The organism is Enterococcus italicus, from assembly GCF_023743875.1.
GTDB lineage: Bacteria > Bacillota > Bacilli > Lactobacillales > Enterococcaceae > Enterococcus_G > Enterococcus_G italicus.
This window is the reverse complement of sequence record NZ_JAMRVB010000001.1, coordinates 939,775-987,198: the sequence shown is the minus strand read 5'-3', so window position 1 is coordinate 987,198 and position 47,424 is coordinate 939,775. Positions and strand designations below refer to the sequence as shown.

Sequence of the window (47,424 nt, the reverse complement as noted above, 5' to 3'; positions counted from 1 at the left end):
TATTATTGACCCAAGTCTACGCAAAAGGCTTTTTCCGATCGATTGCAGTGCTTGTTGGGTTAATTGGCGGTACGCTCGTCGCCGCACTGATGGGGGACGTATCAACAAAAGCCTTTGAGCAAGCCTCTTGGTTTCAACTGCCACAGCTATTTTATTTTGGTAAACCATCATTTGATCCAGTCTCAATCATCTTAATGTGCATTATTGTCATTGTCTGTATGGTTGAATCAACGGGTGTCTACTTTGCCCTAGCTGAGATTACAGACAAAACATTGACTGAAGATGATCTGAAACGTGGCTATCGAACAGAGGGTCTAGCGATTTTACTGGGTGGTTTGGTCAATACATTTCCACATACCGGCTTCTCGCAAAATGTCGGCTTGGTTCAATTATCAGGCATAAAAACAAAACGTCCACTTTATTTTTCTGCTATTTTTCTAATTATTCTAGGGCTATTTCCCAAAATTGGTGCAATGGCGCAAGTCATTCCTGATGCTGTATTAGGCGGTGGGATGCTCGTAATGTTTGGAATGGTTGCAGTAGCGGGGATGCGTATGTTGGCGAAAGTCGACTTTACGGATGATCGCAATTTGCTAACTGTTGCGTTGTCCATTGGCTTTGGTTTGGGATTTAATTTAATGCCTGGACTGTTTAGTAAGCTTCCAGCTACGATTCAAATGTTTACCGAAAACGGAATTGTTATGAGCAGTTTGACCGCTGTGTTACTAAATACATTGTTCCACCATAAACAATTATCAGACGAATCATAAATAAAATAAGATTGGAGCCGCCTTATGAAACGTGTAGCCATCGTGATGGGAAGTATTTCAGATTGGGAAACGATGAAAGAAAGCTGTTTGATTTTAGAAAAATTTAACATACCTTATACGAAACAAGTTGTCTCCGCGCATCGCAATCCAGATAAGATGTTTGAATTTGCCAAACAAGCGCGCAAAGATCATGCAGTAATTATTGCCGGTGCGGGTGGGGCTGCCCATCTACCGGGTATGATTGCCTCGCAAACGACATTACCCGTCATTGGAGTCCCTATCCAAACGAAAGCTTTACATGGGTTAGACTCGCTCTTATCGATTGTTCAAATGCCAGGTGGGATTCCTGTTGCAACGACTGCCATCGGAAAATCTGGCGCAATTAACGCGGCTTTACTTGCTACTCAAATACTTTCCATATATGATAAGGGAATAGAAGAAAAATTGGCAAGCTATCGCGAAGAAATACGCATAGTTTCTGAAGAAAGTAGTGATCAACTTGACTAGTCTTTTAATGCCTGGTTCAACGATTGGAATTGTTGGCGGTGGACAGCTTGGTAGAATGATGGCAATTAGCGCCAAATATATGGGATTCCGTGTAGGGATTTTAGACCCGACGAATGATTGCCCTGCAGCACAAGTGGCAGATTGGCACATTGTTTCGGCTTATGATGATACTCTTGCATTGATGGAGTTGGCAAAACGAAGCGATGTTATTACGTATGAATTTGAAAACGTGAGTGTTGAAGCGTTAAATAATTTATTACCCGAGGCTAATATTCCTCAAGGGACCGATTTATTGGCGATTACGCAAGACCGCTTATTAGAAAAATCATTCTTAGAGGCAAATAATATCGTGATTGCTCCTTATGCTACGATTATCAGCCCTACTGATATTCAGGATGCTATTGATAGTTTAGGCTATCCATGTGTTTTGAAAACAACGCGCGGCGGTTATGATGGTAAAGGACAGCATGTCTTGAAAAGCCGAGCGGACTTAGCAGAGGCGATGACGTTGCTTAGGGAAGGCACGTGTGAATTAGAGGCGTGGATACCATTTGAAAAAGAATTATCTGTGATTGTTGCAGGTAATGGCACAGAGTATGTAACGTTTCCTGTAGCGGAAAATATTCACCGCAACAATATTTTGTATCAAACAATTTCGCCAGCTCGAATTGCCGACGAGGTAGCTGAAGAAGCGAAGCGTGTGGCCATCGATATTGCAGAAGCATTGCAATTGCGCGGTGTATTGACTGTTGAGATGTTTCTCACTGAGTCTGGCAGTATTTATGTCAATGAACTGGCGCCAAGACCGCATAATTCCGGTCATCATACGATTGAATCTTGTTCGATGAGTCAATTTGATGCACATATTCGAGGTATTTGTGGTTGGCCACTTGCCCAAGTGGAGTCACTTAGTCCAGCGGTTATGATCAATATTTTAGGGATTGAATTGCAGCGAACGTATCGGATGATTGGACAAGAACCGAATTGGCATTTTCATTATTATGGGAAAGAAAAAGCCAAAGTCAATCGAAAAATGGGACACATTACCATCTTGACGAAAGATATTGAAAAAACACTTGAAGAAATAGCACAAACACGTATTTGGGAATAAAAATAGATTTTCAAAGGAGACAAACATGCTAGAACGCTATACACGACCAGAAATGGGAAATATTTGGACTGATGAAAACCGCTATCGAGCTTGGTTAGAAGTAGAAATCCTTGCCACCGAGGCTTGGTCTGAGCTTGGTGAAATACCGAAAGAAGATGTCAAAAAAATCCGCGAAAAAGCAGCCTTTGATACCGCACGTATTTTAGAAATTGAACAAGAAACGCGACATGACGTCGTAGCGTTTACACGAGCTGTCTCTGAAAGTTTGGGTGAGGAGCGCAAATGGGTTCATTATGGTCTTACTTCCACTGATGTCGTTGATACGGCATATGGCTATCTCGTGAAACAAGCCAATGATATCTTAAGAAAAGATATTCAACGTTTAACTGAAGTAATCGGTGAGAAAGCCAAAGCCTACAAGCATACCGTAATGATGGGACGCACGCATGGAGTTCATGCGGAGCCGACTACGTTTGGGCTGAAGCTAGCCTTATGGTACTCAGAAATGAAGCGAAATATTGAACGATTTGAACACGCTGCAGCTGGCGTTGAGGCTGGTAAAATTAGTGGCGCAGTGGGGACATTTGCCAATATCCCACCTTTTGTTGAAGCGTTTGTCTGTGACAAACTAGGTATTCGCGCCCAAGAAATTTCTACCCAGGTGCTACCAAGAGATTTGCACGCAGAATACATCGCAACCATGGCATTAATTGCGACTAGTATTGAAAAATTTGCTACTGAAATCCGTTCATTGCAAAAATCAGAAACTCGTGAGGTGGAAGAATTTTTCGCGAAAGGGCAAAAAGGCTCATCCGCAATGCCGCATAAGCGTAACCCAATCGGCTCTGAGAACATGACTGGTCTAGCGCGAGTGATTCGCGGGCATGTCGTAACAGCGTATGAAGATGTCACTTTATGGCATGAGCGAGATATTTCTCATTCTTCCGCTGAACGTATTATTTTACCTGATACAACGATTTTACTTAACTATATGTTGAATCGTTTTGCGACGATTGTTGAACAATTGACTGTCTTCCCTGAAAACATGAAGCGCAATATGGATGCGACGTTTGGTTTAATTTATAGCCAACGTGTCTTACTCAAATTGATCGATCACGGTATGACAAGAGAAGAAGCCTATGATTTGGTACAACCAAAAACTGCAATTGCTTGGGATGAACAAACACAGTTTCGACCATTGCTAGAGCAAGACGCGAAAATTATGAGTATTTTATCAAAAGAAGAATTAGATGATGCATTTGATTATCGTTACCATCTAAAACAAGTGGATACGATTTTTAAAAGAGTCGGTTTAGAGTAAATCATTTACGGAGGTATGACAGTTTAAACTGTTATCCCTCCTTTTATACAGTCGTTTGACAAATAAGTTGACCTACCTTTTTGAGTTTGCTATGATTCAACCCAAAATTTCAAGAACAAGTTAGCCACTTTTTGAAAAATATTACGATACAGATGTGACACAAACAAATTAGTAAGACAAATTTGTTTCACTGATAGAGACTAGAGATTAAGACAGAATTGGTCAATAATAAGCAAAAGCCATAAAATCCAGAAGTTATTTTCCAAACTTTTGGATTTTATGGCTTTTTTGTTTTCATTGAGTCAAACTGATGCGGCTATGGCTATACTCAAGGATTTCAGACAAAAACTCTAATGAAACTTCACGAAAATTATAAAAAACTTTTAAAAGATGGTAGCTTTTAAAGAGATAAGAGGCTTCAATAGCTTGGATAATTAACTCTTGATTTTTTTGGTTTTGATATTGATAGACATTTCGATGACTAATAGTTGTCAATTTGTTCTCAAAAACCGCTTTTAAAAAAGGAGCTATTTGTGAATCTATTCCAAATTTTTCAGAATATAAAAGCTGTCGGATATCATTGAGGAGTGACTCTTGCGTTTCTACGGATAATGAATCATAGAAAATACGTGCATCATGTCTGAGTTGCTCTTTCATTTGTTCTTCCTCCAAAGTCATATTATCAATGAAACTATATCACAAACACATATTTATGTAAACGCTTATCTTTATTTTTCTATTCTTTAAATACGAACATTTATTGCTTTTTGTAATTAAATTATAAATAATTATTTGACTATCTTTTTTTGTTAGGTTTAAAATGAAAGCAAGAAATAACCAATAAATTAATGAGGTGAATCATGAATACGTGCGATGTAATCTATGAGGGAAAAGCGAAGAAAATGTATCGGACAGAAGATGAATCCATTGTTCTCGTAGAATATTTGGATCAAGTTACAGCATTAAATGGCGCAAGAAAAGATGAAATGGTTGGGAAAGCTGAGTTAAACAATACCATTTCATCTTTTATTTTCACATGGTTAAAAAAAAATGGCATTGAAAACCATTTTGTATCAAAAGAGGGAAAAACCGAACAATTAATCAAAAAGCTAGAAATGATTCCACTAGAAATTGTTTTAAGAAATGTGGCGGCTGGTAGTTTTTCCAAACGGTTTGCTGTTGCACAAGGCACAGTATTAACTAGACCGATTATTGAATTTTATTACAAAGCTGACGAATTGGATGATCCATTTATAAATGATGCTCATGTCGATTATTTTTCAATTGCGACTGAAGGTGAATTAAAGAGTATTCGTCAGCTAACATTGATGCTTAATGAAAAATTGATTGAGTTGTTTGACCAAATTGATTTGACGTTGGTTGATTTTAAAATTGAAGTGGGAAGAACCTCGGATGGGAAAATTCTTTTGGCAGATGAAATTTCACCTGATACGTGTCGCTTATGGGATAAAACAAGCAAGCAATCACTTGATAAAGATGTCTATCGTAAGAAAACAGGGGATTTACTAACGGTTTATCGTGAAGTTACCAATCGACTTGATGCACTTAAGGAGGAAAATTAGATGACACTTGCTAAAGTAATCGTAATGTACAAAGAATCGATCCTTGATCCTCAAGGTGAGGCAGTAAAAAATGCATTGCTGCGACTTGACCATAAAGAAGTAAAAGATGTCCGGATGGGTAAATACTTCGAAATTCAATTAGCAGAGTCTGTTGACCCGGAAGCTGAAATTGAAAAGATGTGTCAAGAGTTATTGGCAAATGTGACGATGGAAAGCTATCGCTATGAATTAGTAGACGAGGTGCAACAATGAAATTTGCAGTTATTGTTTTCCCAGGCTCTAATTGCGATCAAGATATGATATGGGCTGTGAATCTTTTTGATGGTATGCAAGCGACAGCAGTACGCCATGATGAACGCTCATTGATGGGGTATGATGGCGTGTTGCTTCCGGGCGGGTTTTCTTATGGTGATTACTTACGGTGTGGAGCGATTGCCCGTTTTGCACCAATTATGACTGAGGTGGTGCGTTTTGCACAGGAAGGTAAGCCGGTTTTTGGAACGTGCAATGGGTTTCAGATGTTAACAGAACTAGGTCTGTTACCGGGTGGTTTACGAAAAAATGAATCGTTGAAATTTATCAGTAAAGTAGTCCCAATCGTTGTCGAAACAAACAAGCATCCATTTACGAATCAGTATCAAGCAAATGCAACTATTGAGCTACCGATTGCGCATGGCGAAGGAAATTATTACTGTGATGAGGAAACATTAGCTGAACTAGAAGCCAATAATCAAATCTTATTTCGATATGCTGACAAGGTGAACGGGAGTGTCGCAAATATCGCGGGCATTAGCAATCTAGCAGGCAATGTAGTCGGCATGATGCCGCATCCGGAGCGAGCAGTCGAAGCATTATTAGGGTCAACTGATGGTCGTCCTTTTTTTGAATCAATGCTGACAAACTTTGTAAAGGAGAGCAATCATGTCAAATAAGGTGAGTCTTGAGCCAACAGCGGAAACAATCCAACACGAAAAAATTTATCGGCAATGGGGATTAACAGACGAAGAATATGATAAAGTAGTGGCAATTTTACATCGTCAACCCAACTATACCGAAACGGGCTTATTTGCTGTTATGTGGAGTGAGCACTGCTCTTATAAAAATTCAAAACCGATTCTTAAAAAATTTCCATCAAGCGGTTCTCACGTGTTACAAGGTCCCGGTGAAGGAGCGGGAATTGTTGATATTGGCGATGACTTGGCAGTTGTTTTTAAAGCAGAAAGCCACAATCATCCATCAGCGGTGGAGCCATATGAAGGGGCAGCGACTGGCGTAGGCGGAATTATCCGAGATATCTTTAGTATGGGCGCTCGACCGATTGCTATATTGGATTCGTTGCGATTTGGTGAATTGACCAATTCAAGGACGAAGTATTTATTTGAAGAAATCGTCGCTGGCATTAGCGGATATGGTAATTGTATCGGTATCCCGACAGTGGGTGGTGAAATTTCCTTTGACGCGTGTTATGAAGGGAATCCGTTGGTCAATGCGATGTGTGTGGGTGTTATCGAGCATCGCCACATTCAAAAAGGCCAAGCGAAAGGGATCGGCAATCCAATCTTTTATGTCGGTGCAAAAACTGGTCGCGATGGAATCCATGGTGCGACATTTGCCTCAGAAGAATTTGAGGATGAAAAAGAACAAAATCGCTCGGCGGTTCAAGTGGGCGATCCATTTATGGAAAAATTATTACTTGAGGCGTGTTTAGAATTGATTCAAGAGCATCCTGAAGCAGTTGTTGGGATTCAAGATATGGGCGCAGCTGGGTTGGTTTCATCAAGTTCGGAAATGGCATCAAAAGCAGGATCTGGATTAAAGCTTAATCTAGATGATGTCCCTCAACGTGAAACCAATATGACCCCTTATGAGATGATGCTCTCTGAATCACAAGAGCGTATGTTAATCTGTGTCCAAAAAGGCCATGAACAAACCGTTTGCAACCTTTTTGCAAAATATGAGCTTGCCGCTGTTAATATCGGTTCAGTCACTAACGACGGTCAATATCGCTTGTATCACAAAGGGAAATTGGTTGCTGACTTGCCGGTCGATGCATTGGCGAGTGAAGCGCCTGTCTATTACAAAGAACAAGCTGTTCCGAAGAGACTAGAAGCATTTAAACAAATGCAACCTTTTGAACCGGTACTATACTCTGTTGAAGAAACGTTGACTGATTTACTTGCTCAACCGACAATTGCATCTAAGAAGTCGGTCTATGAGACCTATGATTCACAAGTCTTGACGAACACAGTCGTACGTCCGGGAAGTGATGCTGCTGTCGTGCGGATCAAAGGAACGAAGAAAGCTTTGGCGATGACGACGGATTGCAATGCGCGCTATTTATACCTTGATCCAGAACTTGGTGGTCAAATTGCTGTTGCCGAAGCCGCCAGAAATATTGTGGCCAGCGGTGGCCAACCATTAGCTATTACCGATTGTTTGAATTACGGCTCACCTGAGAAGCCAGAAGTCTTTTGGGAATTGGCACAGTCAGCAGATGGCATTTCTGCTGCGTGCCTAGCGTTAGGAACGCCAGTCATCTCAGGTAATGTTTCGTTGTACAACGAAACCAATGGCCAAGCGATTTATCCTACGCCAATGATTGGGATGGTTGGACTGATTGAAGATGTACAACACGTAACAACTCAGTCCTTCAAGAAAAGTGGCGACCTGATTTATGTTATTGGAGAAACGAAGGATGACTTTGCTGGGAGTGAAATTCAAAAGCAACAAACTGGTGAAATTGCGGGCACAATCAGTTTTTCATTAGAAGACGAAAAGAACAATCAAACACTGGTTTTAGCAGCGATCAAAGAAGGATTGATTCAAAGTGCGCATGATTGTGCGGAAGGTGGATTATTAGTAGCTTTAGCGGAATCAGCCTTCGATCATAATTTTGGTTTTTCAATTGATTGGCAAGGAACAAATGCACAGCTCTTCTCTGAAACGCAATCACGATTTGTATTAAGTGTTTCTCTAGAAAATCAAGCGCGCTTTGAAGAACAATTTGGCGCAAACGCGACTTATCTTGGCGTGGTAACGGAAGAACCAACATATGTGATCAAATCAGAAAATGAGCAAGTAATAATTGATGGACTCAATGCAAAGCGAATATGGGAGGAAGCCATTCCATGCCTTATGAAGTAAAAAGCTTGAATGAAGAATGTGGTGTTTTCGGTGTCTGGCAATGTGAAGATGCTGCGCGCCTTACGTATTTTGGTCTGCATGCGTTGCAGCACCGAGGACAAGAAGGAGCAGGAATTGTCGCTAAAGGCGAATCGGAACTTTCTGGCCATCGTGACCTGGGATTGCTTTCGGATGTTTTTTCAAATGAAGCGATTTTGGACCGACTTGAAGGTGATGCTGCGATTGGACACGTCCGATATGCCACAGCTGGTAGAAGGAATCTTGCCAATATTCAGCCCTTTCTTTTTCAATTCGATCAGGAACAAATCGCTCTAGCGCACAATGGTAATTTGACCAATGCAAAACGTTTGCGTCGGTCGTTAGAAAAGGAAGGTGCCATTTTCCATTCTAGTTCAGATACGGAAATTTTGATGCATCTCATTCGTCGAAGTACCAAAAGTACATTGAAAGAAAAAATTATGGAATCACTGAATACAGTCAAAGGTGGCTTTGCGTATCTTTTGCTAACATCTGATGCGATGATTGCAGCTTTGGATCCAAATGGATTCCGACCGCTCGCCATTGGCAGATTGAATAATGGTGGCTATGTAGTAGCTTCGGAAACATGTGCGCTAGATACGATTGGTGCTAGCTTTGTTCGGGATGTCAATCCTGGAGAGATGGTCTGGATATCTGATAAGGGAATGGAAATTATCCCCTATACCACAGATACGCAACTTTCGATTTGCTCCATGGAATTTATATATTTTGCTCGACCTGACTCAAACATATACGGTGTTAATGTTCACACTGCACGTAAAACAATGGGTAAGCGACTAGCGCAAGAAGCACCGGTAGACGCCGATATTGTGGTGGGAGTGCCAAATTCTTCTTTGTCGGCCGCAAGTGGCTACGCAGAAGAAGCGAATATTCCGTATGAACTAGGGTTAATTAAAAATCAATACATCGCGCGGACGTTTATTCAACCTACACAAGAGCTTCGTGAGCAAGGTGTGCGGATGAAGCTTTCGGCTGTCAAAAAAGTAGTCGAAGGAAAACGTGTGATCCTGGTCGATGATTCAATCGTGCGCGGGACAACCAGTCAACGCATAGTGAGTTTGCTAAAAGAAGCGGGTGCGTCAGAAGTTCATTTGCGGATTGGCTCGCCAGCGTTGAAATATCCTTGTTTTTATGGGATTGATATCCAGACAAGAAAAGAGTTAATTGCTGCCAATCATACTAAAGAAGAGATGTGTACTATCATTGGTGCGGATTCTTTAGAATTTTTGAGTGAGCAAGGGGTGATTGATTCGATTGGTTTACCATTCGATGCACCTTATAGCGGTCTTTGTATGGCTTATTTTAATGGCGATTATCCGACGCCATTGTATGATTATGAAGAAGAGTATTTGGCATCTTTACAGGGTGAAAAAGTGGTGCAAATGAACGAGGAGGTATTCAAGTGACAAATCCGTATCAAGAAGCTGGTGTGAATATCGAGGCTGGCTACGATGCAGTCGAACGAATGAAAAAGCATGTCCGTAAAACGGCAAACAGAGGTGTCATGGGAGCAATCGGTGGCTTTGGTGGCATGGTTGATTTAAGTGTGTACGAATTAGCTGAGCCAGTATTAGTGGCGGGCACAGATGGTGTCGGTACGAAGCTACTATTGGCTCAGGAAATGAACCAACATGAAACGATTGGCATTGACTGTGTGGCAATGTGTGTCAATGATGTCCTTGCCCAAGGAGCTAAACCTATCTTGTTTTTAGATTACATTGCTACTGGAAAATTAGACCCAATTGTTGTTGAACAAATCGTAGCCGGTGTTGCGGAAGGCTGTGTCCAAGCTGGTGCGGCACTGGTAGGCGGAGAGACTGCTGAAATGCCGGATTTGTATGCTGAGAACGAGTATGATCTAGCTGGTTTTACGGTCGGTGTTGCTGAGAAAAGTCAGTTAATCCAAGCTGATTCAATCCAAGAAGGCGACCTATTGATCGGGTTGCCATCGACTGGTATTCATTCCAATGGCTTTTCGTTGGTGCGTTCATTATTTTTTAAAAAATACACTTTTTCGTTAGATGCATCATTTTCAGACTATGGTATTGATCATCTTGGTACTACTTTACTGACGCCGACCAAAATTTACGTTAATGATGTCTTGCCTTTACTTGCGGATCATCTGATTCAGGGTGTTGCACATATTACTGGTGGCGGATTTTATGAAAATATCCCGAGAATGTTGCCGGAACACTTGCAAGCAGAAATCCATAACGGTACTTGGCCGGTCTTGCCGGTATTTTCTTTGATGCAAGAACTCGGAGGGTATACATCGCAACAAATGTTTGGCATTTTTAATATGGGTATTGGTCTCGTGCTAGCTATTCGCAAAGAAAACCTGGAACATGTAGAGGCATTGTTTGCGAAAGCGAACACACCATTTTATCAAATTGGCGTGGTGAAAAAACGGAATGGTGATTCGGTCGTCATGAAAGAGGAAGCTGAATGAAGATAGCTGTGTTTGCCTCAGGAACCGGATCGAATTTTACCGCACTCGTCCAAGCGATAAAGCAAGGACAATTAGCTGCGACTATCGAATTGCTCGTCTGTGACCAACCGGATGCATTGGTACTGAAGCGAGCAGAAGCGGAACGAATCCCGATTGTCTGCTTAAAACCAAGTGATTTTGCTACTAAAACGGCCTATGAAGAGCAGGTGAAAGAAGCGTTGATTCTTCATGAAACTGAATTCATCGTCTTGGCGGGGTATATGCGTTTGATAGGCCCGACACTCCTCGAACCTTACAAAAACCGAATCATTAATATTCATCCGTCACTCCTACCCGCTTTTCCTGGGCGAACCAGTATCGCCGATGCCTTTGATGCTGGCGTGTCGGAAAGTGGTATCACCATTCATTATATTGATGAAGGCATCGATACTGGCCCAATTATTTATCAAAAAGCCGTACCGATATTGAAGACAGATACGTTCGCTACCTTTACCGAGCGGATGCATGCGGTTGAACACACCATTTATCCAATGGTGCTCGAAAAAATATTTCAAGAAGGAGCTTCTAATGAAAAAAAGAGCCTTAATTAGTGTATCGGATAAAACTGGGATTGTCCCATTTGCAAAGGAATTAGTTGAGAATGGCTATGAAATTATATCCACAGGCGGCACCAGAAAAGCATTGACTGACGCAGGAGTGAAAACTCTTGCGATTGAGGAAATTACAGGATTCCCTGAAATGCTAGATGGCCGCGTGAAGACGTTGCATCCGCGGATTCACGGAGGGCTTTTAGCAAAACTTGATAACCCGGAGCATGTGGCTACATTAAACGAACACAACATCGATCCGATTTCGCTCGTGGTCGTTAATTTGTATCCTTTTAAAGAAACCATTCAAAAGACAGCAATCACTGAAGCGGAGGCCATTGAACAAATTGATATCGGTGGTCCCAGCATGTTGCGCTCTGCTGCAAAAAACTTCGCTTCGGTGACAGTGGTTGTCGACAGCCAAGATTATCCAGTCATCCTTAGTGAATTAGCAGAAAAAGGCGAAACAAAGCTAACAACTAGAAAAAAACTTGCCCTAAAAGTCTTTCAACACACAGCCGCATACGACGCATTGATTGCTAGTTATTTAGCTGAAAAAGTAGAACAAACGGTATTTCCAGATGAATTGGTGCTTCAATACGAGAAAAAACAAGTATTACGATATGGAGAAAATCCACACCAAGAAGCAGCTTTTTATGTCCAAAGTCCGGCGCCAAGTGGTACGATTGCTAGCGCTAACCAGCTACACGGCAAAGAGTTATCTTACAACAATATTCGTGATACAGATGCGGCGCTTGGTATTTTAGCTGAATATACAAAACCAACAATTGTAGCAGTCAAACACATGAATCCGTGTGGAATTGGTTCAGGCATATCGATTGAACAAGCTTTTGACGCGGCGTATGCTGCCGATCCGGTTTCGATTTTTGGAGGGATCATTGCCAGTAATCAAAAAATCAGCTTAGCAGTTGCTGAAAAAATGAGTTCAATGTTTTTAGAAGTTATCATCGCACCAGCGTTTGATCAAGATGCGCTGCAACTATTGACGAAAAAGAAAAACATTCGCTTGCTTTCCGTTTCAGAATCTTTAGAGAAGCAACCCAAAGCATGGACGTCTATCTCGGTCGGAGGTGGCTTGTTAATTCAAAGTAAAGATGACCTGATTGAAGATGAAACGACGTGGCAAGTGGTGACCAAAAGAAAACCAACTACCGATGAAATTGAAGCACTAGCTTTTGCGTGGAAGGCAGTGAAACATGTCAAATCAAACGCGATTGTACTAGCCAATAAACAACAAACAGTTGGCATTGGTGCTGGTCAAATGAATCGTGTGGGATCAGTAGCAATTGCGCTTGAGCAAGCTAAAGCAAATAATGCAATAACCGATGCGGTATTGGCAAGTGATGCCTTCTTTCCAATGTCTGATAGCGTTGAACTCGCAGCCAAAAACGGCATTAAAGCGATTATTCAGCCGGGGGGAAGTATCAAAGACCAAGAATCGATTGATATGGCAGATCAATACGATGTAACGATGATTTTCACGAATATAAGACATTTTCGTCATTAAGGAGAAGCGCATGAATATTCTAGTGATTGGTAGTGGTGGCAGAGAGCACGCGATAGCCAAAAAGATAAAACAAGATACTCCTGAAGATGCAGTGTACTGTTGTCCGGGAAATCCTGGGATGGAAGTCGACGGCATTCAAGTTTGTTCATTGGATGCTTCTGATTTTTCAGCGTTAGTCACGTTTGCCAAGGAAAAAGAAATTGATTTGACCATAGTAGGGCCTGAACAACCATTACTCGAGGGTATCGTCAATCACTTTCAAGCAGCTGGTTTAAAAATTTTTGGGCCAACGCAGGAAGCTGCCTTGCTTGAAGGATCCAAATCATTTGCAAAAGAAGTGATGCTATCAGCCAATGTACCCACAGCATCTTATCAAGCCTTTGATAAGTTTGAAGAAGCAATCTTATTTTTGGGTGAACAAGAAAAATATCCAATTGTCATTAAGGCTGATGGATTAGCCGCTGGTAAGGGAGTAATTATTGCACAGTCTAAAGATGAGGCACTAACAACTGTCGAGCAGCTAATGAAAGAGCAAATTTTTGGAGAAAGCGGCTCGAAAATCATTATTGAAGAATTTTTAGAAGGTGAAGAGTTTACGTTGATGGCGTTTGTGGATGGCGATGCAGTCTACCCGATGATTCCAGCTCAAGATCATAAACGAGTATTCGCTGGCGATAAAGGTCCCAATACTGGCGGTATGGGCGCGTATGCCCCAGTCCCACAAATTAGTCCGCAAATAATTGAAGCGAGTATAAAAAATATTCTTCAACCAGTAGCATCCTACATGAAACAACAAGGTACGCCATACACCGGTATTTTATACGCTGGTCTAATCGTTACAGCAGAAGGCCCGAAAGTCATTGAATTTAATGCCCGATTTGGTGATCCGGAAGCGCAAGTTGTTTTACCACTACTGTCTTCTAAGCTAGTGAATATTATGGATCAGCTATTGCGTCACGAACCACTTGAGATTGTTTGGCTAAACCAAGTTAGCTTGGGTGTTGTCGTTGCCAGAGAAGGGTATCCGATTGCAGCGAAAGAACCAAGACCGTTACCTGACTTGTCGGATATCAAAGATGTAGATGTGTACTATAGTGGTGTATCGAAACGTGAAAACCGATTTGTCTCCAATGGTGGCCGTGTATTTTTAGTACAAAAAACTGCCAATACTTTCGATGAAGCGAAAGAAACACTCTATCATGAACTGGCTCAAATTTCATCCGATGATTGGCATTTTAGAGCAGATATCGGGTATAGAATTAAGTGAAATACGAACATTGAAAATGTTTTTTAAAAATAAAGATTGTATTCACTTGAATATCTGTCGGAAATCTTATAAGTTATTATGGGCATTACATTTTGAGCAGATTCCATTTGCTCTATAATAAGTGAGGGATTTCGATGTTTGATATGAAAGTTTTTGACTATGAAGATGTACAATTGGTTCCAAATAAATGTGTTGTAAATAGTCGTTCAGAGTGTGATACGACGGTAATACTGGGTAAGCATTCATTTAAAATGCCGGTCGTGCCAGCTAATATGCAGACCATTATTGACGAATCCATTGCAGAATTTTTAGCAGCAAATGGCTACTTTTACATTATGCATCGCTTCGATGAAGAAGGCAGAATTGCTTTTGTTAAACGTATGCAGTCTTTAGGGTACATCGCATCAATCAGTGTCGGTGTCAAACAAGACGAGTATGTATTTATTGATGAATTAGCTAAACAAACATTAACGCCTGACTATATTACAATTGATATTGCACACGGTCATTCAAATTCCGTTATTCAAATGATTCAATATATTAAAGAAAAATTACCCGAGGCATTTGTTATTGCGGGGAATGTCGGCACACCCGAGGCCGTAAGAGAATTAGAAAATGCAGGTGCTGATGCAACAAAAGTCGGCATTGGACCAGGGAAAGTGTGTATCACAAAAATCAAAACCGGTTTTGGGACGGGTGGTTGGCAGCTAGCTGCTGTTCGTTGGTGTGCAAAGGCTGCTCGGAAACCCATCATTGCAGATGGTGGCATTCGAACACATGGTGACATCGCTAAGTCACTTCGTTTCGGTGCGACAATGGTGATGATCGGGTCACTATTCGCTGGTCATGAAGAATCTCCAGGTGAGACAAAAGTGGAAAATGGTGTTGTCTACAAAGAATACTTTGGGTCAGCATCAGAGTTTCAAAAAGGCGAAAAGAAAAATGTTGAAGGCAAAAAAATCTGGATCCAACACAAAGGATCATTAAAAGATACCTTAGTAGAAATGCAACAAGATTTACAATCATCGATCTCTTATGCTGGTGGCACCGATATTGAAGCCATTCGTAAAGTCGACTATGTCATTGTAAAAAATTCCATCTTTAATGGTGATACAATTTCTATTGAGAGGGAAAACAGTTTTTTTCGATGAGCCGAACTTGCACTTTTTCAGCCTTTTGATAGAATAGAATAAATAAGAATTGGAGGAATTTATTTTGAATATTGGCAAACCGAGAAAACTTGGGAAAACGATTGATCAAATCGAGGAAGGTGACTCGCTTTCGTTAACAGAATCAATAGAGGATAATCAATTATTGCTTTATTTAGGTTTAACGAATGATGCAAATCCGCTGTACATCCAGCATGATTATGCACAGAAGACGAGTTATGAGCGTCCGATTGTACCATCGATTATGTTAATGGGTATTGTTACAAGCGCGATATCTAAGCACTTACCAGGTCCAGGTTCCCATGTGGTGAATTTTTCGGTTAACTTTGTTGCACCCGTTTTTCATTACGAAACACTCACATTTGATTTTGAAGTGATTAAAGTTGATAATCGAAAAGATGTGGTGACCATATCAGTCGAAGCAGTCAACAATGAAAAACAACGTGTCTTAGATGCCGTAGTCATGGTTCAGCCGCCAGTCATTACAAAATTAGAAAGTGAGGAAATTCATGAATAATACGTATACGGAAACAACTAGTTTAAATCGTTTTTATGGCAAGGTTTATGGCTTTTTTGCCATGGGGCTTGCAATTAGTGCCATCGCGGCATATCTGTCCATTAATATGTTTCGTGAACAAGTCTTTGGCTTTTTGCAAAACTTTCCACTGGGAATTACCGGTGTATGGATCGTTGAATTTATTTTAGTCATTGTCGTTAGTGCAAAAGCACAAAAAAATCCTTCGTTAACCATCGCTGGCTTTATCGTCTATGCCTTGTTAAATGGCTTTACGTTATCGGTTACGTTGATGCTGTATTCACAAGCAAGTATCGCTTTAGCGTTTGCTACTGCGACATTAACCTTCATTGGTATGTCCCTATATGGTATGTTTACAAAGCGTGATCTAAGTAGAGTCGGTCAATTGGCCATTGGATTGTTATGGGGGGTAATTATTGCGACGCTGTTAAATTTCTTTTTAGCAAGCTCGGCCGTTAACTATTTCCTTTCTTATGTGACAGTCTTGATTTTTATCGGATTGACTGCTTATGATAATCAACAAATTCGCAAACTTTATGCTGCTTCACAAGGTCAAAATCAAACAGGGTTAGCTGCTTTTATGGCATTGCAGCTGTACCTTGATTTTATTAACCTTTTCTTAGCATTACTGCGCATTTTCTCTAGAGATTAAACTATTTTTATACTGCTAAAGCGAAATTCGAGGAAATAAATACTTGAAAAAATCAGCCAATCCAAAGGTTTTAAAAATAACTTTGGGGTTGGCTGATTTTTTTTGTTGTAATTGAACCGTTCTGTCTTCGAATTTTTATGACGAAACTAATCTTTCAAATCAATCGCTTTACTAGTATATCTTTGTTAAAATGAGGAGAATAGGATAATGGCTGGAGGAATGAAACATGCCGAAAAATAAATTATTATTGGTTGATGGAAATAGTGTCGCTTTTCGCGCCTTTTTTGCGTTGCATCAATCGTTAGACCGTTTCAAAAATGCAAATGGCTTACATACCAATGCGTTATATGCGTTTCATAATATGTTTACAAAAGTTATGGAAAAAGAAAAACCTACCCATATCTTGGTGGCATTTGATGCAGGTAAAACAACCTTTCGGACACAGATGTACGCAGAGTATAAAGGTGGGCGGGCGAAAACACCAACTGAGTTTAAGGAGCAATTACCTTACTTAAGAGAGTTATTAGATGCGTTTGGTGTTAAGCATTATGAACTACCCAATTACGAAGCAGATGATATTATTGGAACGTTTGCGCAACGTGCAGACAAGGAATCATTTGATGTTGTGATTTTGACAGGTGACCGAGATTTGACGCAATTAGCAGATGAGCATATAAAAGTGGATATTACTGTCAAAGGTGTGAGTGAAATTGAGGCGTATACACCTGAATCAATCGCCGAAAAATACCAAGGACTTGTACCAAAGCAAATTATTGACATGAAAGGCTTAGCTGGTGATTCTTCAGATAATATTCCTGGTGTGACAAAAATTGGTGAGAAAACGGCCATCAAATTACTAAATCAATTTGGAAGTGTTGAAGGGATTTACGAACACCTAGATGAATTAAAACCAGGTAAGATGAAAGAAAATCTGATTAATGATAAAGATCAGGCCTTTTTATCTAAGACCTTAGCCACCATCAATACGGATGCGCCGGTCGATTTGACTATCGAGCAGTTGGTTTACAAAGGACAACATACTGAGAAGTTGGTCGCTTTTTATCAAGAGATGAATTTCCAATCGTTTTTATCGAAACTAAGCGTATCAGATGCGGATAAAAGTTTGGCTGATATTTCGTTTGACTATGTGACAGAAGTCCAACCAGCTATGTTTGGTGATTCGGGACATCTTTATGTGGAAATGCTTGATGATAATTATCATATTAGTGAGATTGTTGGCTTTGCTTGGTCAAATGGCAATCGTATTTATGTGACAGACAATCTTTCGCTTTTAGAAGATAACGCATTGCAGGATTGGTTGTTTGATGCCAAACGAACCAAATCGGTCTTTGATGCCAAACGGACGACGGTCGCGCTTCATCGCTATGTTGGTAGCCCAAATGGTATCCAGTTTGATAGCTTACTGGCTTGTTATCTGTTGGATACAAATGATTCATCAAATGACTTAGCACTTGTTGCTCATCGCTACGGCCTAACAGAAATCGAAACAGACGAAGCAGTGTATGGAAAAGGGGCTAAAAAAGGGCTTCCTGAAGATAACGAACGATTTTATAGTCATTTGGCACGTAAAGTTGCGACTATGCAAAAATTGGACACAAAATTATCGGATGAGTTAGTCGAAAAAGGACAATGGACACTATACAAAGAGATGGAACTACCGTTGTCATTTATCCTAGCTGAAATGGAAATTACAGGTATTCATGTCGATGCCCAACGCTTGATTGCTATGAAAAGTGAGTTTGCGACCAAGCTTCATGACATTGAAGAAAAAATATACGCGCAAGCAAACGAGCGCTTTAACTTGAATTCACCCAAGCAGCTAGGAGTAATTTTATTTGAAAAGATGGGTCTCCCTGTGATTAAGAAAACCAAAACTGGTTATTCAACAGCTGTCGATGTATTGGAGCAACTAAAAGTGCAAGCGCCGATTGTCGAAGATATTTTGACGTATCGTCAAATTGCAAAAATTCAGTCGACCTATGTCGAAGGATTGCTTAGAATGATCCAATCAGATGGCAAGGTACACACCCGATATGTCCAAACCTTGACACAAACCGGTCGCCTAAGCTCGGTTGATCCGAATCTACAAAATATCCCAATTCGCTTAGAAGAAGGGCGAAAAATTCGTCAAGCTTTTGTTCCAAGAAACAAAAATTGGGTAATTTATTCATCAGATTACTCGCAAATTGAGTTGCGTGTTTTGGCCCATATCTCAAAAGATGAACACTTACAGGCAGCATTCATAGAAGGGCAAGATATCCATACAAGTACGGCGATGCGTGTCTTTGGCTTGGAGAGTGCTGAAGATGTGACCCCGAATATGCGCCGGCAAGCAAAGGCAGTGAACTTTGGGATTGTTTATGGTATTTCGGATTATGGCCTTTCGCAAAATCTAGGTATTACCAGAAAGCAAGCTCAACAATACATAGACACGTACTTTGAACGGTATCCAGGGGTCAAAGCCTATATGGAAAATGTCGTAGAGCAAGCGAAAAAAGATGGCTATGTTGAAACGTTGTATCATCGGAGAAGATACTTACCTGACCTTTATGCTAAAAACTATAATATTCGTTCTTTTGCCGAGCGAACAGCGATTAACTCACCTATCCAAGGGAGTGCGGCAGATATATTAAAAATTGCCATGATTGAAATGAACAAGCGTCTAAAAGAAGAAAAACTAGCAGCTACAATGCTCTTACAAGTTCATGATGAGCTAGTCTTTGAAGTTCCTGAAGAAGAATTAGCTCATGTCGATCAGCTTGTAAAAGAAGTGATGGAGCATGCGGTTACTTTAGCGATTCCACTCGTTACAGATAGTAATTGGGGGGAAACGTGGTACGATGCGAAGTAGATAAGGAAGTGAAGAAATGCCAGAATTACCAGAAGTTGAGACTGTTCGCCGAGGTTTAGAGCAATTAGTTATCGGTAAAACTATCCAATCGGTAAGCGTCTATTGGGATCGAATGATTGAAGGTGGTGATAAAGAGAAAGTGGCCTTTGAATTAGTAGGTCAGACTGTTGAAGCGATTCAACGTCGAGGAAAGTTTTTAATTTTCCGCTACACTGCAAATGACTTGATTTCTCATTTACGAATGGAAGGGAAATATGAATTTTTCCCTCAAGAGACACCACCGAGTAAGCATACCCATGTCATTTTTCACTTTACTGATGGCTCGGAGTTGCATTATCAGGATGTGCGTAAGTTTGGTCGGTTTGCGTTAGTGGCTAAAGGAAAGAGCGCAGAATACGCCGGTATTGCCAAATTGGGACCGGAGCCTACGAATGATCAGTTTTTACTAGGTGCTTTCCAGCAAGGATTGGCAAAATCAAAAAAAGCCGTTAAGCCATTGTTATTGGAACAAAAACTTGTGACTGGACTAGGGAATATCTATGTTGACGAGGCACTCTGGCAAGCTAAAATCCATCCAGAAAGACTTGCTTGTACCTTAACAACTGACGAAAGTATTGCGCTGCATCAAGCTATAATTGACGTCTTGGGCAAAGCTGTCATCGCCGGGGGGACAACGATTCGCACCTATCATAATGCACTGGGTGAGGCTGGCACGTTCCAAGTTGCTTTGCATGCGTATGGTCAGCAAGGAAAACCTTGCAGCCGTTGTGGCACACTGATTGTCAAAACGAAAGTTGCACAACGTGGTACGCATTTTTGTCCCAATTGTCAGAAAGTAGAAGGTTAATAGATGACGTATGTATTAGGAATTACAGGTGGGATTGCTTCTGGGAAGTCTACAGTCACGAACTACTTAAAAAGAAAGCAAATACCTGTTGTCGATGGGGACGTAATTGCTAGACAGATTGTTGAAAAAGGGCAACCTGCATTAGAGGAAATTATCCAAGAGTTTGGACCAGAGATGGTGGATGCTAACGGTCAGCTTATCCGAAAAAAATTAGGTGCACTTATTTTTTCAGATGCGACAAAGAGGCAAAAATTAGATGCTTTATTGGATCCTTTTTTGCGTGAAGCAATTTCTTGCGCTATCACGCACTTTGCGCAACAAGGCAATGCGTTAATTGTCGTGGATTTACCGTTGCTATTTGAAGCGGGCTATCAAAATTTGATGGATGGTGTTGCGGTCGTGAATGTAGATGAGCAGCAACAGGTACACCGACTAATGAACCGTGATCAGCTGACCGAAGAAATGGCGCGCCAACGCATTGAAAGCCAAATGCCTTTAGAACAAAAGCGCAAACTAGCTGATTTTATTTTTGATAATTCTCAGTCAAAAGCCCATACACAAGAGCAAGTGGCTAGCTGGCTAGAACAGCACTTCAAGAATTTATAGCATTTTAAAGAAAACGTAGTGGATTGTTTTGGTACAGTTCATTGCGTTTTCTTTATTGTGTTTCAGTCTGAATGGATATTTTGGTTGATTTGAGTGAGGATTCACTTAGAAATTTGGTTATTGTAGTATTAGCAAAAAGAACTTTCGTGTTATAATATATGAAATAAAAGATTGGTGTAGAAAACATCAAACTTGAGAATAGATTGAAATAATGAGGTGAGTGTTATGCATTGTCCAAAGTGCCATTATAATAGTTCCCGTGTTATTGATAGTCGTCAAGCTGATGACGGGCGTGCCATCCGTCGTCGTCGTGAGTGTGAAAATTGTGGTTTTCGTTTTACGACGTTTGAGCGGCTTGAAGAAACACCCCTACTTGTCGTGAAAAAAAATGGTGATCGAGAAGAATTTAGTCGAGAGAAAATTTTACGGGGCTTGATCCGTTCGGCAGAAAAACGTCCAGTCGCGATGGAACAGATGGAAAGTGTCGTTGACCATGTAGAGGCTCGCGTACGCGAAATGGGAGATAAAGAAGTATCAACCAACCAAATTGGTGAATTTGTGATGGAAGAACTCGTAAATTTGGATGAAATTTCCTACATACGCTTTGCAAGTGTCTATCGTCAATTCAAGGATATGTCAGTCTTTTTAAAAGAATTGCAAGATATCGTAGACAAAGCCAATAAAAAATAAATGCAAACTATAAAGGGGACAGAAAAGGGGACAGAATACATGTCAGAAATACAACCAAATAGCCTGTATCAAGCATACAAAGCTGTCCCATTATCCGATGATGGCGTACAGGCACTAACAGCACTCTATCAGCCCATTATCGGATCTGATGCACTGACGCTATATTTCGCTTTAGCAAATGATGCCAGCACCGCTGAGTATACGCATTTGGATTTATTAAATCAATTAAATTTTGGTATGCAGCGCTTCTTAGATGCACGGTACCATTTAGAAGGAATCGGATTACTTACGAGCTACCAAAAAAATTTAAGTGAGTTCGGCTTATTGTATGCGTATGAATTGCAAGAACCCTTGTCACCGGTACGCTTTTTTGCTGATTCGACTTATTCTTTTTTATTGAAGAATATGGTAGGCGAGCGACGATTCCAGTTACTAGCCAAACGTTACATGATTCCTCGCTACACATGGTCAGCTTACACAAATATCACAAAAAACTTTACAGATGTCTATTCATTTCAACTAGCTGATTACCAGCGAGACCAAGCCAAATTAGAACAAATCGCTAGCCATTTTTCAAAGGAATCAGAACCCGCTGTAGTGCTTGACGATCAGCTAGATTGGTCATTTTTGAAGTTTCATGCGCAGAAAAAACAAATTTCAGCGAAAAACTTCACGGATGAATTCTCCAAAAAATTGTCATTATATCATCAGTATTATGGCTTAGATGAAATGGATCTGGTGCAATATATGGCTGATGTTGTTAATATTGCGACTGGCATGGTAGAAAGTGATGAGCTAGAAAAACGGATTGTCGCTAGCCGAAGAACGACACGTTTCAAAGAATCTTCCGTCAATAAAGAGACAGAGGATGCAGAGATTCGCCGTTTTAATACCTTAAAACTGACAGGTTTTTCTGATTTGGATATTCAGATTATTAAAGAAAGTGAACAAATATCGCCCGCTGATTACTTGGCAGCAATTAAATTGGAGAAAAATAGTTATCCGACGAAGTTAGAAGAATGGATTGTCCGCGACTTAGTAGAACGTAGCCCATTACCGAAAAGTGTCATCAATGTATTGTTACATTATGCTTTAGTTGTGAAAAATAACAGTGTATTGCCACAAAAACTCGTCGACAAAATATCGGCAGATTGGTCTGAGAAAAAAGTCGGGACACCCGAGGCCGCTATCCAGCTCGTTCGAACGTTAGCCAAAGAAGCTCAGACAGCCAAACAACAACGAACTAATCAATCCCGCTATACTCCAAATAAAGTGACCAGAAAAGAGCAACTACCCAAATGGTTAGTCGAGCAAGAAGCCAAAAAAGTAAGCAATGAACAAGTAGAAGATTCCGAAGTTGCTTTGACGGATGAAATGAATGAACGCTTCCAAGCGTACTTAAAGCGAAAAGAAGGTGAATAGTGATGGAGGATGTAGGAAAAAATTTAGACCAACTGATGAACAAAAAAAATTATCGTATGCGCTACGAGGAAATGAAACAAGAAATTTTACAAAATGAAGAAGTCAAACAATTTCTAGTTGAGCACCAGTCTGCTATTACCCAACAAGACATCGAGAAGAGTTTTGCAAAACTGTATGAGTTTGTACAAGAGAAGCGAAAATTTATTCAAAATGATCCAGCTATGATTGCACCTGGCTATGAGCCTACGCTGACACTGAATTATCATTTTATCGATGTCACCTATGTCCCGACAAAAGCATTGCTAGAGAAGGAACACCGGCAAGAAGTAGCGAGTCGCATTCAAACGATTAGTATGCCAAAAGACATCCAAAATGCATCCTTAAAAGAGTATGAACGCACATCGGGTCGAGGAGATGCATGGATCAGTGCATTTGAATTTGTCGATGCCTATACAGCTGCACCCAAGGATTTTCATAAAGGATTATACTTTGTGGGGAGTTTTGGTGTGGGTAAGACGTATTTACTTGGCGCGATCGCACGTGACTTGGCTGAAGCTGGCTACATGACGACTCTCCTTCACTTTCCGACGTTTGCCGTTGAAATGAAACAAGCAATTGGTAAAGAAACTGTCGGCCCCGAGCTGACTAGAGTGAAGCAAGCACCAATCTTAATGATTGATGATATTGGGGCAGATTCTTTGAGTAGTTGGATTAGGGATGAAGTGTTAGGCGTCATTTTGCAGTACCGAATGCAAGAGCATTTGCCGACTTTTTTCTCTTCTAATTTTTCAATGGATGAATTAGAAGAGCACCTAAGCGTTACCCAAAGAGGAGAAATAGAGCCATTAAAGGCAAAACGAATTATGGAACGAATCCGTTATTTATCACAGGAAGTGAGTATGTCTGGTCGAAACAGACGAGAACGTCCTTAAAAAATGACTATGAGATAAGAAAGGAATGAAAGAAAGTGAATGAGCATTTCCTTTCAAAAAGACTAGCTTGCGTGGGTAGCTATGTCCCTAATCAGGCTCGAATTGCCGATATTGGATCAGATCATGCCTATCTTCCAGTGTATCTGATGTTAAATGAGAAAATATCCTATGCGATTGCCGGAGAGGTAGCCCCTGGACCGTATCAATCTGCAAAAAATCAAGTACAACGCCAAGGGCTTGCTAATCGGATCGATGTCCGCCTAGCGAATGGCTTACAAGCAATTACGCCAGAAGATGGGATTCAAGTAATCACTATCGCCGGAATGGGTGGCTCGTTAATCGCATCCATCTTAGAAGAAGGGCGAGCAACTGGCAAACTAGTTGGTGTTAGTCGACTTGTACTGCAACCCAATATCGGCGAAGAGGGGTTACGCAGCTGGTTAATGGCGCACCATTATCAGCTTATTGCCGAAGAAATAATTGAAGAACAAGGGAAAATCTATGAAGTAATGGTCGCTGAGCCTACAGCATCTCCAGTCCATTACACCAAAAAAGAACGCTTATTCGGGCCATTTTTGATGCAACAGCCTACACCGGTATTTTTAAAGAAATGGCAACACGAACAAACACAAAAAGAGCGTGTATTGGCGAACTTGCAACAGGCGCAAACCGTACCTACTGAAAAGCTTGCTCAAATTCAAGAAGAGCTGGCACTAATTAAGGAGTTGTTTGTATGAGTATCGATGGGCAAACATTTATTCAGAAGTTTGAAACGTACTGTCCACTTTGGCTGGCGGAAGAAGGTGATCCAGTTGGCTTACATATTGGTACGTTAGCCAAGCCGATTCAGCGCATTATGATGACATTGGATGTACGACCAGAAGTCGTTGAAGAAGCCATTAAGAAGGGTGTCGATTTGATTGTTGCCAAGCATCCGCCTATTTTTAGACCGATTCAACGACTTGTACCGAGCGATTTGCAGACCAAGATGTATATGGACTTAGTGAAACACGATATTGCGGTCTATGCTGCCCACACTAATATGGATATTATTTGGGACGGCTTAAATGATTGGTTTTGTGAGCAGCTCGATATTGAGGTTCAAGATTATTTAAAAGAGACGCACCGAGTACAATGGAAAAAATTAGTAGTCTATGTCCCGACAGATGCTGCTGCGGATGTGCGAAAAGCCTTGGCAAAAGCTGGTGCAGGGCAGCAAGGAAATTATCAAGCGACGAGTTTTTCTTCAGTGGGTGTCGGACGCTTTACACCACTTGATGGCGCGAATCCTGTGATTGGTGAACGAAACCAAGCACAAGAAGTCAAAGAAGAGCGCGTGGAAGTCTTATATTTAGAGACGCTAGAAGCAGACATTCTTTTGGCAATGAAAGAAGCCCACCCATATGAAAAAGTGGCATATGATATTCTTTCTTTAGGAAATCCACCTAAGACTTATGGTATCGGGCGAGTAGGTCAGCTGAAAAAACCAATGAAGACAGAAGAGTTTGTCCAAAAGGTCAAGCAAACGTTTCAATTAGATGGCTTACGGCTAATCCAACCAACCCCTGCGAAAGAAGTCATTCAGATAGTGGCAATCTGTGGAGGAACAGGTGGCAATCTTTATACCGATGCTTTACGGAAACATGCGGATGTCTACATTACGGGTGATGTCTATTATCATACAGCCCACGATATGCAAACCAATGGCTTAACAGTGATCGATCCAGGTCATTATATAGAAGTCCTTTGTATCTCAAAATTTGTAGAAAAAATGCTACAATGGAAAAAAGAATTAGATTGGGACGTGGATATTATTCCATCAGAAGTCAATACCAATCCATTTGAATTTAGATAGGAGTTTATTGAAATGTCAAAATATGAAAATTTAGTCCCACGTTTCTTACGCTATGTCAAAACAGAAACACGCTCAAATCCAGAAAGTCAAACCACTCCTTCAACAGAAACGCAAATCGCTTTTGCTCACGAACTAGCAAAAGAACTGACAGCAATCGGCATGAGCGATGTACAATATTACGCTAAGAATGGCTTTGTGCTTGCTACTTTACCAGCTAATACGACTAAAAATGTCCGCTCAATCGGCTTCATCTCACATATGGATACGGCTGACTTCTCTGCGGACAATGTCCAACCGCAAATTGTCGAAAACTATGACGGTGAATCAACAATCACTCTAGATGCAGAAGGAAAATATACTTTAAATACAACAGACTTTCCATTCTTAAAAAATTATCAAGGCCAAACCCTCATCACAACGGATGGCTCAACTTTACTAGGGTCTGATGACAAATCAGGAATCGCTGAAATTATGAGTGCCATGGAATTTTTATTGGCACATCCTGAGATTGAGCACGGTGAAGTGAGAGTTGCCTTTGGTCCAGATGAAGAAATTGGAGTTGGCGCAGATAAATTTGATGTCAATGATTTTAACGTTGATTTTGCTTATACAATGGATGGCGGACCAGTTGGTGAATTGCAATATGAAACTTTCAATGCTGCACAAGCTACTATCCAATTTCTAGGTAAGAATGTCCATCCAGGGAGCGCAAAAAATACGATGATCAATGCGTTGCAACTGGCAATTGACTTTCATAATCAACTACCGGGCGAAGAAGTTCCTGAGAAAACAGACGGCACACAAGGTTTTTATCACTTGATGGGCTTTTCAGGTACACCGGAAGAAGCTAGTATGAGTTACATCATCCGTGACCATGACCGCGAATCCTTTGAAAACCGCAAAAAAAATCTTTTAGCGATTCAAGAAAAAATGAATGCGGCATTTAATCAAGAGCGTGTGGTCATTGATATGTACGACCAATACTACAATATGAAAGAAGTCATCGAAAAGGACCTTTCAATTATTGAGTTAGCCAAAGGTGCTATGGAACAACTAGCAATCGAGCCGATTATTGAGCCTGTCCGTGGAGGAACAGATGGCTCAAAAATTTCATTTATGGGTATTCCAACACCAAATATTTTTGCTGGTGGTGAAAATATGCATGGTCGTTATGAATTTGTTGCAGTTGAAAGCATGGAAAAAGCGACTGATGTCATTGTGAAAATTATTGAGCTAAACGCAAACGAAACAAAATAAGCAAAAGGAAGGACGGACGGGTATGTGACAATGCTACTCGTCTGTTTTTTTAGGAGAGGACACAGATGGAACGAGTCTTACTACTTTATAATGAGTCTTCAGGGAAAAATGCAGGCAAAAAAATTGCGTTGCAGCTAAAATCGTTTATTGCCACAAAAAAAGAGAACTGGTTGGTAGAGCTACAACAATCAAATACCGACATTTCTGCAGCTACCATTCGTCAAAAGGCAGAAGACTTTCAAGCAAGTCGCTTAGTCTTTATCGGTGGGGATGGGACCATCCATCATTTAGTAAAGACCTTTAAAGATCAATTGGATCAATATACTATCGGTATCATTCCAGGAGGAACCGTGAATAACTTTGCTCGGTCTTTGGAAATTCCATTGATCAATGAAGAATCCTTTGCGCTAATTACCGATGGGCAACCTAAAGAAGTAGACTATTCCTTAATCAATCAAGAAGACGTCATCATCTCCACCTTGACGATCGGTATTCTAGCGGACACAGCTGCTCGGGTCAGCCAGAAAGAAAAACAAACTTTCGGACCATTTGCCTTTATGAAGCGATTTTTAAAATTGTGGATCAAAAAGAAACGCTACCATCTAACCATTCAAACAGATGATAAAGTATGGCAAGGCAAAGTAGCATTGTTGACTATCACGATGACCAATTCAGCAGGTGGCTATGTTCACTTTGATGAAAATGCAACGCCTGATGATGGTCAAATGCACGTCACGATTTTAGAAACGCTATCACTTTGGAAAACATTTCGATTATTGCCTTATATCATTTTAGGGCATGTCGATAAAATCCGTGATATCGTCTATTTTTCAAGTCAAAAACTCACCATTCGTGCCAAAGAGCATAAAGTACAAACACGAACAGACGGTGACCCGACTGCCTATCTACCAGTCGAATTAGAAGTTGTACCAAAAGGGATGACCGTCCTAGTACCAAAAAAGGAGGAGCAGATTGAGTGAAGTATCTATGGAATGAATTTGTTCGTAATCCTATTTGGTTTTATTTACTCATTGTCAACCTCTACACTTTTGGATTAATGGGGTATGACAAGCGACAAGCAATTCGACACAAGTGGCGTGTTCCAGAAGCAAATCTTCTATTTATAAGTGGCATCGGTGGTGGTGCGGGAGGTTTGCTAGCTAGCCGTCTATTTCATCATAAGACGAGAAAGCAAAAATTTCTTATTGCATTTGTGATTGGGATTGTGGTGGATTGCTTGTTGATTCTTTTTTATCATTAAGAGGAGGACCATATGAATCAAAAAGCAACCTATCGTATTATTGGCAATTGTCTCATACTGGCACTCTTAATTGGGGTTGCTTATTATTTATTAAGCCATTCGCTAAAAGATATTCTCAGTCAAATGCTTGCTACGAGCCCCTTATTATTAGCCGCTACATTTATATGTGGAAGTAGCTATCAAGTGCTTGAAGGTAAATTGATTCGCACACTCATTGCGCCGATTCAGCCAAACTTTTCTTTTCGTGATGGGTTTTGGTTGAGTGGGTATACTGCTTTTTTCCGCTTAGTCACATTTGGGGTTGGGACGTTGCTTTCGGAGGTTTCGTTTTACCATCAGCGTGATATTAGTTATTCAGAAAGTATGGGTATTGCAAGTTTACGAATTATTTTGTATAAGCTAACCGCCTTTTTCTACGCCTTCAGCTGCTTGCTCTTTCAAGCAACCTATTTATGGCAGGAACAGCAATCCTTGTTTTGGCTCATTGTCAGTGGATGTACGGCTACGTTGGCGATTGTAGTAACGCTGCTTTGTTTTGTGATGAATCATCGATTACAAGAATGGCTACTAAACGTTGCCAAACGGCATATCCGACGTGAAAAATGGCGTGACCAGCTTGATTCATTTTCTGAGTCAATCGATGCCTTACGTCTGACGATGAGTCGAGTTCTATCGAGTCCTTTGCTGGCAGTACAATTGTTAGGAATTAGTTTGTTAAAATTTTTGTGTTGGTATTCACTGCCATACATTCTTTTTAATGGGTTTGGCGTAGACATTACCTGGTTTCAGTCATTTTCTCTTATTAGTTTCTCAACTGTTTTAGCAGGTGTGCTACCAGCACCAGCTGGCGTTGGCTCATTTGAATTTGTTTTTTCGTATCTCTTTCAACCAGTTGCTGGGACCGTCGTAGCTGTATCAACGCTGTTATTGTATCGTTTGGCGACATATCTGCTCCCATTTTTATTAGGATTTTTTTATGTATTAGTCGAAAAAAGACGTCAAATCCAACAGGAAATTCATCTATTGAAAAGTGAGGAAAAAGATTCATAATCGTTGAGGCGTTTCTTTTGACCTTTACTGACTAAATAGATATAATAGGGTTTGTAAGAAAATATTCTTACCTGATGGGAGGAATAGCAAATGGAAATGGAAAAAATGACGACCACGATGCAAAGTTCTCTGGCCGAAGCACAACAAGTGGCGATAACTCGCCATCATCAAGAGATTGATATTGTTCATCTTTGGAAGATTTTTTTGCAACCGAACCATTTTGCACGTAATCTTTACAAAGATGCCGGCCTTGATGTGGATGCATTTGAACAAGAAGTGGATCGTTTATTAGACGAATTACCAGTTGTCGAAGGTAGTCAAGTAAATTATGGTCAAACAATGAGCCAAAATCTTTTTCACTTATTGACTGAAGCAGATAAATTAAGAGTAGAATTTCAAGATGACTATTTAGCAACTGAAATGGTTGTCCTGGCGCTTATGAAACTAAAAAATCATGTACTCACACGATATCTAACAAACCAACAGTTGACTGAAAAGCAATTAAAAACAACGATTGAAGAAATGCGAGGTGGGGATCGAGTGACTTCACAAAATCAAGAAGAAACATACAAAGCACTGGAAAAGTATGGTGTAGACTTAATCCAACAAGTAAAAAATGGCAAAATGGACCCAATTATCGGACGAGATGAAGAAATTCGTGATGTTGTGCGTATTTTGTCTCGGAAAACCAAAAATAATCCCGTATTAATTGGAGAACCTGGTGTCGGTAAAACGGCTATTGTCGAAGGATTAGCACAACGAATTGTTCGCAAAGATGTCCCAGAAAATTTAAAAGATAAAACCATCTTTTCATTGGATATGGGGGCATTAATCGCTGGAGCCAAGTTCCGAGGCGAATTTGAGGAACGGTTAAAAGCCGTTTTACAAGAAGTTAAAAAGTCAGATGGCCATATTATTTTATTCATCGATGAAATTCATAATATTGTCGGTGCAGGTAAAACAGAAGGTAGTATGGACGCAGGCAATCTGCTTAAACCTATGCTTGCACGTGGTGAGCTGCACACAATTGGTGCGACAACACTAGATGAATACCGTCAATACATGGAAAAAGATAAAGCCTTAGAGCGTCGTTTCCAAAAGGTACTAGTCAAAGAACCGACAGTCGAAGATACAATCTCTATTTTAAGGGGCTTAAAAGAACGTTTTGAAATTCACCATGGCGTGAATATTCATGACAATGCACTAGTCGCAGCGGCTACACTGTCTGACCGCTATATCACTGATCGCTTCTTGCCGGATAAAGCGATTGACTTAGTAGATGAAGCTTGTGCAACTATCCGTGTCGAAATGAATTCAATGCCGACTGAGCTTGACCAAGTAACGAGACGGCTTATGCAATTAGAAATCGAAGAAGCGGCATTGAAAAAAGAAAATGACGATGCCTCGAAAAAACGCCTAGCAAACTTGCAAGAAGAATTAGCAGATTTGCGTGAAGAGGCCAATGCGATGAAGATGCAATGGGAGACAGAAAAAGAAGAAGTCAACGCGGTTTCGACTAAGCGAGCTGAAATCGATCAAGCCAAGCATGAACTAGAAGATGCTGAAAACAATTATGACTTAGAGCGAGCTGCTGTGTTGCGTCATGGCACGATTCCACAATTAACGAAGGAATTACAAGAATTAGAAGAAAAAAACAGTACTGAATTAGGCCGGATGGTACAAGAATCGGTGACAGAAAATGAAATTGCCACGGTTGTTGGACGTCTGACAGGCATTCCTGTTACGAAGTTGGTCGAAGGTGAACGTGAAAAACTCATGAAGCTCAATGAAACCTTACATCAACGAGTGATTGGCCAAGATGAAGCTGTAGATGCTGTTAGTGATGCGGTTCTCCGCTCAAGAGCTGGACTGCAAGATCCACATCGACCATTAGGATCATTTCTATTTTTAGGTCCGACAGGTGTGGGGAAGACCGAATTAGCGAAAGCACTCGCTGAAAATCTCTTTGATTCTGAAGATCATATGGTTCGGATTGATATGAGTGAATATATGGAAAAACATTCTGTTTCACGATTAGTCGGAGCGCCTCCTGGCTATGTCGGCTATGAAGAAGGTGGACAATTGACAGAAGCTGTCCGTAGAAATCCTTATACCATTGTCTTATTAGATGAAATTGAAAAAGCTCATCCGGATGTCTTTAATATTTTGTTGCAAGTATTGGATGATGGACGTCTGACAGATTCGAAAGGTCGCGTCGTTGATTTTAAAAATACAGTGATGATTATGACGAGTAACATCGGATCAAACTTGTTGCTAGAAGGGGTTACCCAAGATGGCACGATTCCTGAAGCGGTCAAAGAACAAGTATTAGGATTGTTAAGAGGAAGCTTTAAGCCAGAATTTTTAAATCGGATTGATGACACCATTTTATTTACCCCACTAAGTCTAGATAATGTCAAAGGTATCGTTGATAAGATTGTTGCACAAGTTGCACGGCGCTTAGACGCACAAGAAATCTATCTTGAACTATCAGACGAAGCAAAAGATTGGATTGCTGAAAATGGGTATGAGCCTGCATATGGTGCACGACCATTGAAACGATTTGTGACCCGAGAAGTCGAAACACCATTAGCCAAAGAAATTATCTCAGGTAGGGTGATGCCTAAGACTCGAGTTATTATTTCTTTGCTAGACGATCACTTAGTTTTTCAAAATGAACCAATCATAGAAGAGTAAATGGACAATTTAGAACACCTTTTAAGAACATGAGGCAGCATTGTTCATCAAAAAGACCAGCAAACCCAGAAGTTTAAAAAATAACTTTTGGATTTGCTGGTCTTTTTTTAATGTCACAGTTCATTCTACAGAGCGAGATAATCATCATTTTCGGGTTTACCATGTTTGCTTTTAATGATGCGATAGATGATAAAATAATCACCCGAACCATGAGCTTGAATGTAAGAATAGATTGCAATCAGTATGGCACCAATGGTATTGACAGCTAAGTCACCCAATGTATCCATTAGTGCTGCTCGGCCGACATAGGGGACACCAGCAAGTGTTTGATACCGTTGGAGATTCAAATTGGCGAAAGTATCGCAAGTGAATTCCCAAAACTCCCAAAATACACCACAAATACCTGCAAAGCCAAAACCAGATAAAAGAAAAACCCAGACTGGAATGTTCTTCGTAGGAACTTGTTGTAAGCCATTGGTAATGATGCCATAGCCAATCATAGAAAGCAACATCGGGCTCGTGCCATGAAGAATTTTATCCCAAAATGGAATCAAATCCATCAGATGCAGACAACTGCCTAAAAAGACAGACATAAAGAGAAAGAACCAATAAAAATAGATCGTTGCTTTCGGAAAGTAGAGATGGAGTACCTTACGAATCATATCAGGTGCAAAAATCAACGCAATACCAGCCAAACATTCAATGACAACAACCATTCCAGAAGCCGGGCTAAGAAACCACTCGCGAATGGTCGCAAGTAGGGTGAGAAATGAAAATGCAAGCAAACTCCACCGTACTTTATGATAAGTAGACAATTACACGTCACGCTCCTTTAAATACTGGTCTAAGCCAAGAAGTAGCTCACTTGTCGAAGCGTAGATTGCACCATTTAGTTTAATCAAGCCTATCGTATATAGATTCGCGTAATGGAATTGATTTTCACCAATCGTTTGCAAAGCCGTCAGTTTTTGTTGATTCATCGCACCTTGTTGCCGGCTATCGGTGTAAAGCGCAACGACAGGAATCCCTGACGCATAGGCGATACCAATCTCAGACGCAACACCTGGATCAATCGTCAACCCATCCAATAAAGCAATCATCAGCTGGCTTTTTTGCACTTCAGCTGTATCTGCTAAGGCAATCATCTTGCTGTCAGCGTACGCTTGCTTGTCGTTAATTGCCGCATTTTCTTGTGGCAAATAGATTGTATGCTCTGGATATTTCTCGCGAATGGCTTTTGCTAACTGTGCATTAAAAAGAACATCACTTTCTGAAAATAAAGGGGCAGCAAAATAAAGATGCATTCCGATTTCCTCCTTTTAGAAATAATCACTAAAGTACGCTTCCATGTCTGGGATGATTCGTTCCAATGTCCGTAAAGTCTCTTTATCTGTCGTTAAACGCTCAATGCGTGAAAGATAAGAAGCACGGCGGTAATTCATGAGTAAGCAAGTCAGGGTCTGAATGTCAATCGAAACGGCATGACCAATTGGTTCACTCGAGATCCGGGTTGACTGCGTGTCTTCGTCATAGCTTAAACTAAAAACACCATTGTTCCACTCGGCAATCGGGTCATGAATCTGAAAATGAAACGGGCGGCTGAAGGACTTGAAAGGGAAACTCTTTAAAAATTCTTCTACATCAACAATACGGGCCATATAGTACGGCTCAATTTCTTCTTTGATCTGACTATCTTCCAGTAAAAAGGCAAGAGGTTCATTTTTATAAATGTCACCCTTTACCCAGTACACCATCGAAAAATGTGCAGACACAAAGTTCCATAAGCCATTACGCGCCTCTTGGTTGAGGTAAAACATTTCTTTAATGTGAAAGACTTCTTCGGCTACCCAATAAAACAAAACGCCTGTCGGTTGACCATGTTCATCGTAGTAAATAGCCGCCGTTCGCTGATCTTCATTCTCGTAGCGCCAATATTCTTCCCAGTGAAACGAGATGCGCTGCAGTGCTCCGTGGTTTTCTTTGGCAAAGAGGTCATAGACTCTGTAGACATCTTCATGGTCGACATCGCGTCGTTCGACCATCCCCGGCACAGCAATCGTTTTAGGCAATTGTGTGTCACGAATTTTAAAGGAAATTTTGTCGGACATAATTTCCCAGCCTTTGCGACGATAGTATGGAATATTGTAAGGATAGAGATAAGATATCCATTGCTTGTCCTTACGCATGTGCTCCAACGCTAAGCGAATTAAGCCTTGCATTAAGCCATGACCGGCATACTCAGGATAGGTGCCTACACCAGTCACGCCGCCCATTTTGTAGATTGTTCCGTGAATATTGACCTCGCAAGGATAGATTGCAATTTGTGAAACGAGCTGCTCTTTATTAAACCAACCAAACACTTTGGATAATTCTAAAATTGGTTTTTTGGATTTAATCATTTCACGCTTGCTCTCAAATCCACTTTCTTCAATATCTGATTCAGTGATTTGGAAGACGTAGCTCAACAATTCATTAAATTGATCGACATCTTTTTCTTCCACTGGCCGAATTTCTAACTGGTGACTTGAATCAAATTCCATCGTTCCAACTCCAATACTTCAATTTATAGACAAAGTATAACAGACATCTTGCGGATTGTTTAGCTAGTTGAATAGAAAAGACTTTGAATCTCTTGCTTGCGTTGGTATAATAAGAAAAGCTGATTAAAAGAAATGAAGGAGTACCTATGCATACAGTTGAAGAAATGAAAAAGCGTCAAAAGATGATTCGAAACTTTTCAATCATCGCTCATATCGATCATGGCAAGTCGACCTTAGCCGATCGTATTCTTGAAAAAACCAATACCGTATCCTCCCGTGAAATGCAAGCTCAATTACTTGATTCCATGGATTTAGAAAGAGAGCGCGGAATTACCATTAAATTAAATGCTGTCGAATTGAACTACACTGCTCAAGATGGCAATACGTATATCTTCCATTTAATTGACACTCCTGGACACGTCGACTTTACGTATGAAGTATCGCGAAGTCTTGCTGCCTGTGAAGGAGCTGTACTGGTCGTCGATGCCGCGCAAGGGATTGAAGCGCAGACCCTAGCGAATGTGTACTTAGCACTGGACAATGACTTAGAAATCTTACCAGTCATCAATAAAATTGACTTACCAGCCGCCGATCCTGAGCGCGTACGCAAAGAAATTGAGGATGTAATTGGGATTGATGCAAGCGAAGCCGTCCTAGCGAGTGCCAAAGCAGGGATCGGAATTGAAGAAATTTTAGAGCAAATCGTAGCTTATGTACCTGAACCAACAGGTGAGCTTGAAGCACCTTTGAAAGCACTGATCTTTGATTCTGTATATGATGCCTATCGTGGAGTTGTCTTAAATATACGGGTTATGGATGGTGTCGTAAAGCCTGGGGACCGTATTCAATTAATGAGCAACGGCAAAACATTTGAAGTAACGGAAGTCGGGGTCTTTTCTCCAAAGAGTATCAAGCGTGATTACTTGATGGTGGGTGATGTAGGCTACATCACTGCAGCAATCAAGACGGTCCAAGATACTCGTGTCGGGGATACGGTTACTTTAGCAGACAATCCAGCGACCGAAGCACTGGAAGGATACCGTCATATGAATCCCATGGTTTATTGTGGCCTGTATCCAATCGACACATCACGATACAATGATCTACGTGAAGCATTAGAAAAACTACAATTAAATGATGCAGCTTTACAGTTTGAACCAGAAACCTCTCAAGCATTAGGCTTTGGTTTCCGCTGTGGCTTCTTAGGATTGTTGCATATGGACGTGGTGCAAGAACGATTAGAACGTGAATTTAATTTAGATTTAATTACAACGGCGCCATCAGTTATCTATCACGTGAATAAGACAGATGGTACCCAGCTGACTGTAGATAATCCAGCTGATTTTCCAGATCAAGTCTCTATTTTAAATGTAGAAGAACCTTATGTAAAAGCGACAATCATGGTTCCTAATGATTACGTAGGTGCCGTAATGGAGCTATCCCAACGCAAACGCGGCGACTTTGTAACCATGGATTATCTCGATGATTATCGCGTAAATGTGGTCTATGAAATTCCCTTGTCAGAGATTATTTTTGACTTCTTTGACAAATTAAAATCAAGTACAAAAGGATACGCCTCACTAGATTATGAAATGTCTGGCTACCGTCAAAGCAAACTCGTGAAAATGGATATTCTTTTGAATGCTGAAAAAGTCGATGCTTTAGGCTTCATTGTCCATAAAGAATTTGCCTTTGAACGTGGCAAAGCTATCGTTGAAAAGCTAAAAAAATTGATCCCACGCCAGCAATTTGAAGTGCCTATCCAAGCTGCAATTGGCCAAAAAATTGTCGCTCGTTCAGATATCAAAGCCTTGCGGAAAAATGTCCTAGCCAAATGCTACGGTGGCGATGTTTCCCGTAAACGAAAACTATTAGAGAAACAAAAAGAAGGAAAAAAACGCATGAAACAAATTGGTTCGGTCGAAGTACCTCAAGAAGCCTTCATGGCTGTTTTGAAAATGGATGACCAGGATAACGCGAAATAGCTTGTTATCAACTGAAAACACTGTTAAATCAGTCTTTTCGAGTGGCGGAAAATCCGTGATTTACCCGTTTAAAAAAGTTTAAACTGTCATACGGTTGTCACAGACCAATAAAAAAGGACAAAAAAGGAATATTTCCCTTGAGGATTTTTACTTGTCAGCGTATGATGAAAGCATCTCATAAGGAGGTGCTTTTTTCATGCAAACAAATAAAGATGAGTTAATCAAAATGGGAAATCATTTAAAAGAAGTTAGAGTATCTAAACAATTAACCCAAGAAGAACTAGCAAAAATATCAAATATCTCACAAGCTACAATTGTAAAATATGAAAATGGCTTACGTAGCATATCGAAAAAGAGTGACAAAATTTTAAGTGAAGTTCTTGGTGTGGATTCCTTTATCAAACATTTAGACGAAAAAAATTGGCAAATCCTGAAAGATTTAGAAAAATATCAAAGCATCAATAATTTTTCTCGAGAGGAATTGTCTAAACAACTAGATATTGAAATTTCTCTTCTTAATAAGTTTTTGAATAAAAGTCGCCCATTATCCAAAAATGCAGTTCAAAAGATCACTCAGCTGTTAACTAACGACGGAAAAGAAATTTTGATGGATATCAAACAAGATGATGGTTCTTTTAAATTACCCGTTGTTGATAGGGACGCAATGGGCAACCGAATGCAAGAGATTCGGAAAAATAGAGGTGAGACATTAGAAAAATTTGGGAAGAAATTCACTCGACCTGCTGGAAAGAATGTTGTAACTAGGTGGGAAAAGGGGATAAACATCCCTGATATTGAAAGAATAATGAATGTTGCTTACTTAGGTAAAGTGACAGTTCCTTATATCTTGTATGGAGATACTTTCGGCAAGATGTTGAAGAAAGGAAATAAGATTAACCAATTTGAAAAGTTGGATCCATTCCGAATGGGATTAAGATTTCGGAAAATTCGAAGGGATTATCGTTTAGAAAGAGAAGACTTTGGAAAGTTTTTTTCACCACCTATCACGAAATGGTCGATGGATAGATACGAGAATGGAAAAGATATTCCGAACACAGATCGCATTATTCAATATGCTTATATCGGAAAAGTCTCTTTGGAATTTTTGATATATGGCATCTGATGATTATTGAAAAGAATAGTTTTTAAACACTTGAGGCATTCAAACGTGGATGTCTCTTTTTTATTATCCAAAAATGAAAGGAGATTTATTTTATGAAAAAGCCAAGATTTAAGAATTGGCGCTTGTTTGCGGCATTAGCTCTATTAGGTCAAACAATTGGTGGCTCTCTTAGCCCAACGATTGCCTTTGCCGAGGAAATTATCCATCCGCAAACGGTAACGGTGGAACTGGATTTGGCGCACCAATATGCGGTCGAAGGTACTTTTAGTGACGGCCGGCCCATGTCAGAAGTCACCGTCCCGCACTATGCTGTCTATAATGGTGTAAAACAAGACATTTTCTGTATTGAACCAGGAGTGCCGATTTACAATGAATTCACGCCAGGTTATGAGAAGAATCCACTGCCATCTATGCCGGAAAAAGCAAAACTAGTTTCTGTTTTATGGAAGAATGCCGGCACGGATGTGGATACCCATATTGTGGCCCAAAAGATGATCTGGCAAGAAGTCAATGGCTACACGCTTCACTCCATTAAACGTTCCGATGGCAGTGCAGTAAATATTACCGCCATTGAAGCAAAAATCAATCAGGCCATCACGGATTATCAGAAGGAACCAAGCTTTCACAATTCCACAGTGAAAACCGTGTTAGGCCAATCGACAACTGTGACCAATACAAATGGTCTGAATTTATCGGAATTTGATGAGGTTGTCGACAATACCGCCAATATTGATTATCGCGTGAATGGCAACCAATTGGTGATTACACCTAATGCCAACTCAAAAGAGAGCGGTGTGTTAACCCTAAAGAAATCCGCCGGCACCGGAACACCTGTGGCATACAAAAAAGCCGGCCAACAAACTTTGATGGCGGGGGCAATTGATAAACCGAATAGCTACACGGTTAAAATTGATGTAGAAACGGAGGGTTCTTTAAAAATCAAGAAAGTTGATAAAGAATCAGGTGGTGTTGTACCAGGAACGGTTTTCCATTTGGATTTCGGAAAAATGTTACCTACAAAAGATGTCACTACGGATAAAGAGGGAGTGGCGACATTGGATGGAATTCCCCATGGCACGAAAGTAACGATTACTGAAAAATCGGTGCCGGCGCCTTATACGATTGATACCACACCACTGACCGCAACCATTAAAGCCGGAGAGACCATTTCTGTAACTTCAAAAAACACTCGAGAAAAAGGCCAAATCATTTTGGATAAAACTGGAGTTGAGTCAGGGACGGATCTTTGGAATGAGAATTATTCCTTAGCTGGCAATACGTTTGCCATTCGCAAAGACAGTCCAACTGGTGAAATCGTCCAAGAAATCACGACTGACGAAAAAGGTCATGGGGAAACACCAAAAGAAATCGCCAATGCGTTGGAATTAGGCACCTATTACGTGACAGAAACCAAAGCGAGTAATGGCTTCGTGAATACTTTCAAACCAGTAAAAGTTGAATTGAACTATGCCAACCAAACCGTGGCGTTGGTTACTAGCAATGTAAAAGGTCAGAACCAAGAAATCACTGGCGAAACCACTTTGACAAAAGAAGACAAAGATACGGGTGATCAGACACAAGGAAAAGCCGAATTTACGGAAGCCGAGTACACCTTGTTTACCGCTAAGGATGGAAAAGCTGTTAAATGGAGTGAGGCTTTTAAACCAGAATTGGTAAAAGGCACCAAAGCTTCTGATGAAACGGTCACCTTGACTTTGGATGAGAAGAATCAAGTAGCCGTGAAGCATCTAGCCATTAATGAATACTATTGGCAAGAAACCAAAGCGACAGAAGGCTATACCTTGGATGAAACAAAATATCCGGTGTCTATCAAAAAAGTGGATGATAGCGCAGAGAATGCGGTAATTACCCGAGATATGACTGCCAAAGAACAAGTAATCCGTTTCGGCTTTGATTTCTTCAAGTTTGCCGGATCAGCTACCGGAACTACCGAAACGGGCTTTAATGACTTAACCTTTAAGGTAACACCATTGGAAGGAACCGCGGAAATTACGGGTGCTAAAGATGAAGCCACCACAGCTTATAATGAACAACTAGGTTTTGATGGTTATGGCAAATTTGAAAATCTGCCTTATGGGGATTATTTATTGGAGGAAGTAGAAGCACCAGAAGGATTCCAAAAGATTACGCCACTAGAAATTCGTTCTACTTTTAAAGAAAACAAAGAAGATTACACCAAAAGCGAGTATGTCTTTACCATAACCGAAAAAGGGCAAAAACAGCCAATTAAAACAGTGAAAGTTCCTTATGAGAAGCTAACAAATACGAATTTCTCTGTCAGTCTGAACCGTTTGATGCTTTATGATTTGCCTGAGGAAGAGGACAGTTTAACTTCTCTTGCGACTTGGAAAGACGGAAACAAAGAACTAACCAGCTTGGAATCTACAGAATTAGTCGACAAATTGAGTTACAACTTGCATGAAATCAAAGACGATTGGTATGTTGTGGCCCAAGCAATCGATGTGGAAGCCACAAAAGCTGCCCAAGAAAAAGACGAGAAGGCAAAACCAGTCGTGATTGCAGAAACAACCGCAATATTGGCGAATAAAGAGAAAACAGGAACCTGGGAAATTCTGCATAAATTGACGACTGAACAAGTCTTGGATAAAACGATTGTCTTATTCAACTATGTGTATGAAAACAAGGCAGCCTATGAAGCAGGCGATGAACCAGTCGCAAAAGATGCCAGCTTGAACAATCAAGCCCAAACTGTCAAAAGTGAGATTGACCGGCATGTTTCGATCCAAACCAAAGCCCACCTAGAAGATGGTTCGCAGACTTTCACTCATGGGGATGTGGTGGATATGTTCGATGATGTGTCTATTACCCATGATGTACAGGATGGTTCAAAGGAAGCTTTTGAAACCATCCTGTATGCTTTATTACCAGATGGTACGAACAAAGAAATTTGGAAATCTGGTAAAATTGAGTATGAAGTCAATGACAAAGAATTTACCAAAACCGTACTTGCAGAAAAAGTCGACACCAGCAACTATCCAGAAGAAACCAAGTTTACCTTTGCGGAAAGCAATTATGACAAAGATGGAAACATCAATGGAAAACACAATGAGGATTTGAAAGAAAAATCCCAAACTTTAACACCGAAAGAAGTTCCGACAACACCTAGTACGCCAGAACAACCGGAGACACCAACTGTTTCAAGTGACACTCCAGAATCCAGTCCTACAGTGAAGACATTCCCTCAAACTGGAGAGAAAAATTCCAATGTTCTCCTGTTCATTGGCTTCACCTTGATCTTTGCGACGGCTGGGTATTACTTCTGGAATCGTCGAAACTAAGGTGATGAGATGAAACAAGTAAATCCTAAGAACCAACGTGCGCGACCGCCTCCTAAAAAAGTGGTCGCGCTATTTTTGTATCTAAAACTAAAACGAAAAGAGGAAAAGAATATGGAATTGAAATTTGTTGTACCAGATATGGCCGAAACATTTGGAAAGATAAGTTATGCCGGTGAAGGAGAAATCCTCACAGAAGGATACGGTCGAAATACCACCGTAATTGGTCGGAGTTACCATTTATATTCTAGTAAACAACGAGCTGATGATATCGAAGTGGTGGTGGCAGCGGAAGCCGGTGAAAAGGATTTTGATCAAGACCAACCGCTAAAAGCCGTGAATCCCCAATTGGTTGCCAAAGGCTATGAAATCGAGAACCGTGGTTTTACGGATTACGTGTTGTATGTCGATGATTTAGTGAAAGCATAGGAGGAAAAAGGATGAGATTAACAGAAGGTATTGTCGTAGATTCAGGATTAACATTTGGTAAGTTGCGATTTTCCGCATTACGCCGGGAAGTACGGAAACAAAATGAGGATGGAACCGTTAGTAACGAGGTGAAAGAACGTACCTATAATTTAAAATCCTCGGCACAAGGTCGAATGATTCAAGTCAGTATTCCATCGAATGTTCCTTTACGCGAGTTTACCTATGACGCAGAAGTTGAATTGGTCAATCCAATTGTGGATACGGTGGCCAATTATGTTTTCCGAGAAGGAACCACGGTCAACTGGTTTATCAAGGCGGATGACTTGGTGCTAAAACGCCCGCAAAATCAAGGGAATCCTACTAACCAAAATGAAGGGAAGAAATAGGTGAAGATTATGGAAATAAATGTTGAGCATATTTTAGATTGTCTCGATCAATATGGTAAAGGAGAGTTGACCGAAGAACAACTCACGAAAGCTTTGACATACGATGAAAAACTGTTCCTGATTATGCATCAAGGTTCACTGGGAGTAGATACCGATAGCGAAGAAGACTTTGATGTGCTGGATTGGCTAGGAGAAGAAGAGTCATTCTTTATGGTTGTGGAAGTAAATGAATGTTTGTGTCGGGAAGCTGAATCCGCCTTGGAAGACCTTGGCGTTGAGATGCCGGATGCCATTGAAGGCTTTTTAAAGCAACTAGTAGAAACCAAGCAACTTCCTATTGTGGGAAAAGATTAGGGATGATCAATGAAATTGGCCCAATAAATTACATTGGGCTTCTCTCGATTGGAGGTGGAAAACATCAGACTGTACAAAGGGCATCGTATACGAGCAGGCAATCAACACTTGGTTTATCACTTTGTTCTTGGCTGGCTCATTACCTTATTCATCGGATGGATGGGCGCCTTTTATTTTCAAGAGCTTGGGCAGCTGGATTTTTCTAGTCTATCCCTTGCCACAATTGAAATCACTTGGTCTATGAAAGATTTAGTCCGCGTGCTTGGAAGTTTTGCGCTATCGGGAAGTATGTTCTTGCTTTATATTCAATTTTTCCACAATCATTGGCGGAGTTTGTGGCACCGTCAGAAGCTAGCTCGAATGATTCTAGAAAACCATTGGTATGAAGTGAAACAAACTAAAAGTGAAGGCTTTTTCAAAGATCTTGACAGGAATCGAACCCAAGAGACTGTCAGTTATTTCCCAAAAATTTATTACCGTATGAAGGACGGTTTGCTTTCGATTCGCGTCCAAATTTCACTGGGAAAATATCAGGATCAGCTCTTGAAGTTGGAAAAGAAATTGGAAAGTGGGTTGTATTGCGAGCTGGTGGAAAAGGAACTCAAAGATTCTTATGTGGAATATACACTACTTTACGATATGATTGCCAATCGGATTGGGATTGAGGAGGTGGTGGCAGAAAACGGTGCTTTGCGATTGATGAAAAATCAAGTGTGGGCCTATGATTCCTTGCCGCATATGTTAATCGCTGGCGGTACCGGTGGAGGCAAGACCTATTTCCTCCTCACCATTATCCAAGCACTATTGAAGTCAGACGCAGAATTGTTTGTCCTTGATCCAAAGAATGCGGACCTGGCAGATTTAAGTACGGTGATGCCCCAGGTATATACACAAAAGGAAGAAATTTCTGCGTGTGTGGAGGATTTCTATGAACGCATGATGGCTCGTAGTCGGTTGATGAAAGAAATGCCAGACTACAAAACAGGAGAGAATTATGCCTATCTTGGTCTTCCGCCAAACTTTTTGATTTTTGACGAATATGTCGCGTATATGGAAATGTTAACGACGAAGGAAAGTGCGGTAATTTTGAACAAGCTCAAACAAATTGTGATGTTAGGTCGTCAGTCTGGCTTCTTTTTGATTCTAGCTTGTCAAAGACCGGATGCGAAATATCTGGGAGATGGGATTCGCGATCAGTTTAATTTCCGGGTTGCTTTGGGGCGAATGAGTGAACTTGGGTATTCTATGATGTTTGGCGAGGTCGATAAAAACTTCTTTATGAAGCGAATTAAAGGTAGGGGTTATGTAGATACAGGTGGGAGTGTGATTAGTGAGTTTTACACGCCTTTAGTGCCAAAAGGATATGATTTTTTAAAGGAAATTTCTAATATTTATTGTGATAAAGGGGTATTGTGAAATAGTTCTTTGGAAAACGTGGGAGCGTCAATAATTTTGTGTAAATAACTCGTCCTTCTGCAAAATAATGGGTTACTCAGTAAACATTGAAGCTAATGTATCCGTCACTTGTTGGAAGCCTTTATGGCTTCTATTTAAGAATTTTTGATTGTATGTATCAAAGATGGATACTAGGAAACGCTCTAGTGATTCTTCATTTTGAAACTGCTCTTTTCTGCGGCTGTATTTCTTGATTTGTTTATTGAAAGATTCGATTAAATTAGTTGAGTAAATGCTTCGGCAGATACCAGGCGGAAACTCATAAAAAGTCAATAAATCTTGATTTTTTATCAGTGACTGCGTCACTTTAGGATAAGTTTTCTGCCACTTCTCAATCATACTCCCTAAAAAGGTATTTGCCTCTTCCTTTGAGCTAGCTTGATAAACAGCCTTAAAATCATCACAGATTTCTTTTCGATCTTTGACACGTACTTTATGAGCAATATTACGGGAAACGTGAACACAGCAATGTTGGTATTTAGCTTTAGGATAAATCTGGTGAATCGTATCTTTCATGCCTTTTAAGCCATCGGTAATAAACAGTAAGACATCATGAACCCCTCTGGAGTAAATGTCCTGTAACAACTCATTCCAAACGTAGGTCGATTCAGTCGGAGCAATCGCATAACTTAGTACTTCTTTAGTGCCGTCTTCTCGTATACCAATGGCAATATAGATTGCTTCTTTGGAGACGGTTTGCCGTTTTAAAGGAATATAAGTAGCATCCGTGAAAATAGCGACATACTTATCATTTAGAGTTCTAACTTTAAATGCATTTACTTCTTCAGTCAGCACTTTAGTCATGTTGGACATGGTTTGGGGCGCGTAGTGATGCCCATACATTTTCTCAATCAAGTCTGCGATTTCCGACATGGTAATACCTTTTCGGAAGAGGTGAATGACGGTCTCCTCTAAGGTATCATTCGTCCGTCTATAAGCAGGAACAGTCTGTTGCTTGAACTCGCCGTTGCGGTCGCGCGGAATCTGGAGATGAAGTTCCCCGTACTCGGTCTTGACCGTACGGTCATAGGAGCCGTTACGAGAATTACCCGTGTTAAAACCAATGCGATCGTACTTTTCGTAATCGAGGAAAGCCGTTAACTCCGTTTTGAGAAGCGTATTGACAGCTTTTTCCAAATGGACAAGGAATAATTCATTCAAATCGCCTTTGTTCGCTAGAGTCTTTAGAATTTCTGTAGTAAAATCGTTCATATGGAAGTCCTCTTTTCTGTGAATATGTTGTGGTAACTCTATTCTACAGAAGGGACTTCCTTTTTTCTATTTACACAAAATATTTTACACTCTCAAAACGTACGACAGATTTCTCTTGTTTTATACTTTAAAAAAAACAAGAAAAATACTTTCTTTTTTTAATAAATAAAGTATAATTAGTTTCAAATAGAAGGATATGAGGTGGAGTGTGTGAACAAGTTTTCTTTAGCAAATGAGTTGAGTCAATCAATCGTAGATGGTATTTTGAAGGGATACAAAGAGTATCTTGACGTAAGAAGACAAGCTCAAAAAGATTTAAAAGTCAGTGCTGCGTATGCCTGGGTTAAAGGGAATCATATAGATTCTAGTGTGGATGAAGCATGTTCGAATTACAATCAAGTTCAAAGTTCGATTGAGAAAGCAGGATATACTTGGGAATATCTTCAGTTCGTTCTGGAAGATACGCAAGAAAAGTATCTAGTAATTGTAAAAAATAGTCGAGGAATTACAAAGACTTTTAACGGAAAAGTGGATAGTAACAAAAAGGAAAATTATTTATATGAATATGCTGGCATCAACAACCCACTCATTGATAGCGAATCTTTACAGTCGGTAGTATCTGAGAAAGTAGTTCAATTGGAACTTTCTTTGCCTGAAATGGAAGCAATAAATAAAAATGTTGCCATGAAGGCCCCAGAAGGATACAATCGTTTTTATGTGGTAACATATGAATTTGATTCCCAATCCAAAATGATTAGCAAAATTGCTTTGACGCTACCAAATCAATATGAAATGAGTTTGGTTGAAGTTGCAGACTTAACACCGTTGATAGAAAAAAGTATCTATTCGATTAGTGATGAAGAGCTTGAGATTGTTAAGGGAGATAAAATTCCTGAAAGCATCTATGCGGATGAAAATCAGTCATTTGGTTATGGGGTTGCTGCAAAAGATCAAGACGATACAAAAAAAGAAGCAAATTAAATAGAGAGTTGGGATGATTTCTATGTTTTACGGAGAGAAGCTAAGTAATTTAAGAGAATTAAACGGTCTCTCCAGAAAAGAACTAGCGGATCAATTGAAAATAACTGAGCAGGCAGTATGGCAATACGAAAATGATTCCATACTGCCTCGTATTGAGATATTAAATCAATTGCGCAGTTTATTTTGTGTAGAGACGAAATATTTTTTCTCATCTAGCTATCTTACTAATAAGGTTAGTGAAGAAAAAATTGCATATAGAGCGGAAGATAGAGAATCTAGAAAAAAGACAAAACTTGAACTTACTTTTTTGAATTATATTGATTATTATATTAATTGTTTTGAGCAGAAACTGTTAATTCCAAAGGCACCTATAATAGATATTAGAGAAAAAAGTTTGAAATTTATCAAAGAAAGCCATTTAGAAAGAAAAGAGATAATTAAAAAAGTTGCGGAATTTGCTAGATCGGAACTATCTTTAAAAGACAATAAAAATCTAATGTATACTTTGGAAAATAGCGGGGTTTATATTGTAGAAAAGAATTTAGGATCCAAAATTGATGCTTATAGTACAGTTACAAATGATGGACGATTATATATAATTTTAGGCACTGTTAAGAAATCTGCAGTTAGAAGAAATTTTGATTTAGTTCATGAATTAGGACACCTTTTATTACATGCTGATATAGATATGGATATATTAACTCCTGCAGAATTAAAAATTATTGAAAAGGAAGCACATTTGTTTGCTTCTATATTTCTATTGCCAGAAGAAGAGTTTACAAATGATTTCTTAGAACTAAAAAGGAAATCGAATCCTGATTATTATATTGATTTAAAAAGAAAATATTTAGTTTCGATTTCGGCTTTGGAAATGAGAGCCTATGGTTTAGGATTGATGACTTATCAAGAAAATCGATATTTTTGGGGACAACTAACTAAAAAAGGATATAAGTTATTTGAGCCTTTAGACGATGAAATTCCTCCAGTAAGACCAGGTAAAATTCGCTCACTTCTTAAATTTGTACTTGAAAAAAATGTAATCAACTTACCCCTTTTATTGAATCAACTTAATATCTTACCTACTTTTCTTTCTAATTTATTTAGTTTAGAAGAACATTTTTTTGATCAGTATTTAGAAATGAAAAAGGATTACTTTAGTGATGCTAGAATTGTAGATATAGATGATTTTCGTAATAAAGCTTCTTTTAGTTGAAAAATTAATTCTATACTGCTTTAGAATGATTCAAGCTTTAAACCTGTTTTTTGCAAAATTGGAGGTTCAATTACATGACTGAGAAAGAACAAGTAACAAAAATTGTAAATAAATACAATAAGAGTATTGCGGATTTATCGGAAAATGCGACTGCAAAAGAATTTAAAACGGTGATTAAGTATGTTGCCGATCAAGCTAACGAAAAACAACGAAAATTAGTTGGACTGGATAAAAAATAGTAAGACAATTTAATAACGTGCGAGCCAAGAGCAAAAATG

General features: G+C 40.1%; 44 protein-coding genes. 39 read left to right on the top strand and 5 right to left on the bottom strand.

Annotated elements, in window-relative coordinates:
* The 4 genes from NE257_RS04755 to purB all read left to right on the top strand — a co-directional run.
* Nucleotides 1-770 (top strand): solute carrier family 23 protein (locus NE257_RS04755; RefSeq protein WP_251885912.1); only part of this gene is annotated, 770 nt, incomplete at its 5' end.
* 24 nt (nucleotides 771-794) lie between these two features.
* Complete coding sequence (gene purE, locus NE257_RS04750) at nucleotides 795-1,277, top strand: 5-(carboxyamino)imidazole ribonucleotide mutase (RefSeq protein ID WP_007208186.1); 483 nt, start codon at nucleotides 795-797, stop codon at nucleotides 1,275-1,277.
* On the top strand, nucleotides 1,261-2,388 hold the full coding sequence (gene purK, locus NE257_RS04745) for a 5-(carboxyamino)imidazole ribonucleotide synthase (RefSeq protein ID WP_040366509.1): 1,128 nt from the start codon (nucleotides 1,261-1,263) through the stop codon (nucleotides 2,386-2,388). The genes purE and purK overlap by 17 nt, the downstream gene beginning before the upstream one ends.
* 25 nt (nucleotides 2,389-2,413) lie before the next feature.
* On the top strand, nucleotides 2,414-3,709 hold the full coding sequence (gene purB / locus NE257_RS04740; RefSeq protein ID WP_251885911.1) for an adenylosuccinate lyase: 1,296 nt from the start codon (nucleotides 2,414-2,416) through the stop codon (nucleotides 3,707-3,709).
* Nucleotides 3,710-4,003: 294 nt separating this feature from the next.
* Here the strand turns inward: purB and NE257_RS04735 are convergent, their stop codons facing one another.
* Nucleotides 4,004-4,366 carry a hypothetical protein gene (locus NE257_RS04735; protein WP_040366511.1) on the bottom strand — a complete coding sequence of 121 codons (363 nt, stop codon included), beginning with the start codon at nucleotides 4,364-4,366 and terminating at the stop codon, nucleotides 4,004-4,006.
* 203 nt (nucleotides 4,367-4,569) lie between these two features.
* Here NE257_RS04735 and purC point away from each other — a divergent pair, with 203 nt between their 5' ends.
* The 25 genes from purC (at nucleotide 4,570) to clpB (ending at nucleotide 32,151) form a co-directional block, all read left to right on the top strand.
* Nucleotides 4,570-5,292: a phosphoribosylaminoimidazolesuccinocarboxamide synthase gene (gene purC, locus NE257_RS04730; protein WP_007208190.1), complete on the top strand. Its 723-nt coding sequence runs from the start codon at nucleotides 4,570-4,572 to the stop codon at nucleotides 5,290-5,292.
* Nucleotides 5,293-5,544: a phosphoribosylformylglycinamidine synthase subunit PurS gene (purS, locus tag NE257_RS04725; protein ID WP_007208191.1), complete on the top strand. Its 252-nt coding sequence runs from the start codon at nucleotides 5,293-5,295 to the stop codon at nucleotides 5,542-5,544. It begins immediately after the preceding gene.
* Nucleotides 5,541-6,224, top strand: a complete 684-nt coding sequence (gene purQ / locus NE257_RS04720) for a phosphoribosylformylglycinamidine synthase subunit PurQ (protein ID WP_251885910.1) — start codon at nucleotides 5,541-5,543, stop codon at nucleotides 6,222-6,224. Before purS ends, purQ begins: the two co-directional genes overlap by 4 nt.
* Complete coding sequence (gene purL / locus NE257_RS04715; RefSeq protein ID WP_251854712.1) at nucleotides 6,214-8,436, top strand: phosphoribosylformylglycinamidine synthase subunit PurL; 2,223 nt, start codon at nucleotides 6,214-6,216, stop codon at nucleotides 8,434-8,436. The genes purQ and purL overlap by 11 nt, the downstream gene beginning before the upstream one ends.
* Complete coding sequence (purF, locus tag NE257_RS04710; protein WP_251885909.1) at nucleotides 8,421-9,881, top strand: amidophosphoribosyltransferase; 1,461 nt, start codon at nucleotides 8,421-8,423, stop codon at nucleotides 9,879-9,881. Before purL ends, purF begins: the two co-directional genes overlap by 16 nt.
* Entirely contained in the window at nucleotides 9,878-10,924 is a 1,047-nt protein-coding gene (gene purM, locus NE257_RS04705; RefSeq protein WP_007208195.1) for a phosphoribosylformylglycinamidine cyclo-ligase, read from the top strand. Before purF ends, purM begins: the two co-directional genes overlap by 4 nt.
* Nucleotides 10,921-11,514 (top strand): phosphoribosylglycinamide formyltransferase, encoded by a 594-nt coding sequence (gene purN / locus NE257_RS04700; protein ID WP_251885908.1) that lies wholly within the window; start codon nucleotides 10,921-10,923, stop codon nucleotides 11,512-11,514. Before purM ends, purN begins: the two co-directional genes overlap by 4 nt.
* Entirely contained in the window at nucleotides 11,492-13,039 is a 1,548-nt protein-coding gene (gene purH, locus NE257_RS04695) for a bifunctional phosphoribosylaminoimidazolecarboxamide formyltransferase/IMP cyclohydrolase (RefSeq protein WP_251885907.1), read from the top strand. Before purN ends, purH begins: the two co-directional genes overlap by 23 nt.
* A 10-nt stretch (nucleotides 13,040-13,049) precedes the next feature.
* Nucleotides 13,050-14,306: a phosphoribosylamine--glycine ligase gene (gene purD / locus NE257_RS04690; protein WP_251885906.1), complete on the top strand. Its 1,257-nt coding sequence runs from the start codon at nucleotides 13,050-13,052 to the stop codon at nucleotides 14,304-14,306.
* A gap of 143 nt (nucleotides 14,307-14,449) precedes the next feature.
* A complete protein-coding gene (locus tag NE257_RS04685) occupies nucleotides 14,450-15,457 on the top strand; it encodes a GMP reductase (RefSeq protein WP_251886446.1) in 1,008 nt (335 codons plus the stop codon).
* A gap of 64 nt (nucleotides 15,458-15,521) precedes the next feature.
* On the top strand, nucleotides 15,522-15,992 hold the full coding sequence (locus tag NE257_RS04680; RefSeq protein WP_040366522.1) for a MaoC/PaaZ C-terminal domain-containing protein: 471 nt from the start codon (nucleotides 15,522-15,524) through the stop codon (nucleotides 15,990-15,992).
* On the top strand, nucleotides 15,985-16,662 hold the full coding sequence (locus NE257_RS04675) for a Bax inhibitor-1/YccA family protein (protein WP_007208224.1): 678 nt from the start codon (nucleotides 15,985-15,987) through the stop codon (nucleotides 16,660-16,662). The genes NE257_RS04680 and NE257_RS04675 overlap by 8 nt, the downstream gene beginning before the upstream one ends.
* A 226-nt stretch (nucleotides 16,663-16,888) precedes the next feature.
* A complete protein-coding gene (polA, locus tag NE257_RS04670) occupies nucleotides 16,889-19,534 on the top strand; it encodes a DNA polymerase I (RefSeq protein ID WP_251885905.1) in 2,646 nt (881 codons plus the stop codon).
* A gap of 16 nt (nucleotides 19,535-19,550) precedes the next feature.
* Nucleotides 19,551-20,381: a DNA-formamidopyrimidine glycosylase gene (mutM, locus tag NE257_RS04665; RefSeq protein WP_007208226.1), complete on the top strand. Its 831-nt coding sequence runs from the start codon at nucleotides 19,551-19,553 to the stop codon at nucleotides 20,379-20,381.
* A gap of 3 nt (nucleotides 20,382-20,384) precedes the next feature.
* Nucleotides 20,385-20,987, top strand: coding sequence for a dephospho-CoA kinase (gene coaE, locus NE257_RS04660; protein WP_251885904.1), 603 nt, complete (start codon nucleotides 20,385-20,387; stop codon nucleotides 20,985-20,987).
* Between the two features lie 225 nt (nucleotides 20,988-21,212).
* Nucleotides 21,213-21,677 (top strand): transcriptional regulator NrdR, encoded by a 465-nt coding sequence (gene nrdR, locus NE257_RS04655; RefSeq protein ID WP_040366524.1) that lies wholly within the window; start codon nucleotides 21,213-21,215, stop codon nucleotides 21,675-21,677.
* Between the two features lie 39 nt (nucleotides 21,678-21,716).
* Nucleotides 21,717-23,099: a replication initiation and membrane attachment family protein gene (locus NE257_RS04650; protein WP_251885903.1), complete on the top strand. Its 1,383-nt coding sequence runs from the start codon at nucleotides 21,717-21,719 to the stop codon at nucleotides 23,097-23,099.
* A gap of 2 nt (nucleotides 23,100-23,101) precedes the next feature.
* Nucleotides 23,102-24,031: a primosomal protein DnaI gene (gene dnaI, locus NE257_RS04645; protein WP_251885902.1), complete on the top strand. Its 930-nt coding sequence runs from the start codon at nucleotides 23,102-23,104 to the stop codon at nucleotides 24,029-24,031.
* 35 nt (nucleotides 24,032-24,066) lie between these two features.
* Complete coding sequence (locus NE257_RS04640; protein ID WP_251885901.1) at nucleotides 24,067-24,768, top strand: tRNA (adenine(22)-N(1))-methyltransferase; 702 nt, start codon at nucleotides 24,067-24,069, stop codon at nucleotides 24,766-24,768.
* Nucleotides 24,765-25,886 carry a Nif3-like dinuclear metal center hexameric protein gene (locus tag NE257_RS04635; RefSeq protein WP_251885900.1) on the top strand — a complete coding sequence of 374 codons (1,122 nt, stop codon included), beginning with the start codon at nucleotides 24,765-24,767 and terminating at the stop codon, nucleotides 25,884-25,886. Before NE257_RS04640 ends, NE257_RS04635 begins: the two co-directional genes overlap by 4 nt.
* Nucleotides 25,887-25,898: 12 nt before the next feature.
* Nucleotides 25,899-27,143: a peptidase T gene (gene pepT / locus NE257_RS04630; protein WP_251885899.1), complete on the top strand. Its 1,245-nt coding sequence runs from the start codon at nucleotides 25,899-25,901 to the stop codon at nucleotides 27,141-27,143.
* A 65-nt stretch (nucleotides 27,144-27,208) separates the two neighbouring features.
* Nucleotides 27,209-28,123: a diacylglycerol/lipid kinase family protein gene (locus NE257_RS04625; protein ID WP_251869093.1), complete on the top strand. Its 915-nt coding sequence runs from the start codon at nucleotides 27,209-27,211 to the stop codon at nucleotides 28,121-28,123.
* On the top strand, nucleotides 28,120-28,404 hold the full coding sequence (locus NE257_RS04620; RefSeq protein ID WP_007208236.1) for a DUF1294 domain-containing protein: 285 nt from the start codon (nucleotides 28,120-28,122) through the stop codon (nucleotides 28,402-28,404). The genes NE257_RS04625 and NE257_RS04620 overlap by 4 nt, the downstream gene beginning before the upstream one ends.
* 12 nt (nucleotides 28,405-28,416) lie before the next feature.
* Nucleotides 28,417-29,454, top strand: a complete 1,038-nt coding sequence (locus NE257_RS04615; protein WP_251869092.1) for a lysylphosphatidylglycerol synthase transmembrane domain-containing protein — start codon at nucleotides 28,417-28,419, stop codon at nucleotides 29,452-29,454.
* A 90-nt stretch (nucleotides 29,455-29,544) separates the two neighbouring features.
* Nucleotides 29,545-32,151 (top strand): ATP-dependent chaperone ClpB, encoded by a 2,607-nt coding sequence (gene clpB / locus NE257_RS04610; RefSeq protein ID WP_007208238.1) that lies wholly within the window; start codon nucleotides 29,545-29,547, stop codon nucleotides 32,149-32,151.
* Nucleotides 32,152-32,276: 125 nt separating this feature from the next.
* Here clpB and NE257_RS04605 read toward each other — a convergent pair whose 3' ends face one another.
* From NE257_RS04605 to NE257_RS04595, 3 genes are read right to left on the bottom strand one after another with little or no spacing between them, the layout of a single operon-like run.
* Nucleotides 32,277-32,966 (bottom strand): DUF2238 domain-containing protein, encoded by a 690-nt coding sequence (locus NE257_RS04605; RefSeq protein WP_251885898.1) that lies wholly within the window; start codon nucleotides 32,964-32,966, stop codon nucleotides 32,277-32,279.
* Complete coding sequence (locus NE257_RS04600) at nucleotides 32,967-33,455, bottom strand: nucleoside 2-deoxyribosyltransferase (RefSeq protein ID WP_251885897.1); 489 nt, start codon at nucleotides 33,453-33,455, stop codon at nucleotides 32,967-32,969.
* A 15-nt stretch (nucleotides 33,456-33,470) separates the two neighbouring features.
* A complete protein-coding gene (locus NE257_RS04595; RefSeq protein WP_251869088.1) occupies nucleotides 33,471-34,691 on the bottom strand; it encodes a GNAT family N-acetyltransferase in 1,221 nt (406 codons plus the stop codon).
* A 146-nt stretch (nucleotides 34,692-34,837) separates the two neighbouring features.
* On the opposite strand from NE257_RS04595, the gene lepA reads away from it, so the two are divergent.
* From lepA to NE257_RS04560, 7 genes are all read left to right on the top strand, one after another.
* Nucleotides 34,838-36,676 (top strand): translation elongation factor 4, encoded by a 1,839-nt coding sequence (gene lepA, locus NE257_RS04590; protein ID WP_251885896.1) that lies wholly within the window; start codon nucleotides 34,838-34,840, stop codon nucleotides 36,674-36,676.
* A 196-nt stretch (nucleotides 36,677-36,872) separates the two neighbouring features.
* Nucleotides 36,873-37,799 carry a helix-turn-helix domain-containing protein gene (locus tag NE257_RS04585; protein WP_251885895.1) on the top strand — a complete coding sequence of 309 codons (927 nt, stop codon included), beginning with the start codon at nucleotides 36,873-36,875 and terminating at the stop codon, nucleotides 37,797-37,799.
* A gap of 92 nt (nucleotides 37,800-37,891) precedes the next feature.
* Nucleotides 37,892-41,119, top strand: a complete 3,228-nt coding sequence (fss3, locus tag NE257_RS04580) for a fibrinogen-binding MSCRAMM adhesin Fss3 (protein WP_251885894.1) — start codon at nucleotides 37,892-37,894, stop codon at nucleotides 41,117-41,119.
* A gap of 111 nt (nucleotides 41,120-41,230) precedes the next feature.
* A complete protein-coding gene (locus NE257_RS04575; RefSeq protein ID WP_251886445.1) occupies nucleotides 41,231-41,545 on the top strand; it encodes a YdcP family protein in 315 nt (104 codons plus the stop codon).
* A gap of 11 nt (nucleotides 41,546-41,556) precedes the next feature.
* Nucleotides 41,557-41,931: a YdcP family protein gene (locus tag NE257_RS04570; RefSeq protein WP_081118558.1), complete on the top strand. Its 375-nt coding sequence runs from the start codon at nucleotides 41,557-41,559 to the stop codon at nucleotides 41,929-41,931.
* On the top strand, nucleotides 41,932-42,285 hold the full coding sequence (locus tag NE257_RS04565) for a damage-inducible protein J (RefSeq protein WP_081118557.1): 354 nt from the start codon (nucleotides 41,932-41,934) through the stop codon (nucleotides 42,283-42,285).
* Between the two features lie 69 nt (nucleotides 42,286-42,354).
* On the top strand, nucleotides 42,355-43,701 hold the full coding sequence (locus NE257_RS04560; protein ID WP_251886444.1) for an FtsK/SpoIIIE domain-containing protein: 1,347 nt from the start codon (nucleotides 42,355-42,357) through the stop codon (nucleotides 43,699-43,701).
* A gap of 72 nt (nucleotides 43,702-43,773) precedes the next feature.
* Here the strand turns inward: NE257_RS04560 and NE257_RS04555 are convergent, their stop codons facing one another.
* Nucleotides 43,774-44,952, bottom strand: coding sequence for an IS256-like element ISEfm2 family transposase (locus NE257_RS04555; RefSeq protein ID WP_251885893.1), 1,179 nt, complete (start codon nucleotides 44,950-44,952; stop codon nucleotides 43,774-43,776).
* 210 nt (nucleotides 44,953-45,162) lie between these two features.
* Here NE257_RS04555 and NE257_RS04550 point away from each other — a divergent pair, with 210 nt between their 5' ends.
* The 3 genes from NE257_RS04550 (at nucleotide 45,163) to NE257_RS04540 (ending at nucleotide 47,385) form a co-directional block, all read left to right on the top strand.
* Entirely contained in the window at nucleotides 45,163-45,933 is a 771-nt protein-coding gene (locus NE257_RS04550) for a spr1630 family ClpXP-sensitive toxin (RefSeq protein WP_081118555.1), read from the top strand.
* 22 nt (nucleotides 45,934-45,955) lie between these two features.
* Nucleotides 45,956-47,146, top strand: coding sequence for a spr1629 family repressor/antitoxin (locus NE257_RS04545; RefSeq protein ID WP_251885892.1), 1,191 nt, complete (start codon nucleotides 45,956-45,958; stop codon nucleotides 47,144-47,146).
* Nucleotides 47,147-47,220: 74 nt separating this feature from the next.
* Nucleotides 47,221-47,385 carry a hypothetical protein gene (locus NE257_RS04540; RefSeq protein WP_010754272.1) on the top strand — a complete coding sequence of 55 codons (165 nt, stop codon included), beginning with the start codon at nucleotides 47,221-47,223 and terminating at the stop codon, nucleotides 47,383-47,385.
* Nucleotides 47,386-47,424: the final 39 nt, after the last annotated feature.

What these genes read in the sequence shown, in the direction of transcription:
- lepA (WP_251885896.1), top strand. Translation starts at nt 34,838, where the DNA reads ATGCATACAGTTGAAGAAATGAAAAAGCGTCAAAAGATGATTCGAAAC.
- NE257_RS04635 (WP_251885900.1), top strand. Translation starts at nt 24,765, where the DNA reads ATGAGTATCGATGGGCAAACATTTATTCAGAAGTTTGAAACGTACTGT.
- clpB (WP_007208238.1), top strand. Translation starts at nt 29,545, where the DNA reads ATGGAAATGGAAAAAATGACGACCACGATGCAAAGTTCTCTGGCCGAA.
- purB (WP_251885911.1), top strand. Translation starts at nt 2,414, where the DNA reads ATGCTAGAACGCTATACACGACCAGAAATGGGAAATATTTGGACTGAT.
- NE257_RS04735 (WP_040366511.1), bottom strand. Translation starts at nt 4,366, where the DNA reads ATGAAAGAGCAACTCAGACATGATGCACGTATTTTCTATGATTCATTA.
- purC (WP_007208190.1), top strand. Translation starts at nt 4,570, where the DNA reads ATGAATACGTGCGATGTAATCTATGAGGGAAAAGCGAAGAAAATGTAT.
- NE257_RS04555 (WP_251885893.1), bottom strand. Translation starts at nt 44,952, where the DNA reads ATGAACGATTTTACTACAGAAATTCTAAAGACTCTAGCGAACAAAGGC.
- mutM (WP_007208226.1), top strand. Translation starts at nt 19,551, where the DNA reads ATGCCAGAATTACCAGAAGTTGAGACTGTTCGCCGAGGTTTAGAGCAA.
- NE257_RS04545 (WP_251885892.1), top strand. Translation starts at nt 45,956, where the DNA reads ATGTTTTACGGAGAGAAGCTAAGTAATTTAAGAGAATTAAACGGTCTC.
- fss3 (WP_251885894.1), top strand. Translation starts at nt 37,892, where the DNA reads ATGAAAAAGCCAAGATTTAAGAATTGGCGCTTGTTTGCGGCATTAGCT.
- nrdR (WP_040366524.1), top strand. Translation starts at nt 21,213, where the DNA reads ATGCATTGTCCAAAGTGCCATTATAATAGTTCCCGTGTTATTGATAGT.
- coaE (WP_251885904.1), top strand. Translation starts at nt 20,385, where the DNA reads ATGACGTATGTATTAGGAATTACAGGTGGGATTGCTTCTGGGAAGTCT.
- NE257_RS04600 (WP_251885897.1), bottom strand. Translation starts at nt 33,455, where the DNA reads ATGCATCTTTATTTTGCTGCCCCTTTATTTTCAGAAAGTGATGTTCTT.
- purD (WP_251885906.1), top strand. Translation starts at nt 13,050, where the DNA reads ATGAATATTCTAGTGATTGGTAGTGGTGGCAGAGAGCACGCGATAGCC.
- purS (WP_007208191.1), top strand. Translation starts at nt 5,293, where the DNA reads ATGACACTTGCTAAAGTAATCGTAATGTACAAAGAATCGATCCTTGAT.
- pepT (WP_251885899.1), top strand. Translation starts at nt 25,899, where the DNA reads ATGTCAAAATATGAAAATTTAGTCCCACGTTTCTTACGCTATGTCAAA.
- NE257_RS04615 (WP_251869092.1), top strand. Translation starts at nt 28,417, where the DNA reads ATGAATCAAAAAGCAACCTATCGTATTATTGGCAATTGTCTCATACTG.
- NE257_RS04575 (WP_251886445.1), top strand. Translation starts at nt 41,231, where the DNA reads ATGGAATTGAAATTTGTTGTACCAGATATGGCCGAAACATTTGGAAAG.
- NE257_RS04685 (WP_251886446.1), top strand. Translation starts at nt 14,450, where the DNA reads ATGAAAGTTTTTGACTATGAAGATGTACAATTGGTTCCAAATAAATGT.
- NE257_RS04625 (WP_251869093.1), top strand. Translation starts at nt 27,209, where the DNA reads ATGGAACGAGTCTTACTACTTTATAATGAGTCTTCAGGGAAAAATGCA.
- polA (WP_251885905.1), top strand. Translation starts at nt 16,889, where the DNA reads ATGCCGAAAAATAAATTATTATTGGTTGATGGAAATAGTGTCGCTTTT.
- NE257_RS04585 (WP_251885895.1), top strand. Translation starts at nt 36,873, where the DNA reads ATGCAAACAAATAAAGATGAGTTAATCAAAATGGGAAATCATTTAAAA.
- purF (WP_251885909.1), top strand. Translation starts at nt 8,421, where the DNA reads ATGCCTTATGAAGTAAAAAGCTTGAATGAAGAATGTGGTGTTTTCGGT.
- purQ (WP_251885910.1), top strand. Translation starts at nt 5,541, where the DNA reads ATGAAATTTGCAGTTATTGTTTTCCCAGGCTCTAATTGCGATCAAGAT.
- purN (WP_251885908.1), top strand. Translation starts at nt 10,921, where the DNA reads ATGAAGATAGCTGTGTTTGCCTCAGGAACCGGATCGAATTTTACCGCA.
- NE257_RS04675 (WP_007208224.1), top strand. Translation starts at nt 15,985, where the DNA reads ATGAATAATACGTATACGGAAACAACTAGTTTAAATCGTTTTTATGGC.
- NE257_RS04650 (WP_251885903.1), top strand. Translation starts at nt 21,717, where the DNA reads ATGTCAGAAATACAACCAAATAGCCTGTATCAAGCATACAAAGCTGTC.
- NE257_RS04540 (WP_010754272.1), top strand. Translation starts at nt 47,221, where the DNA reads ATGACTGAGAAAGAACAAGTAACAAAAATTGTAAATAAATACAATAAG.
- dnaI (WP_251885902.1), top strand. Translation starts at nt 23,102, where the DNA reads ATGGAGGATGTAGGAAAAAATTTAGACCAACTGATGAACAAAAAAAAT.
- NE257_RS04595 (WP_251869088.1), bottom strand. Translation starts at nt 34,691, where the DNA reads ATGGAATTTGATTCAAGTCACCAGTTAGAAATTCGGCCAGTGGAAGAA.
- purE (WP_007208186.1), top strand. Translation starts at nt 795, where the DNA reads ATGAAACGTGTAGCCATCGTGATGGGAAGTATTTCAGATTGGGAAACG.
- purL (WP_251854712.1), top strand. Translation starts at nt 6,214, where the DNA reads ATGTCAAATAAGGTGAGTCTTGAGCCAACAGCGGAAACAATCCAACAC.
- purH (WP_251885907.1), top strand. Translation starts at nt 11,492, where the DNA reads ATGAAAAAAAGAGCCTTAATTAGTGTATCGGATAAAACTGGGATTGTC.
- NE257_RS04570 (WP_081118558.1), top strand. Translation starts at nt 41,557, where the DNA reads ATGAGATTAACAGAAGGTATTGTCGTAGATTCAGGATTAACATTTGGT.